The sequence below is a fragment of the Chromobacterium sp. Ag138 genome (assembly GCF_055181315.1).
This window is the reverse complement of sequence record NZ_JBUPWA010000001.1, coordinates 865904-922930: the sequence shown is the minus strand read 5'-3', so window position 1 is coordinate 922930 and position 57027 is coordinate 865904. Positions and strand designations below refer to the sequence as shown.

General features: G+C 64.7%; 48 protein-coding genes (1 of these 48 running past the window's edge). 29 read left to right on the top strand and 19 right to left on the bottom strand.

Going from position 1 to position 57027, the window contains the following annotated elements:
* Both ACY3GB_RS03850 and tsaD read right to left on the bottom strand, forming a co-directional pair.
* A protein-coding gene (locus ACY3GB_RS03850; RefSeq protein ID WP_463087575.1) for an ATP-binding cassette domain-containing protein crosses the window boundary here: on the bottom strand, positions 1-219 show its 5' portion. It extends 1686 nt beyond the left edge of the window; 219 of the gene's 1905 nt are visible here — the first part of the coding sequence; the start codon lies at positions 217-219; the stop codon falls past the left edge of the window.
* A 44-nt stretch (positions 220-263) separates the two neighbouring features.
* Positions 264-1289, bottom strand: coding sequence for a tRNA (adenosine(37)-N6)-threonylcarbamoyltransferase complex transferase subunit TsaD (gene tsaD, locus ACY3GB_RS03845; RefSeq protein WP_463087574.1), 1026 nt, complete (start codon positions 1287-1289; stop codon positions 264-266).
* Positions 1290-1406: 117 nt separating this feature from the next.
* Here tsaD and ACY3GB_RS03840 point away from each other — a divergent pair, with 117 nt between their 5' ends.
* Positions 1407-1823, top strand: coding sequence for an OsmC family protein (locus tag ACY3GB_RS03840; protein ID WP_463087573.1), 417 nt, complete (start codon positions 1407-1409; stop codon positions 1821-1823).
* A gap of 1 nt (position 1824) precedes the next feature.
* Here ACY3GB_RS03840 and ACY3GB_RS03835 read toward each other — a convergent pair whose 3' ends face one another.
* Both ACY3GB_RS03835 and ACY3GB_RS03830 read right to left on the bottom strand, forming a co-directional pair.
* Entirely contained in the window at positions 1825-2340 is a 516-nt protein-coding gene (locus ACY3GB_RS03835; RefSeq protein ID WP_463087572.1) for a NuoB/complex I 20 kDa subunit family protein, read from the bottom strand.
* Between the two features lie 43 nt (positions 2341-2383).
* The gene (locus ACY3GB_RS03830) at positions 2384-3286 is read right to left on the bottom strand and encodes a helix-turn-helix domain-containing protein (RefSeq protein WP_463087571.1); all 903 of its coding nucleotides are present in this window, start codon (positions 3284-3286) and stop codon (positions 2384-2386) included.
* A 155-nt stretch (positions 3287-3441) separates the two neighbouring features.
* On the opposite strand from ACY3GB_RS03830, the gene ACY3GB_RS03825 reads away from it, so the two are divergent.
* Positions 3442-4971, top strand: coding sequence for a thioredoxin family protein (locus tag ACY3GB_RS03825; protein WP_463087570.1), 1530 nt, complete (start codon positions 3442-3444; stop codon positions 4969-4971).
* Positions 4972-5048: 77 nt separating this feature from the next.
* On the opposite strand, the gene ACY3GB_RS03820 is transcribed toward ACY3GB_RS03825, so the two are convergent.
* Positions 5049-7055 carry a methyl-accepting chemotaxis protein gene (locus tag ACY3GB_RS03820; protein WP_463087569.1) on the bottom strand — a complete coding sequence of 669 codons (2007 nt, stop codon included), beginning with the start codon at positions 7053-7055 and terminating at the stop codon, positions 5049-5051.
* A 257-nt stretch (positions 7056-7312) separates the two neighbouring features.
* On the opposite strand from ACY3GB_RS03820, the gene arfB reads away from it, so the two are divergent.
* The 3 genes from arfB (at position 7313) to ACY3GB_RS03805 (ending at position 8634) form a co-directional block, all read left to right on the top strand.
* Entirely contained in the window at positions 7313-7720 is a 408-nt protein-coding gene (gene arfB, locus ACY3GB_RS03815) for an alternative ribosome rescue aminoacyl-tRNA hydrolase ArfB (protein ID WP_463087568.1), read from the top strand.
* Positions 7721-7810: 90 nt separating this feature from the next.
* Positions 7811-8014 (top strand): hypothetical protein, encoded by a 204-nt coding sequence (locus ACY3GB_RS03810; RefSeq protein ID WP_021476013.1) that lies wholly within the window; start codon positions 7811-7813, stop codon positions 8012-8014.
* Positions 8011-8634 (top strand): 3'-5' exonuclease, encoded by a 624-nt coding sequence (locus tag ACY3GB_RS03805; RefSeq protein ID WP_463087567.1) that lies wholly within the window; start codon positions 8011-8013, stop codon positions 8632-8634. Before ACY3GB_RS03810 ends, ACY3GB_RS03805 begins: the two co-directional genes overlap by 4 nt.
* A gap of 31 nt (positions 8635-8665) precedes the next feature.
* Here the strand turns inward: ACY3GB_RS03805 and ACY3GB_RS03800 are convergent, their stop codons facing one another.
* Entirely contained in the window at positions 8666-10012 is a 1347-nt protein-coding gene (locus ACY3GB_RS03800; protein ID WP_463087566.1) for a toxin-antitoxin system YwqK family antitoxin, read from the bottom strand.
* 494 nt (positions 10013-10506) lie between these two features.
* On the opposite strand from ACY3GB_RS03800, the gene ACY3GB_RS03795 reads away from it, so the two are divergent.
* Entirely contained in the window at positions 10507-11277 is a 771-nt protein-coding gene (locus ACY3GB_RS03795) for a class I SAM-dependent methyltransferase (protein WP_463087565.1), read from the top strand.
* 6 nt (positions 11278-11283) lie between these two features.
* On the opposite strand, the gene kdsA is transcribed toward ACY3GB_RS03795, so the two are convergent.
* Entirely contained in the window at positions 11284-12132 is an 849-nt protein-coding gene (gene kdsA, locus ACY3GB_RS03790) for a 3-deoxy-8-phosphooctulonate synthase (RefSeq protein ID WP_463087564.1), read from the bottom strand.
* A 99-nt stretch (positions 12133-12231) separates the two neighbouring features.
* The gene (locus ACY3GB_RS03785) at positions 12232-12588 is read right to left on the bottom strand and encodes a hypothetical protein (protein WP_463087563.1); all 357 of its coding nucleotides are present in this window, start codon (positions 12586-12588) and stop codon (positions 12232-12234) included.
* A gap of 128 nt (positions 12589-12716) precedes the next feature.
* On the opposite strand from ACY3GB_RS03785, the gene ACY3GB_RS03780 reads away from it, so the two are divergent.
* On the top strand, positions 12717-13421 hold the full coding sequence (locus ACY3GB_RS03780) for a glutathione S-transferase N-terminal domain-containing protein (protein ID WP_463087562.1): 705 nt from the start codon (positions 12717-12719) through the stop codon (positions 13419-13421).
* 42 nt (positions 13422-13463) lie between these two features.
* Here ACY3GB_RS03780 and ACY3GB_RS03775 read toward each other — a convergent pair whose 3' ends face one another.
* Positions 13464-13877, bottom strand: a complete 414-nt coding sequence (locus ACY3GB_RS03775; protein WP_463087561.1) for a hypothetical protein — start codon at positions 13875-13877, stop codon at positions 13464-13466.
* Between the two features lie 360 nt (positions 13878-14237).
* On the opposite strand from ACY3GB_RS03775, the gene ACY3GB_RS03770 reads away from it, so the two are divergent.
* Complete coding sequence (locus ACY3GB_RS03770; RefSeq protein WP_463087560.1) at positions 14238-15251, top strand: glycosyl hydrolase family 18 protein; 1014 nt, start codon at positions 14238-14240, stop codon at positions 15249-15251.
* A 64-nt stretch (positions 15252-15315) separates the two neighbouring features.
* Here the strand turns inward: ACY3GB_RS03770 and ACY3GB_RS03765 are convergent, their stop codons facing one another.
* The 4 genes from ACY3GB_RS03765 to ACY3GB_RS03750 are packed head-to-tail and all read right to left on the bottom strand — an operon-like array spanning position 15316 to position 24178.
* Positions 15316-16707, bottom strand: a complete 1392-nt coding sequence (locus ACY3GB_RS03765) for an efflux transporter outer membrane subunit (protein WP_463087559.1) — start codon at positions 16705-16707, stop codon at positions 15316-15318.
* 5 nt (positions 16708-16712) lie between these two features.
* Positions 16713-19817, bottom strand: a complete 3105-nt coding sequence (locus ACY3GB_RS03760; protein ID WP_463087558.1) for a multidrug efflux RND transporter permease subunit — start codon at positions 19815-19817, stop codon at positions 16713-16715.
* Positions 19814-22915: an MdtB/MuxB family multidrug efflux RND transporter permease subunit gene (locus ACY3GB_RS03755; RefSeq protein ID WP_463087557.1), complete on the bottom strand. Its 3102-nt coding sequence runs from the start codon at positions 22913-22915 to the stop codon at positions 19814-19816. Before ACY3GB_RS03755 ends, ACY3GB_RS03760 begins: the two co-directional genes overlap by 4 nt.
* 15 nt (positions 22916-22930) lie before the next feature.
* Complete coding sequence (locus ACY3GB_RS03750; RefSeq protein WP_463087556.1) at positions 22931-24178, bottom strand: MdtA/MuxA family multidrug efflux RND transporter periplasmic adaptor subunit; 1248 nt, start codon at positions 24176-24178, stop codon at positions 22931-22933.
* A 598-nt stretch (positions 24179-24776) separates the two neighbouring features.
* On the opposite strand from ACY3GB_RS03750, the gene kdpA reads away from it, so the two are divergent.
* The 13 genes from kdpA (at position 24777) to ACY3GB_RS03685 (ending at position 42452) form a co-directional block, all read left to right on the top strand.
* Positions 24777-26549: a potassium-transporting ATPase subunit KdpA gene (gene kdpA, locus ACY3GB_RS03745; RefSeq protein ID WP_463087555.1), complete on the top strand. Its 1773-nt coding sequence runs from the start codon at positions 24777-24779 to the stop codon at positions 26547-26549.
* A 283-nt stretch (positions 26550-26832) separates the two neighbouring features.
* Positions 26833-28359 (top strand): amino acid permease, encoded by a 1527-nt coding sequence (locus ACY3GB_RS03740; RefSeq protein WP_463087554.1) that lies wholly within the window; start codon positions 26833-26835, stop codon positions 28357-28359.
* Between the two features lie 104 nt (positions 28360-28463).
* A complete protein-coding gene (locus ACY3GB_RS03735; RefSeq protein WP_463087553.1) occupies positions 28464-29165 on the top strand; it encodes a MarC family protein in 702 nt (233 codons plus the stop codon).
* Between the two features lie 113 nt (positions 29166-29278).
* Positions 29279-30412, top strand: coding sequence for an L-threonine dehydrogenase (yiaY, locus tag ACY3GB_RS03730; protein WP_463087552.1), 1134 nt, complete (start codon positions 29279-29281; stop codon positions 30410-30412).
* A 160-nt stretch (positions 30413-30572) separates the two neighbouring features.
* The gene (locus tag ACY3GB_RS03725) at positions 30573-30956 is read left to right on the top strand and encodes a DUF488 domain-containing protein (RefSeq protein ID WP_463087551.1); all 384 of its coding nucleotides are present in this window, start codon (positions 30573-30575) and stop codon (positions 30954-30956) included.
* A gap of 70 nt (positions 30957-31026) precedes the next feature.
* Complete coding sequence (locus ACY3GB_RS03720) at positions 31027-31470, top strand: MarR family transcriptional regulator (protein WP_021476033.1); 444 nt, start codon at positions 31027-31029, stop codon at positions 31468-31470.
* Between the two features lie 122 nt (positions 31471-31592).
* Positions 31593-32777 (top strand): O-succinylhomoserine sulfhydrylase, encoded by a 1185-nt coding sequence (locus ACY3GB_RS03715; protein WP_463087550.1) that lies wholly within the window; start codon positions 31593-31595, stop codon positions 32775-32777.
* Between the two features lie 198 nt (positions 32778-32975).
* The gene (locus ACY3GB_RS03710; protein ID WP_046157005.1) at positions 32976-33617 is read left to right on the top strand and encodes a TetR/AcrR family transcriptional regulator; all 642 of its coding nucleotides are present in this window, start codon (positions 32976-32978) and stop codon (positions 33615-33617) included.
* 74 nt (positions 33618-33691) lie between these two features.
* Positions 33692-36145 carry an acyl-CoA dehydrogenase gene (locus tag ACY3GB_RS03705; RefSeq protein WP_463087549.1) on the top strand — a complete coding sequence of 818 codons (2454 nt, stop codon included), beginning with the start codon at positions 33692-33694 and terminating at the stop codon, positions 36143-36145.
* Between the two features lie 112 nt (positions 36146-36257).
* Positions 36258-36635 carry an acyl-CoA thioesterase gene (locus tag ACY3GB_RS03700; RefSeq protein WP_021476037.1) on the top strand — a complete coding sequence of 126 codons (378 nt, stop codon included), beginning with the start codon at positions 36258-36260 and terminating at the stop codon, positions 36633-36635.
* 178 nt (positions 36636-36813) lie between these two features.
* Entirely contained in the window at positions 36814-38277 is a 1464-nt protein-coding gene (locus ACY3GB_RS03695; protein WP_463087548.1) for an OmpP1/FadL family transporter, read from the top strand.
* Positions 38278-38699: 422 nt separating this feature from the next.
* Positions 38700-41075, top strand: coding sequence for a 3-hydroxyacyl-CoA dehydrogenase/enoyl-CoA hydratase family protein (locus tag ACY3GB_RS03690; protein WP_463087547.1), 2376 nt, complete (start codon positions 38700-38702; stop codon positions 41073-41075).
* 174 nt (positions 41076-41249) lie between these two features.
* Entirely contained in the window at positions 41250-42452 is a 1203-nt protein-coding gene (locus ACY3GB_RS03685; RefSeq protein WP_463087546.1) for an acetyl-CoA C-acyltransferase, read from the top strand.
* 165 nt (positions 42453-42617) lie between these two features.
* Here ACY3GB_RS03685 and ACY3GB_RS03680 read toward each other — a convergent pair whose 3' ends face one another.
* The 3 genes from ACY3GB_RS03680 to ACY3GB_RS03670 form a co-directional block, all read right to left on the bottom strand.
* A complete protein-coding gene (locus ACY3GB_RS03680) occupies positions 42618-43079 on the bottom strand; it encodes a hypothetical protein (RefSeq protein ID WP_463087545.1) in 462 nt (153 codons plus the stop codon).
* Positions 43076-44881 (bottom strand): S8 family serine peptidase, encoded by a 1806-nt coding sequence (locus ACY3GB_RS03675; protein ID WP_463087544.1) that lies wholly within the window; start codon positions 44879-44881, stop codon positions 43076-43078. The genes ACY3GB_RS03680 and ACY3GB_RS03675 overlap by 4 nt, the downstream gene beginning before the upstream one ends.
* Before the next feature lie 213 nt (positions 44882-45094).
* The gene (locus tag ACY3GB_RS03670; protein ID WP_463087543.1) at positions 45095-46612 is read right to left on the bottom strand and encodes a PilZ domain-containing protein; all 1518 of its coding nucleotides are present in this window, start codon (positions 46610-46612) and stop codon (positions 45095-45097) included.
* 206 nt (positions 46613-46818) lie between these two features.
* Here ACY3GB_RS03670 and ACY3GB_RS03665 point away from each other — a divergent pair, with 206 nt between their 5' ends.
* From ACY3GB_RS03665 to ACY3GB_RS03655, 3 genes are all read left to right on the top strand, one after another.
* On the top strand, positions 46819-48948 hold the full coding sequence (locus ACY3GB_RS03665; protein ID WP_463087542.1) for a patatin-like phospholipase family protein: 2130 nt from the start codon (positions 46819-46821) through the stop codon (positions 48946-48948).
* Between the two features lie 172 nt (positions 48949-49120).
* On the top strand, positions 49121-50053 hold the full coding sequence (locus ACY3GB_RS03660) for an esterase/lipase family protein (protein WP_463087541.1): 933 nt from the start codon (positions 49121-49123) through the stop codon (positions 50051-50053).
* A gap of 1 nt (position 50054) precedes the next feature.
* Positions 50055-50966 carry a lipase secretion chaperone gene (locus ACY3GB_RS03655; protein ID WP_463087540.1) on the top strand — a complete coding sequence of 304 codons (912 nt, stop codon included), beginning with the start codon at positions 50055-50057 and terminating at the stop codon, positions 50964-50966.
* Between the two features lie 60 nt (positions 50967-51026).
* On the opposite strand, the gene trpC is transcribed toward ACY3GB_RS03655, so the two are convergent.
* Entirely contained in the window at positions 51027-51824 is a 798-nt protein-coding gene (gene trpC, locus ACY3GB_RS03650) for an indole-3-glycerol phosphate synthase TrpC (protein WP_463087539.1), read from the bottom strand.
* A 165-nt stretch (positions 51825-51989) separates the two neighbouring features.
* On the opposite strand from trpC, the gene ACY3GB_RS03645 reads away from it, so the two are divergent.
* The 4 genes from ACY3GB_RS03645 to ACY3GB_RS03630 are packed head-to-tail and all read left to right on the top strand — an operon-like array spanning position 51990 to position 55122.
* The gene (locus ACY3GB_RS03645) at positions 51990-53174 is read left to right on the top strand and encodes an NnrS family protein (protein WP_463087538.1); all 1185 of its coding nucleotides are present in this window, start codon (positions 51990-51992) and stop codon (positions 53172-53174) included.
* A 31-nt stretch (positions 53175-53205) separates the two neighbouring features.
* On the top strand, positions 53206-53637 hold the full coding sequence (locus ACY3GB_RS03640) for a hemerythrin domain-containing protein (protein WP_463087537.1): 432 nt from the start codon (positions 53206-53208) through the stop codon (positions 53635-53637).
* The gene (locus ACY3GB_RS03635) at positions 53627-53839 is read left to right on the top strand and encodes a DUF2249 domain-containing protein (RefSeq protein WP_463087536.1); all 213 of its coding nucleotides are present in this window, start codon (positions 53627-53629) and stop codon (positions 53837-53839) included. Before ACY3GB_RS03640 ends, ACY3GB_RS03635 begins: the two co-directional genes overlap by 11 nt.
* Positions 53839-55122, top strand: coding sequence for a hypothetical protein (locus ACY3GB_RS03630; RefSeq protein ID WP_463087535.1), 1284 nt, complete (start codon positions 53839-53841; stop codon positions 55120-55122). The genes ACY3GB_RS03635 and ACY3GB_RS03630 overlap by 1 nt, the downstream gene beginning before the upstream one ends.
* Here the strand turns inward: ACY3GB_RS03630 and ACY3GB_RS03625 are convergent.
* Both ACY3GB_RS03625 and ACY3GB_RS03620 read right to left on the bottom strand, forming a co-directional pair.
* Positions 55098-55793, bottom strand: coding sequence for a Crp/Fnr family transcriptional regulator (locus ACY3GB_RS03625; protein ID WP_463087534.1), 696 nt, complete (start codon positions 55791-55793; stop codon positions 55098-55100). The genes ACY3GB_RS03630 and ACY3GB_RS03625 overlap by 25 nt on opposite strands.
* A gap of 191 nt (positions 55794-55984) precedes the next feature.
* Positions 55985-56743: an SDR family oxidoreductase gene (locus tag ACY3GB_RS03620; protein ID WP_463087532.1), complete on the bottom strand. Its 759-nt coding sequence runs from the start codon at positions 56741-56743 to the stop codon at positions 55985-55987.
* Positions 56744-56875: 132 nt separating this feature from the next.
* Between ACY3GB_RS03620 and ACY3GB_RS03615 the strand changes: the two genes are divergently transcribed.
* Positions 56876-57027 (top strand): helix-turn-helix domain-containing protein (locus ACY3GB_RS03615; RefSeq protein WP_463090912.1); only part of this gene is annotated, 152 nt, incomplete at its 3' end.

Sequence of the window (57027 nt, the reverse complement as noted above, 5' to 3'; positions counted from 1 at the left end):
CGTTTCCTGCGCCACGTGGGCGACGGTCCAGTTGGGCGGCAGCAGCATGTCGCCACCGTCGGCGTGCAATTCGCCCAGCAGCATCGCGAACAGGCTGGACTTGCCGACGCCGTTGGCGCCGGTCAGGCCGGCCTTGTAGCCGGGGTTCAGCGTCAGGTTGGCGCCGATCAGCAGCTCTTTCAGGCCGCGGCGCAGGCTGAGGTTTTTCAGTTGGATCATATTCTTCTGGCCGCCCGCTTGAGCGGACGGCGTATGCGTTCGGTTTAAACCGCCGGCAGGCTGGACAGGTCCCAGCGCGGCTTGATGGTGAAGCCGCCGGCCGGCTCGGCGAATTTGACGCGCATGGCGCCGGCGAAGGCGATCATCGCGCCGTTGTCGGTGCATAGCGCCAAGGGCGGGTAGAACACCTCGAAGCGTTTGCGGGCGGCGGCTTCGTCCAGCGCGGCGCGCAGCTGCTTGTTGGCGCCGACGCCGCCGGCCACCACCAGCCGCTTCAGGCCGGCTTGTCTCATCGCGGCCAGCGACTTCCTCACCAGCACCTCGACGATGGCCTCCTGGAAGGCGCGGCAGATGTCCATCCGCGTCTGTTCGTCCAGCTCGCCTTGGGCGGATTCCTGCTGGCGCACCAGGGTCAGCACCGCGGTCTTCAGGCCGGAGAAGCTCATGTCCAGGTTGCCGGAGTGCAGCATGGGCCGCGGCAGCGTGAAGCGGTCCGGACTGCCGGATTCCGCCAGCCTGGACAGCAGCGGGCCGCCGGGATAGGGCAGGCCCAACAGCTTGGCGGTCTTGTCGAAGGCCTCGCCGGCGGCGTCGTCCACCGTCTCGCCGAGGATTTCATAGTCGCCGACGCCGCGCACCGCCATCAGCTGGGTGTGGCCGCCGGAAACCAGCAGCGCCAGGAAGGGGAACTCCGGCTTCGGGTCGGCGAGCAGCGGCGACAGCAGGTGGCCTTCCAGGTGGTGGACCGGGATCACCGGGATGTTCAGGCCGAAGGCCAGCGCATTGGCCATGCTGGCGCCCACCATCAGCGCGCCGCCCAGGCCGGGGCCCTGGGTGTAGGCGACGGCGTCCAGGTCGGCCAGCGTTTTGCCGGCGTCGGCCAGGCAGGCTTCGGTCAGCGGGATGGCGCGGCGGATATGGTCGCGGCTGGCCAGCTCGGGCACCACGCCGCCGTACTCGGCGTGCATCGCCATCTGAGTGTGCAGCTGATGGGCCAGCAGGCCTTGTTCGGTGTCGTACAGCGCGACGCCGGTTTCGTCGCAGGAGGATTCAATGCCTAGTACCAGCATGGGTGCAGCTCGGAATATAACGGGACAATCTTTCTATTCTACCGGTGAATCTTTGTCCGCCCAAATCGGCAGTGTTAGTCTGATGAACATTTTTGATGATTAAGAGGGGGCGGGACGATGCAGGCGAGGCTGAAATGGGTGGACGGCGTGTGTTTCATGGGCGAAACCGGCAGCGGCCACGCGGTGGTGATGGACGGCGCGCCGGAGGGCGGCGGCCGCAATCTGGGGCCGCGGCCGATGGAGCTGGTGCTGCTGGGCACTGCCGGCTGCACCAGCTACGACGTGATCGCCATCCTGAAAAAATCCCGCCAGGACGTGCGCGACTGCTGGGTGGAAATCCAGGCCGACCGCGCCGACGCCGATCCCAAGGTGTTCACTCGCATCCATTTCCACTTCGTGGTGACGGGGCGAGAGTTGAAGCCGGACGCGGTGGAGCGGGCGATCAAGCTGTCGGCGGAGAAATATTGTTCGGCGTCCATCATGCTGGCCAAGACCGCCGACATTACCCACGATTTCGAGCTGCGCGAGGACTGATTCAGCCGGGTTGCTTGCTTGCCGGGCGGCCCGGCAGCTCGCGCCGGCTGGCGGTGTCGTTGCGGCGTATCTTGGCCTGCAGCTGCATCAGGCCGTACAGCAGCGCCTCCGCGGTGGGCGGGCAGCCGGGCACGTAGACGTCCACCGGCACGATGCGGTCGCAGCCGCGCACCACGGAATAGCTGTAATGGTAATAGCCGCCGCCGTTGGCGCAGGAGCCCATCGACAACACGTAGCGAGGCTCCGACATCTGGTCGTAGACCTTGCGCATCGCCGGCGCCATCTTGTTGGTCAGCGTGCCGGCCACGATCATCAGGTCTGCCTGGCGCGGCGTGGCGCGGGGTATCCAGCCGAAGCGGTCCATGTCGTAGCGAGCCGCCGCCGCGTGCATCATCTCCACCGCGCAACAGGCGAGGCCAAACGACAGATACCACAGGCTGCCGCTTTGGGCGCGGCCGAACAGGCCGTCGACGGTGGTGAGCAAAAAGCCGTCTTTTTCCAGCGAGGGGCTGTTCATCTGGGGTCTCCGTTAGGCAAGGCCCCCATGCTGCGCCCCTTTCTCAACAAGCGTCTTGTACCGAGGCGACATCCGTCGCTTCGGCCGCCCGCATTTCCCGCAGATCGGCGTCCACGCTGTCCATCACCAGCCGTTTATCGCGCGCGTCGTAGCGCAGCAGGTCCAGTTCCCGATTGCTTTGGCCACGGAGACCCTGCGCGAATTCGCGCGGGGTGAAGCCTGACAGCAGCTTGAAGTCGCGGCTCAAATGGGCCTGGTCGAAATAGCCGCAGTCCAGCGCCAGATCGGCCAGAGAGCCTTCCCGGCTCAGGATCATCCCGCCCATCGCCCGCATGAAGCGCGCCATCCGGCGCATGTCGCGCAATGGCTGGCCGTAGCGGGCGAGGAAGCGGCGCTCGAATTGGCGCGTGCTCAGGCTGGATTGTTCCGCCAGCGTGCGGGCATCGAGAAACAGGGAGGCGGCCGGCAGCCGCCAGTGGTCGAATCCACCCGGCGCTGCCCGCCGCGCCAGCCTGCGCGTGATCCAGGCGGACAGCGCCGCCACCCATTGTCCGGCCCCGTCTCCCGGCCGCAGGCTGTCGAACAGCGCTTCTTCCTCCGCGCGGCCGATGAGCGCGTCCAGCGGCCAGATTTGGTCGGTCAATTCATGGCTGGAAATGCCGAACAGCGTTTGCAGCTGGCCGAGCCGCAGCGGCGCGCTGGCGAAAACGGCTCCGGCGGAAATGCGCAGGCTGACCGGGCGCGACAACGCGCCGACGGCGAAGCTGCGCGGCGACGCCATGCGTTCGCCGCCGCGCTCCGCGCAGCTGTCGCCGCTCAGCAGGACGCCGATGTAGGGGAAGGGCATGGCGGGCATCCGCAGCACGCCGCCGTCGGCATGTTCGATGTGGAAGTAGCGGACGATGCCGCTCAGCGATGGCGGGGGCGGCAGGATCAGGCGGCTCATGGCCATCGATGATAGGCTAGCCGCCAGCGGAATGCCATTGGTATCGCCGGCGTCTTTTGCCGCGCTGCTGCTAAGCAAATCGCCAGTCCATCTTTATGCCTTGTGAATATTGGGTGTAGCATGGTGCCATTACAAAGACAGAAAGAGGCAGAGACATGAAGCGAACTTTGTTGGTGATGGCGCTGGCGTTGGCCGGTTTGATGCCGATCGCGCATGCCGACGTCAGCGACGGCCATGCCTTGCCGCCAGGCATCAGCTGGCAGCAGGGCGACGTGCCGGCGGCGTTCGCCCGCGCCCAGGCGGAAAACAAGCCGGTGTTCCTGTACTGGGGCGCGGTGTGGTGCCCGCCTTGCAACCAGGTGAAGTCCACCATCTTCAACCGCCCGGACTTCATCGCCGCCACCCGCCAGTTCGTGTCGGTGTACCTGGATGGCGATAGCGAGAACGCGCAGCAGCTGGGCGAGAAATTCAAGGTGCGCGGCTATCCGACCATGATCCTGTTCCGCCCCGACGGCACGGAGATCACCCGCCTGCCGGGCGAGGTGGACCCGGAGCGCTACTTGCGCACGCTGCAATTGGGCTTGACCACGGTGAAGCCGGTGAAGACGCTGTTGTCCGACGCCTTGGCCGGCAACGCGCTGGCGGCGGCCGACTGGCAGTTGCTGGCCGATTACGCCTGGGATGTGGACCGCGGCCAGCTGCTGCCGGAGAAGGACGTGCCCGCCACGCTGGAGAAACTGGCCGAGCGGGTGCCCGCCGAGCCGGCAGCCGTCGCGACCCGACTGCAATTGAAGGCGCTGGCGGCCTTGGCCGGGGAGAAAGCGCCCCCGGCTTTCGACCGAGACCTGGCGCGGGGCCGGTTGCTGCAGGTTCTGGGCGACGACCGGCTGAGCCGCGCGAACGCCGACATCGTCATCTATTCCGCCAGCGACGCGCTGAAGCTGCTGGGCGACGACGCGGCCCTGCGCGAGGCCTTCGACGCGCAATTGAGGAAACTGGAGGCGGACGGCACGCTGTCCTGGGGCGATCGCCTGGGCGCGGCGTCGACCTTGCTGGCCTTGTACAAGCAGCAGCACCCCAAGCAGCCGTTGCCGGCCGAACGGGTGGCCGACGTGAAAGCCAGGGCGGCGGAAGCGGACAAGGCCAGCTCTAACCCTTATCAGCGCCAGGCGGTGATCACCGCCGCCGGCGAGCTGCTGGCCGACGCCGGCCTGCTGGATGAGTCCGACAAGCTGCTGCGAGGCGAACTGAAAACCTCGCACGCGCCTTACTACCATATGCTGATTCTGGCCTCCAACGCCAAGGAGCGCGGCGACAAGGCCGCGGCGCTCGACTGGTACCAGAAGGCCTACCAGGCGTCGGAAGGGCAGGCCACCCGGCTGCAATGGGGCGCCAGCTACGTCAGCAACGCGGTGGAACTGGCGCCGCAGGACGCCGGCCGCATCGAAAAGGCCGCCAGCGAAGTCTTCGCCGACGCCGGCCACTCCAGCAGCGCCTTCTACGAGCGCAGCCGCCGCTCGCTGGAAAAGATCGCCAGCCGCCTGAAGGCCTGGAACCAGGACCAGAAGCACGCTGGCGAAATCGGCCGCCTGGCCGGCCAGTTGAACGGGGTGTGTGAAAAACTGCCGGCCGGCGATGCGCAGAAGCCGGTGTGCGACGATTTGGTCAAAAACCTGAAGTCCTGATTCGGCGCTGCCGCGCAGCGCAAATCCCCGCCCGGGCCAGGCCTGCGGCGGGGTTTGTCGTTTGTGGGCAGGCGGGTTTATTCGTAGGTCGGGTTATGGCAGAAAAACAGGAAGGCCTGCTCCAGTTGGGCCAGTTGTTGCTGATCAGGGCGGCCGAAGGAAAAGCCGCACAGCTGGCCTTCCTCGGTTGGGCGCGTCCATAGCAGCTTGGCCGCCAGCTTCAGTGGCTGCTGGCTGGCGTAGCGTTCTATGGAGTCCTGGGGCAGCTGGATGTTGAGCGACAGCTCGCTTCCGACCTTGGCCTGCAGCGGCATAGGCAGCCGCAGCTGCAAGCCGGTCAGGCTGAAGTCCACGGTGGTGGCGTCGCGCATCTGGCTGCCGTCGCTCACTTGCACCAACAGGTTTTTGTTGACCCGCGGGTGGCGGCGATGTTCGTCGCTGCGGGCGGCTGGCGTCCAGTTGGGATCGAAGCGGAATGTCTCCATGATCTGGCTGAGCTTGCCGGTCACCCGATAGAGGTCGCGGCTGATCACGCCGGTGGTGCGCACTTTCAGGGCGTTGTCGGCCATGCTGTCCAGCAGCTTGCCCAGCAGCGAGCGCAAAGCGTCCAGACGTTGCATCTGGGTGGAGCTGGCATCGCTGATCTGGTGGGCGGCCTGGACATTGTTGTCGATGTCGCGCACCAGGCTGGAGATGGCGGCGCTGGCTTCCTCGGCTTTTTGCATGCCGGCGCGGGTGCGTTCGATGATGCCCTGCACCGAGCGGGTGTTTTCCTCTATCAACCGGTTCAGGTTGCCGATGATGGCGGTGATCTCATCGGTGGCCTGGCCGGCGTGGTGAGCCAACTTGCGCACTTCGTCCGCCACCACCGCGAAGCCGCGCCCGGCTTCGCCCGCTCTGGCCGCTTCTATCGCGGCGTTCAGCGCCAGCAGATTGGTTTGTTCGGTGATGCTGGAGATGGTCTGGGTGATGACCTGGATTTTTTGATTGGCTGCGCTCAAGGCCTGAATTTTGCCTTCGGCCTGCTGGGCTTCGTCTACGGCGCGTCCCATCTCCTCGATATTGCTGCGCATGGTGGACATGCCCTGGTTGGCGCTGAGGCGCGCCTGGTCGGCGTGGTTGCTGACCTCCTGGGCGATGGCCCGCACTGTTTCCGTGGTTTGTTCCAGCACCGTGGTGGCATGGCGGACTTCGTCCGAATGGCCTTGTTCCCGCTCGGAATTGTCGGTGATGTGCTTGGAAATTTCGGAGATCTGGTACGACGACTGCCCAACCTGCTTGGTTTCCTGATCCAGCAGCCGCAGATGCCCGGTGAGATTCTGCGTCATGGTTTTCATCGAACCCAGCAAACTGTCGGCGGACAGCGACTGGTTCGCGACCTGCAAGGACAGATTCCCTTCGGCGATTTCCTTGGCCACTTCGGAAGCGTAGGCGGGCTCGCCGCCCAACAGCCGCCGCAGGCTGAGGTATTGATAAGCGTTGGCGGCCAGAATCAGCAGGATGGCCACCGCGGCGATGGCGGCGTTGAGCAGCGCGGTTTGCCGCATCGTGCTGTCTTGGGCGCTTTTGGCCGCGGTGGAGATTTGATCCAGGCGCTTGGACAAGCGCTCCAGCTGTTCGTCTATCGCGTTGGTGGTGTCGTCGAAACCGGATCCGGGTTTTTTCATGATGGCGTTGCCGGCCTCTTTGCCTTGCCGGATATAGGCTTCCACCATGACGCGCCCTTCTTCGTGCAGGCGGTTGACTTGCGGTTTCAGCGCTTGCAGGTCAGGCGTCAATTCCGGCAGCAGCTGTGACAGCTTATCCAGTTCGGCGAGGACCTGTTTCCAGTTGCGGTCCTCATCCCGGTAGTCGTCGGCGGTTTCGCCGGTGGCGGCGGCATCGGTCAGAAACTGCTGGATTTGCACCACGTTGTAGCGGGCGTTCTTGAAATGCAGCAGGGCCGCCGAGGCGTTGTCGCTGGCGGCGGCGGTCTCTTTCAGCCAAGCATTGCTCTGCCATATCAGCGCATTGCCGAACAATAGCGGGATCACGGCGATGGCGGTGCCGATGGCCATGAGTTGGCGAATGGTCAGTTGTCGCATCTGGTTCTCTGGTCTGGCGTCGGAATGCTTAGTGGGTCATTGAGGAATGCTTGGCTGCGGCGGGGACTTATTTAAATATATGCGCTATGGCGTTGATGATATATGGATGGACGCGAGTTCGACGTAAGTCATGCAAAAGACATCGCAGGCGGCGCGTGTGCCGGTTCGGGAGGCGAAAGAGGACGGGACGGCGGCAAGCCGCGCGGACCTGGAGCCGCGCGCGGCTTATAATGCGGTTTTAAGAAATCGTTTTCCCCATGTCCGTTTCCCGCTATCTCGTCAAAGAGGACGAGGTGACGATCACCGCGATGCGCGCCCAGGGCGCCGGCGGCCAGAACGTCAACAAGGTCTCGTCCGCGGTCCACCTGCGTTTCGACATCGCCGCGTCATCGCTGCCGGATTGGCTGCGCGAAAGGCTGCTGGGCCTGAATGACCAGCGGCTGAGCAAAGACGGCGTGCTGGTGATCAAGGCGCAGCAGTACCGCACCCAGGAGCAGAACCGCGCCGATGCCATCGAGCGGTTGCAGGCGCTGATAGATGCCGTCGGCCACACTCCCAAGGCGCGCCGCGCCACCAAGCCGACCTATGGCTCCAAGCAGCGCCGGCTGGCCGGCAAGTCGCAGCGGGCGGCGATCAAATCGCTGCGCGGCCGGGTCGACGATTAGCGCCGGCAGGCTCGGATCCGCGCTTGCATGCCGCGCAAAGCCGGGTACAATGCCCGGCTCGATAATGTATTGAATCGCAAGGAAATCCCGATGTCGAAGAAGCCGCAGGAAAAACTGGACGAGGAAACGCTGGCGCTGCTGGCCTGGTGCGCGGAAGTGGAGACCCATCTGGTCGCCGCCGGCGCGACGGAAGCCGAGGCCCAGGAGCACATCGAAGAGCAGGCCGAATGGTATACCGACCAGTTCTTCGACGGCCTGACGCCGGAAGAGGCGGCAAAGGCCGCTCTGGCATGAGGCAGCGCGTCGCCGTCATCGACTTCGAAACCAACGGCGCGTCGCCGGGCCGCGACTGCCGCGCCACCGAGATCGGCGTGGCGATGGTGGAGGACGGCCGCGTGGTCGACCGCTTCCAGAGCCTGATGAACGCGGGCGTCTGGGTGCCGCCGATGATCGAGCGGCTGACCGGCATCAGCAACGCGATGCTGAAAACCGCGCCGCCGGCCGATCTGGTGATGCGCGACGCGGCCCGTTTTGTCGGCGATGCGCCGCTGGCCGCGCACAACGCCAGCTTCGACCGCAAGTTCTGGGATTACGAGCTGGGTTTGCTGGGGCTGGCGCGAAGCCAGGACTTCGCCTGCACCTTGATGTTGTCGCGCCGCCTGCTGCCGCAGGCGCCGGACCACAAACTGGGCACGCTGGCGCGCTGGGCCGGCCTGCCTGATACCGGCCGGGCCCACCGCGCGATGGCGGACGCCGAAATGGCGGCCAACCTGATGGCGCTGTTGAGCGATACGCTGCGGCGGCAATTCCATCTGGCGGACATCGATCACGCCTTGCTGTGCAAGTTGCAGAAAGTGACCGCGGCCAAGGTCAAACCCTATTTGCGGGAATTGCAGGCCGGCGCAGCAGTTTGAGCAAAGGGAGGCGCATGCGCCTCCCTTGCCGCTACATCTGTCCGTCTAGCGAAACCCCATTTCTGTATGTGGTTTCCCTGTAGAGCTTGCCATGCTCGTCCCAGAAGCGGGCGGGTCCGTTTTCGATGCCGTGCGCGAAGGTGTATTCGCTCTTTTTTTGCCCGTTTTCGCGGTAGTTGATCGCTAGCCCTTCGGCCTGGCCATCGACATATCGCGTGTCGGCCCAAAGCTGGCCGTTATCCTGCCAGATGCGTTCCCGGCCATCCTTCTTGCCGTTCTTGTACATGGTTTCCGATTTGAGCTGGCCCGGTTTGAGCCAGACTTTTTCCCATCCTTCCATTTTTCCGGCTTGATATATGACCTGGCTGACGAGGAATCCGCTGTCGTTCCAGGACTGGTATAGACCCTGTTTCTTGCCATCCTGGTAGCCGACCTCCCAGCGCTTCTGGCCGTTCTGATGCCAGGCCAGCGATAGCCCCTGTCGTTTGCCATCCCGGTAATCATCCGACGCGCTTAATTGGCCGTTTTCATACCATTGCTCCGACTTGCCGTTTTTGTCTCCGCCGGTGTAGTGGCTGAGTTCTTGTTGCTTGCCGTTTTCGTACCAGGTTTCGTAAAGGCCGTACCATTTGCCATTTTGGCTGTAATAATGGCTGGCCATCTGTCCATTCTGATGCCAGGTGGTGATCTCGCCCTGCTGGGAGAGCCGGGTGTCAATCCGGTCTCCGACTATTTCCCGCCGCTTCAACCAGTAGCGGTCGTCCTTGTCCTGTTGGTATATTTCTTGTTGACGGCCGGCCGGAACCATCTTCCAGACGAACTTCTGCCGGTAATTCGCCAGAATTTGCCAGCCGGAGATCTCTACGCCGCCGCGATATATCGCATCCTGAACGAGCTGTCCGCTCTCATCCCAATTGCGCCAACGGCCGTTTTCCAGATCAGCCTCGTAATTGCCGTCGGCTACCTTGCTGCCGTTTTCATCCCATCGTTGCCAGCGGCCATTGAACAAGCCGTTCTCTATGCCATAGCTGACCAGCTTGCGCCCCTGATCATCCCGGACGGTGTATTGCGCGCTTTGTCCGGGCCGAATAACGACTTTGTCCAGGCGCGCCTGGCCATCGGGATAAAAAACGCCGAATTCGGCGGTGCCGTTTTTTTGGTCCAATATGCTCAGGATGCTGCCCCGTTTGCCTGGAAGAAGCCTGCCGACAGGGAGGCTGCTGATGCTGTAGGAGTCCATGAACTGCAGCGGGCATCCTGGGATATGGCGGTCGATTTCTGCCGGCAATGGCAGGCACTGTCCTTGTTTGCGGGCCATCTCTGGTTGGGAGGCGAATTGCTGTGCGGCCTCGCGCATAATGGCATCCAGCTGGGCCATGGTGCTGGAGTATTGGGGCGATGCCGCATGAGTGGGGAGACTGTTAAGGGTCGCTGCGAATAAAACCGGAACGGCGGGGCTGAGCAAGTTTTTCAATTTGGTGTTTTATGGCGGATGTCGGGAGCCGCCATGATAGGCGATTTATGCGGGCGATGAGAAAAGACGGGGCTAAAAAGAGGAAGCCCTGGGCTTCTGCTGGTTGTTGATGGCCGTCATGCGTTTCCGGCAGCGTGGCGACCTGCGCCGCGTAGGCGTAGGGCCCAGGGGGTCGGCGGACAGATCGCTCTGCGGGCGGGCGTGGAGAGAGCATGGGCGGCCGGGATGAGTCTTCGGATCGTCGGATGGGCGATGTGGGAGGAGCCGGATGCGTGTCGTCGGCAAGGCATGGGGCCGCCCTGTTTCATATTAGGTGGTTGGTGTCGGCTTAAAAATACGTGCCAATACTGTACCTGTTGAAATCATCTTCACGGAATGCCGCAAGGCGGCGAGGAAATATGGATACATTGCATACGCAGGCTAAGGCGGGGTTTGCCAAGGAGGCGCAAGCCTACGAGCGCGGCAGGCCGGAATACGCGCCGGAACTGGCGGCTTGGCTGAAGGGCGAGTTGGGCCTGGGGCCGAGTTCGGCTGTGCTGGATCTAGGTGCCGGCACCGGCAAGTTCACCCGCTTGCTGGCCGCGGTGGCCGGCGAAACGGTGGCGGTGGAGCCGGTGGACGAAATGCGGGCGCAGTTGCAAGCCAGTCTGCCGGGGCTGCGGGCGTTGAAGGGCTCAGCCGGGGAGATTCCGCTGCCTGGCGCGTCGATGGACGCCGTGATATGCGCGCAGGCTTTCCACTGGTTCGCCAATGAAGAGGCGTTGCGGGAAATCCACCGGGTGCTGAAGCCCGGTGGCAGCCTGGGGCTGGTATGGAATGTGCGAGACGAGTCCGGCGATTGGGTGGCGCGAATCAGCGAGCTGATGGCGCCGTACGAGGGCGACACGCCGCGCTTCCACTCCGGCGCATGGCGCCGGCCGTTCGAAGCCGGCCGCTACTTCGCCGCGCCGGCCGCGACCATGCTGCCGAACTGGCATGTCGGCCCGCCGGAGCGCGTGATCGTCGATCGCTTCCTGTCGGTCAGCTTCATCGCGGCCTTGCCGGACGATGAAAAACGGCGCTTCGCCGAAGCGCTGCGCCGTTTGATCGCCACCCATCCGGATTTGCGCGGCAGGGACGAGGTGGCGTTTCCCTACCGCACCGAGGCGTATCGCTGCGCCCGGCTGTAAGGCGGCTTAGCCGATCTGCAGCGGCGGGAAGGACTTGACCAGATCGTCGATGGCCTTGACCTGGGCCAGGAACGGCTCCAGCTGCGCCAGCGGCAGCGCGCTGGGGCCGTCGCACTTGGCTTCAGCCGGGTTCGGATGGGCTTCCAGGAACAGGCCGGCGATGCCGACAGCCGTGCCGGCGCGGGCCAGCTCCGCCACCTGGGCGCGGCGGCCGCCGGACGCGGCGGCGCCGGATTCGCGCTGCTGCAGCGAGTGGGTGACGTCGAAGATCACCGGGCGGTTGCCGCTGACTTTCTTCATTACGCCGAAGCCCAGCATGTCCACCACCAGGTTATCGTAGCCGAGGCAGGTGCCGCGGTCGCACAGGATCAGTTGCTGGTTGCCGGCTTCGACGAATTTCTCCACCACGTTCTGGATCTGCGCCGGGCTCATGAACTGCGGCTTCTTGATGTTGACGGCGCGGCCGGTCTTGGCCAGCGCTTCCACCAAGTCGGTCTGGCGGGCGAGGAAGGCCGGCAGCTGCACCACATCGGCCACTTCGGCCACCGGGGCGGCTTGCCACGGCTCATGCACGTCGGTGATCACCGGCACGCCGAAAGTGTCTTTCACCGCCTGCAGGATCTTCATGCCTTCTTCCAGGCCCGGGCCGCGGTAGGAGTGGATCGACGAGCGGTTGGCCTTGTCGAAGCTGCCCTTGAACACGTAGGGAATGCCCAGCTTTTGGGTGACGCGGACGTATTCCTCGGCGGCGCGCAGCGCCAGGTCGCGGGATTCCAGCACATTGACGCCGCCGAACAGCGTGAACGGCGCTTCATTGCCGACAGTGACGGACGGGGAGAGGGTGACGTTGATCAAGGGATTCTTCCTGTATTCGTGCGCGGCCGCAGGCAAGGCGCGGCCGATTGGGCAAAGCGACATGATATACCCGCGGCGCGGCGCGGGCCATCCTGGCGCTCAGGCGCCGCCTTGCGCGACCGCCTCGGGGACGGCGTCGCGGGAGCGGACGCAGGCCTCCACCGAGCCGGCCGCGCCGTTTTTCTTCAGTTCTGCGCACCATTTCTTTTTCAATTGCAGATTGATCGCGCAGGCGTTGGCGGAGGGCTTGGCCGGATCGACCTGATGCGCTTTCGCGGTCGAGAAGATGCAGGACTGCATCTTGGGGCTTTCGATCTCGTCCGTTTCGTAACGCTGCTGGCAGATGGCGATGGCCCAATGCAGCGGCTCGCCCGGCGCGTTGGCGGAACAGGCGGCGAAGGCTGGCAGGCTGGCCGATGCCAGGGCGAGGGCGAGGGCGGCGAGGAGGTTGCGCATGGCGTGTTTCCCGGCGGGTGCGGATGATCGAGGGCGGGATCGTAGCATGGGCGGTTCATCGCGGCGAGAGACGGCGCAATGCCGGGCGGGTATAGTGGGCGTTTCGCCGTTTTTCCAAGGATGACGCCATGGCAGACCTGTCCGCCTTCCCGATCGCCGGCAAATGGCCGGCAAAGCATCCCGACCGCCTGCAGCTGTATTCGCTGCCCACGCCCAACGGCGTCAAGGTTTCCATCATGCTGGAGGAAACCGGCTTGCCGTACGAGGCGCACCTGGTCAGCTTCGAGCGCAACGATCAGCTGTCGCCGGAATTCCTGTCGCTTAACCCGAACAACAAGATCCCGGCGATCCTGGACCCGAACGGCCCGGAGGGCGACCCGCTGACGCTGTTCGAGTCCGGCGCCATCCTGATCTACTTGGCCGACAAGACCGGCCAGCTGCTGCCCAAACAGCCGGCGGCGCGCTACGAGGCCATCCAGTGGCTGATGTTCCAGATGGGCGGCGTGGGGCCGATGTTCGGCCAGCTCGGCTTCTTCCATAAGTTCGCCGGCAAGGACTACGAGGACAAGCGCCCGCGCGACCGCTATGTCGCCGAGTCCCGCCGACTGTTGCAAGTGTTGGAGGGCCGGATGGCCGGCCGCGCCTGGATCATGGGCGACGAATACACCATCGCCGACATCGCCATCTGGCCCTGGGTGCGCAATCTGGTGGGTTTCTACGACGCCGGCGAGCTGGTGGGGTTCGACGACTTCCCCAATGTCCAGCGCGCGGTGCGGGCCTTTGTCGAGCGGCCGGCTGTCGAGCGCGGCCTGGCGATCCCGGCGCGGGATTGAGGCGCTTTGAAACGGGGGCCGCAGCCCCCGTTTTCAGCGGTTTCAGCGCAGCGCGCCGCGCTTCACGTGCGGCTCGCGCATGCTGCCGCTGTCTATCTTCCAGCCGCCGCCCTGCTTGACTACCACGTAGCGGGCCTTTTCTTCGCCGCCCTTGGGATGGGGCTTGGCCTGTTCGTCGGATGGGCGGGTCGGATCCAGCTGGTAGCGGACCACGAATTCGCAGCGGCGCGGGCCGCATTGTTGCGGTTGTACGCCGTAGCCGGTGATCAGCGTCACCATGTCCCAGCCCGGCTCGTCCTGGTAGTTGGCGAAGTAGCGGGTGGCCGGGTACTCCTGCAGCCGCATGCCGGCGGCGTCTTTGGCCAGGTAATTTTCCAGCATGGCTTGCGGCGCGCCGGCCGCGGAGGCCAAGGGCGCGGCCAGCGCCAGGCAGAGCAGGGCAAGGTTTTTGTTCATCGCGTCTTTCCTTATTTTTCCAGAATATTCAAGTCGGGAGGCTGCCGCTCCATTATGCGGGAAGGCGGCATCGCGTCGGATTGTCAAAATTGCCGGCATGCGGGCGAATATCCTGCTTCTTGAAATGGAGTTTCTCGTTTGCTTTGAAAAAAGGTCGATGATGCTGAAATTTTGGCATTCTCGGCGGCATGATGTCCTTGGCGGCGCGCTGGCGGGGAGGGAAAGCCCTGGCGCCGAAAGGCGGTGGATGCTTGTCATATTTTCCAGGTGGACGCGCGCCGACCCCATCGGATATAAGGGCCGTGGCCTGGGCCGGCTTGGGCTGGAGAGGTCATCGCACCATGACAAAGAGAGCATCCGATGAAAAAAACGATATCCATCCTGCTGGCCGGCCTGGCGCTGGCGGCAAGCCAGGCGCATGCTGCGCCTATGGTTCTGGCGTATTACTCCGGCTATGCCGGCAATTACGCGGCGCTGACCAAATACGCGTCCAGCTTCAACTCGGTCGCCATCGATTTCTACAACATCACGGCGCAGGGCGCGGTGACGGGCAACGGCGATCCGGCGCCCGGCGACGCCATCGCCTTCCTGCGCGGCAGGAAGATTCCCGCTTACGGCGCGGTGTCGAACGTGGACGGCAAGGGCAATTGGAGCGCCGACATCGCCCACGCGGTGTCGACCTCGGCGATGAACGCGTCGGTGGCCAACCTGGTCAAGTTCGCCCAGGACCAGCGTTTCGCCGGCATCAATGTGGACTTCGAGGCGGTGGCGCAGAGCGACCGCAACAACTTCAGCAATTTCATCCAGGTTCTGGGCCGGGCATTGCACGCCAAGGGGCTGAAGCTGATCGTCAGCGTGCCGGCGTTTTCCGCCAAGGACGAAAACCACGAGGCCAATTACGGCTACGATCTGCGCGCGCTGGGCGCGGCGGCGGATTATCTGCAGATCATGACCTACGACGAGGCGATCCCGGCCTGGGACCCGGGACCGGTGGCCGGCTCAGGCTGGATGGAAGATGATCTGGACTACGCGGCGGAGCGGGTGCCGGCGGCCAAGATATTGAACGGCATTCCAGCCTACGGCTATGACTGGAAACAGCCGGGGGATGGCGGCATGCTGTACTGGAAGGACACCCAGGCGCTGATCGCCCGTTACGGCGCCCAGCCGCGTTACGACGCGGGCAGCAACTCGCTGACCTTCAGCTACCGCGCGTCCGACGGCAGCCGCCACACCGTGTGGACCGAAAACGCCCGCAGCGTGGCGCTGAAGGCCAGCCTGGTGAACGCCTACGGTCTGGGCGGCACCTCGGTCTACGCGCTGGGCATGGAGGACGCCGGTTTCTGGGCCGCGGTGAAGCAAGGGCTGGCGCAGTGATGGCTGATTGTCGGGGATAAAAAAACCGGGCCTGCGCCCGGTTTTTCCGTTGGGAATGGCCGGATCACCAGTGGCCGCCCAGCGCGGCGATCAGCGCCACGCTGCCGGTGTACTGGCGGTTGACGACGGCCCATAGATTATTCTCGGCGGCGATGCGGGCGTTTTGCGCCGACAGCACGTTCAGGTAGGCGACGGTGCCGGCCTGGTACTGGTTCATCGCGATGGTCTCCGCCCGCTTGGCCGCGGCCAGCGCCGCGGTCTGCATGCCGGATTCCTCCTTCAGCAGGCTCTGCGCCGACAGATTGTCCTCCACGCCTTGCAGCGCGGCGAGCACGGTCTGGCGGTAGCTGGCCACGCTGGCGTCGTAGCCGGCGATCGCCTGGTCGGTCTGGGCGCGGCGCAGGCCGGCGTCGAACAGCGTCAGCGCCAGCGAGGGCCCGATGGACCAGACCCGGTTGGGCAGCGTCACCCAATCGGCGAAGCTGGAGCCGCGGTAGCCGCCGCTGGCGCCTAGCGTCAGCGTCGGGAAGAAAGCGGCCTTGGCGATGCCGATCTGGGCGTTGGCGGCGGCCATATTGCGCTCGGCCGCCGCCACGTCGGGCCGGCGCTCCAGCAGCGCCGACGGCAGGCCGGCCGGAATCTGCGGCAGGTGGGGCGTTTGCGTCGCGGGGGGCAGCGAGAAGCTGGCCGGCGCCTGGCCCAGCTGGGCGGCGATCGCGTGTTCCAGCTGGGCGCGGGCCAGACGCTTGTCCACCGTCGCCGCCTGCGCGGCGTGCCACTGGCTTTCCGCCGAGGCCACCGCCTCGTCGCCGACGATGCCGGCGGCGAACTGGTTGCGGGTCAGTTGCAGCGCTTCTCCCAGCGCTTTTTCGCTGTCGCGCAGATTGGCCAGCTGCCGGTCGGCCACCACCAGCTGCAGGTAGGCGGTTGCGAGCTGAGCCTGGCTGCTCAGGCGGATGGCGGCCAACTGGGCCTCGGACGCCTGCTGCTTGGCCTTGCCGGCTTCCACCTCGCGCCGCACCGCGCCCCACAGGTCCACTTCCCAACTGGCGGACAGGCCCAGGTTGTAACTGGTGGACGCGCCGGCGCCCGGCGTGCTCGCGCCATGGCTCTGGGACGCGTTGGCCGACAGCGACGGGAACAGCCCGGCCTGGGCCTGGCGCAGCTGGGCCTGGGCCGCGCGGTACTGCGCCTCGGCCTGGGCGATGGTGGGGCTCTGTTGGTTCAGCGTGTCCATCAGGCGGTTCAGAGTAGGATCCTGGAACACCGTCCACCAGTCGCCGCGCGGCATCGCGTCCTGCGGTTCGGCGGTTTTCCAGCGGCCGTCTTCCTTGAAGCCGGCCGGGATATCGAGCTTGGGCCTCGCGTAGTCGGGGCCGATGGCGCAGCCGGCCAGCGCGGCGGCGATGAAGAGGGCGCTCAGGCCGTGTTTCAGCGGTGTTGTTGTTCTATTCATGGCTATCATTCCTCTTTGCCGCCGGCCAGCGCGCGGCCGTGGCTGCCGCGCCATTTCAGGCACCACAGGCGGAAGCGGTCCAGGTACAGGTAGACGATGGGGGTGGTGTACAGCGTCAGCAGCTGGCTGAGCAGCAGGCCGCCGACGATGGAGATGCCCAGCGGCGTGCGCATCTCGGCGCCGTCGCCATGGCCCAGCGCCAGCGGCAGCGCGCCGAACAGCGCCGCCATCGTGGTCATCATGATGGGGCGGAAGCGCAGCAGGCAGGCCTGCAGGATGGCCTCCTGCGGCGGCAGTTTTTGTTCGCGCTCGGCGGTGAGCGCGAAATCTATCATCATGATCGCGTTCTTCTTGACGATGCCGATCAAGAGCAGGATGCCGATCAGCGAGATGATGTTGAACTCGCCGCCGGTGGCTATCAGCGCCAGCAGCGCGCCGACGCCGGCGGAGGGCAGGGTGGAGAGGATGGTGATCGGGTGCACCACGCTCTCGTACAGCATGCCCAGCACGATGTAGACCGCCACCAGCGCCGCCAGGATCAAGTAAGGCTGGCTGTCCAGCGAGGCCTGGAACGACTTGGCCGTGCCCTGGAAGCTGGCGTGGATGCTGCTGGGCAGGCCGATGTCGGCGATGGCCGCGTCTATGGCCACCGTGGCGTCGGACAGCGAGTAGCCCGGCGGCAGGTTGAAGGAGATGGTGGTGGCGGCGAACTGGCTCTGGTGGTTGACCGACAGCGAGGTGTTGGTGGGCTTCCAGCTGGCGAAGGCCGACAGCGGCGTAGGCGACCCGCCCGGCGTCTGCAGGTAGATGTCGCGCAGGCTCTCCGGGCTTTGCCAGTATTGCGGCGCCACTTCCAGCACCACGCGGTACTGGTTGAGCGCGTTGTAGATGGTGGAGACCTGGCGCTGGCCGAAGGCGTCGTTCAATACCGAATCCACCTGCGCCTGGGTCAGGCCTAGCCGCGCCATGGCCGCGCGGTCGAAGTTGAGCGTGGTTTGCAGACCCTTCACTTCCTGATCGTTGTTGAGGTCGGCCAGGAAGGGGATTTTGCTCATCGCCTGCTGCACCTTGGGCGTCCATTCGCGCAGCTCGTTCAGATCGTCGCCTTGCAGCGTGTACTGGTACTGCGCGTTGCTGGAGCGGCCGCCGATGCGGATGTCCTGCACCGACTGCAGGAACAGCTGGGCGCCGGGCTCCGCGGCCAGCTTCTTGCGCAGCCGGGCGATCACCTGGTCGGCGCTTTCCTTGCGTTCGGACAGCGGCTTCAGGCTGACGAACATATTGGCGCCGTTGCGCTGGCCGCCGCCGGTGAAGCCCACCACCTTGTCCACCGCCGGATCGGCGCCGACCACATTGATGAAGCGCTGGAGTTTGACCTGCATCGCCTGGAAGGAGATGCTCTGGTCGGCGCGTATCATGCCGTTCAGGCGGCCGGTGTCCTGCTGCGGGAAGAAGCCCTTGGCGATCACCACGTACAGGAACACATTGAGCGCGATGGTGGCGCCCAGGATCGCCATCATCAGCCGGCTGTGGCGCAGCGCCCAGGACAGCGAGCGGCGGTAGCCGTCCAGCATCGCGTCTAACGCGCGCTCGCTCCATCGGAACAACTTGCCCGGCTCCTTGCTGGCGTCATGCGCTTTCAGCCAGCGCGCGCACAGCATCGGCGTGGTGGTCAGCGACACCACCAGCGATACCATGATCGCCACCGACAGCGTGACGGCGAACTCGCGGAACAAGCGGCCGATGATGCCGCCCATCAGCAGGATGGGGATGAACACCGCGATCAGCGAAATGCTCATCGACAGCACGGTGAAGCCCACCTCGCGCGCGCCCTGCAGCGCCGCCTGGAACGGCTTCATGCCGTTTTCGATATGGCGCGAGATGTTTTCCAGCACCACGATGGTGTCGTCGACGACGAAGCCGGTGGCGATGGTCAGCGCCATCAGGCTGAGGTTGTTCAAGGAAAAGCCGGCCATATACATCACGGCGAAGGTGCCCACCAGCGACACCGGCACGGTGATGGCCGGGATGGCGGTGGCGCGGCCGTTGCGCAGGAACAGGAACACCACCAGGATGACCAGCGCGATGGAGATCGCCAGCGAACGCTCCACTTCCGACAGCGAGGCGCGGATGGTGGGCGTACGGTCCATCACCTGGTTGATCTTGATCGCCGACGGGATGGAGGCTTGCAGTTGCGGCAGCATCGCCTTCACCCGGTCCACCGTCTCGATGATGTTGGCGCCGGGCTGGCGGAACAGGATCAGCATCACCGCCGGCTGCTTGCCCAGCATGCCGGCGTTGCGCAGGTCCACCACCGAATCCTTGACCTCGGCCACGTCGGAGATGCGCACCGCGCTGCCGTTGTTGTAGCTGACGATCAGCGGCAGGTAGTCGCTGGCCTTGCCGGCCTGGTCGTTGGCCTGCACCTGCCAGTGCTTGTCCTCGTTCTCCAGGAAGCCCTTGGGCCGGTTGGCGTTGGTGCTGGTGATGGCGGAGCGCACCGTTTCCATGCCGATGCCGTAGTGGTTCAGCTGCATTGGGTTCATTTCCACCCGCACCGCCGGCTGGGCGCCGCCGCCGATGATCACGTTGCCGATGCCGTCCACCTGCGACAGTTTCTGGCCCAGGATGGAGTCCGCCGCGTCGTACATCTGGCCGCGGGTCAGGCTGTCCGAGGTCAGCGCCAGGATCATGATGGGCGCGTCGGCCGGGTTCACCTTGCGATAGGTCGGGTTGGAGGGCATGCCGGTGGGCAGCAGCGAGCGGGCGGCGTTGATCGCCGCCTGCACGTCGCGCGCGGCGCCGTTGATGTCGCGGTCCAGGTCGAACTGCAGCGTGATGTTGCTGGAGCCCAGCGAGCTGGTGGACGTCATCTCGGTGATGCCGGCGATCCGGCCCAGCGCGCGCTCCAGCGGCGTGGCCACGGTGGCGGCCATCGTCTCCGGGCTGGCGCCGGGCAGCTTGGCCGATACCGAGATGGTGGGGAAGTCCACCTGCGGCAGCGGCGACACCGGCAGCAGCTTGAAGGCGATGGCGCCGGCCAGCAGGATGGCCAGCGTCAACAGCGTGGTGGCCACCGGCCGGCGGATGAAGGGGGCGGACGGAATCATGCGTCCACCTCTTCCGCCAGCTCAGGCTTGTCCTTGCGGCCGAAGCGCCGCGCCAGCCGGTCGAAGGCCAGGTAGATCACCGGCGTGGTGAACAGCGTCAGCACCTGGCTGACCATCAGGCCGCCCACCATGGTGATGCCCAGCGGCTGGCGCAGCTCCGACCCCATGCCGCCGCCCATCATCAGTGGCAGCGCGCCCAGCAGTGCCGCCATCGTGGTCATCAGGATGGGGCGGAAACGCAGCAGGCAGGCCTGGTAGATCGCCTCGCGCGGGGCCATGCCCTGTTCGCGCTCGGCCTCCAGCGCGAAGTCGATCATCATGATCGCGTTTTTCTTCACGATGCCGATCAGCAGGATGATGCCGATGATGGCGATCACCGACAGGTCGGTGCCGGACACCATCAGCGCCAGCAGCGCGCCGATGCCGGCCGAGGGCAGGGTGGAGAGAATCGTGATCGGATGGATATAGCTCTCGTACAGCACGCCCAGCACGATGTACATGGTGACGATGGCGGCCAGGATCAGCCACAGGGTGTTGGACAGCGACGCCTGGAAGGCCATCGCCGCGCCCTGGAACTTGGTGTCCATGCTGGCCGGCAGGCCCAGCTCGGATTCGGCCTGGCGGATGGCGTCCACCGCCTCGCCCAGCGACGCGCCCTGTTTCAGGTTGAAGGAGATGGTGGCGGTAGGGAACTGGCCCAGATGGTTGATGGCCAGCGAGGCCGGGCGCTCCTCGATGGTGGCCACCGCGTCCAGCGGCACCGGCCCGCCGCTGGCGGTGGGCACGTAGATGCCCTTCAGCGACAGCGGATCGCGCTGGTGCTCCTTGTCCACCTCCAGCACCACGCGGTACTGGTTGGTCTGGGTGAAGATGGTGGAGATCAGCCGCTGGCCGAAGGCGTCGTACAAGGCGTTGTCGATCGCGGCAGTGGTGACGCCCAGGCGCGAGGCGACGTCGCGGTTGATGTTGACGTAGGCTTGCAGGCCCTTGTCCTGCAGGTCGCTGGCCACATCGGCCAGCGCCGGCTCCTGCTGCAGCCGGCGCACCAGCTTGGGCATCCAGGCGGACAGGTCGTCCTGGCTGGTGGCCTGCAGCGTGAACTGGTACTGGGTGCGGCTGACGCGGGCGTCGATGGTCAGATCCTGCACCGCCTGCAGGTACAGCGACATGCCCGGCACCTCGTCGGCGCGCTGTTGCAGCCGCGCGAGCACGGTGCGGATGTCGTCGCGCTCGCCCTTGGGTTTCAGGTTGATCAGCAGGCGGCCGCTGTTCAGCGTGGCGTTGGTGCCGTCCACGCCGATGAAGGACGACAGGCTGTCCACCGCCGGGTCTTTCAGCAGCTGTTCGGCCAGTTTTTCCTGGCGGTCGGCCATCGCGGCGAAGGAGATGGACTGCGAGGCTTCGCTGATGCCCTGGATGGCGCCGGTGTCCTGCAGCGGGAAGAAGCCCTTGGGCACCCAGACGTACAGCGCCGCGGTCAGCGCCACGGTGCCGACGGCCACCAGCAGAGTGGTTTTCTGGCGGTCCAGCACCCAGGTCAGCATCTTGCCGTAGCGGGCGATGACATCGTCGAAGAACTTGCCGCTGGCGTGATAGAAGCGGCCCTGTTTTTCTTCCGGCACATGCTTGAGCAGCCGCGCGCACATCATCGGCGTCAGCGTCAGCGAGATGAAGGCGGAGATCAGGATGGACACCGCCAACGTGACGGCGAACTCGCGGAACAGCCGGCCCACCACGTCTCCCATGAACAACAGCGGAATCAGCACCGCGATTAGCGAGATGGTCAGCGAGATGATGGTGAAGCCGATCTGCTTGGAGCCCTTCAGCGCGGCCTCCAGCGGCTTCTCGCCCTCTTCGATGTAGCGGGCGATGTTTTCGATCATCACGATGGCGTCGTCGACCACGAAGCCGGTGGCGATGGTCAGCGCCATCAGCGTCAGGTTGTTGATGGAGAAGCCGGTCAGGTACATCACGCCGAAGGTGCCCACCAGCGACAGCGGCACCGCCACCGCCGGAATGATGGTGGCCGGCACGTTGCGCAGGAAGACGAAGATCACCATCACCACCAGCGCGATGGCCAGCATCAGCTCGAACTCCACATCCTCCACCGAAGCGCGGATGGTCACGGTGCGGTCGCTCAGCACGCGCACGTCCACCGAGCCGGGCAGGGTGCCCTGCAGTTGCGGCAGCAGCGACTTGATGCGGTCGGTCACCTGGATCACGTTGGCGCCCGGCTGGCGCTGCACGTTGAGGATGATGGCCGGCGTGGCGCCGGACCAGGCCGCCAGCCGGGTGTTCTCGGCCGATTCCACCACCTTGGCCACGTCCCTGACGTAGACCGGCGCGCCGTTCTTGTAGGCGACGATGACGTTCCTGTACTCGTCGGCCGATTGCAGCTGGTCGTTGCCGTCCACGGTGGAGGCCTGGGTCGGGCCGTCGAAGCTGCCCTTGGCCTGGTTGACGTTGGCGGCGGCGATGGCGGTGCGGATGTCCTCCAGCGTCAAGCCGCGCGCGGCCAGCGCCTTGGGGTTGCTCTGGATGCGCACGGCCGGCCGCTGGCCGCCGCTGATGCTGACCAGGCCCACGCCGGGCACCTGCGACAGCTTCTGGGCCAGACGAGTGTCTACCATGTCTTCCAGCTTGGTCAGCGGCAGGGTGGGCGAGCTGATGGCGACGGTGAGGATGGGCGTGTCGGCCGGGTTGACCTTGTTGTAGACCGGCGGGCTGGGCAGGTCGGACGGCAGCAGGTTGCCGGCGGCGTTGATGGCCGCCTGGACTTCCTGCTCGGCCACGTCCAGCGTCAGGTCCAGGCTGAATTGCAGCGTGATCACCGAGGCGCCGCCGGAGCTGGACGACGACATCTGCGACAAGCCGGGCATCTGGCCGAACTGGCGTTCCAGCGGCGCGGTGACCGATGAGGTCATCACGTCCGGGCTGGCGCCGGGATAGAGCGTCACCACCTGGATGGTCGGATAGTCGACTTCAGGCAGCGCCGACACCGGCAGCATCCGCCAGGCCACCAGGCCGGTCAGCAGGATGGCCACCATCAGCAAGGTGGTGGCCACCGGCCGCGTAATGAACGGGCGGGAGGGATTCATGCGCAGTCCTCCCGTTTAGTTGGCCGCCGAGGCGTGTTGCTTGCCCCTGGCGCCCGCGGCGTGCTTCTGTCCCCTGGCCTCGCCGGCGGCGGCCGAGGCGGCCTCGCGCGCCTGGGCGGCGCGGTCTATCACTTTGACCTGGGCGCCGTTGCGCAGCTTGTCCACGCCGTCTATCACCACCCGCTGGCCGGGTTTCAGGCCGTCCTCGATGATGGTGTCGGCGCCGGAAACCGGGCCGGTCTTGACTTGGGCGATGCTGACGGTGGAGTCGCCGCCGACGGTGTAGACGTAGCTGCCCACCTTGCCCAGCTGCACCGCGGCGGTGGGCACCACCACCGCGTCCTTGCGCACCCCCAGCTGCAGGTTGACGTTGACGAACTGGTTGGGGAACAGCTGCTGCTGTTCATTGGTGAAAGAGGCCTTGATGTTGATGGTGCCGGTGCTGGTGTTCAGCTGGTTGTCCAGCGCCAGCAATTTGCCGTCAGCCAGCTTGTGGCGGTTGTCGCGATCCCAGGCTTCGACCTTCAGCGCCTTGTCGGCGCGGGCGGCCTGCAGCACCGAAGCCAGGCTGGTTTCCGGCACGGCGAACACCACGTTGATCGGCTGGGTCTGGGTGATGGTGACCAGGCCGTTGGCGTCGCTGGCATGGACGATATTGCCCGGGTCGACCTGGCGCAGGCCGACGTGGCCGCTGATCGGCGCGACGACGCGGGTGTAGTCGACATTGATGCGCGCGGCGGCCACCGATCCCTGATCAACCTTGACCGTGCCTTCGTACTGGCGCACCAGCGCCTGCTGGGTGTCCACCTGCTGCTTGGAGATGGAGTTCTGGCTGGCCAGTTGCTTGTAGCGCGCCAGATCCAGGCGGGCGTTTTCCAGCAGCGCCTGGTCGCGCAGCAGCTGGCCCTCGGCCTGGGTCAGCGCCGCCTGGTAGGGGCGGGCGTCCAGTTCGGCCAGCAGCTGTCCCTGCTTGACCTGTTGGCCTTCGGTGAAGTGGATCTTGTCCAGCTGCCCGTCGACGCGGCTGCGGACGGTCACGGTATTGGTGGAAGCGACAGTGCCCAGCGCGTTCAACTGCAGGGGAGCGTCCATGGTCCGCACGTCCGCCACGCCCACCGCCATCGGCGCGGCGCCCTTGTTGCGGGCGACGGCTTCCTTGACGCTTTGATTGTGCTGGTGCCACCACCAGCCGCCGCCCAGCGCGGCGAGCAGGATGAGGATCAGGGGCAGGCGTTTGGATTGGGCTGGCGCGGCGGTGGACATGCGGAAAGCTCCGGGCAGACGTTGAGTGTTGTTGTAGGAAAAGCATGACATTTTTACATGCTTTGTGCTGCGCTTACGCGTGAAAACAGCGATTTAGTGCTGAATACGCATGTATAAGAGTGAACGCATTGTATTAGCTTGGTTTGAGTGGGGCGTTGCTTTGTGTTGTGAAATGTTAATTAAAAAAGAGCGTTTACTTTTTATTGTTTGACGCAGCGGATGCCTGGAGAGCTAAGGCTTTGATGCTTATGGCGATGCCAAGCATGCATGGCGCGCACGGCGGGAATGCGGTTTTTACCATGATTGCCTGTCGCGTGGCGGGCGGGGGCGGATTCCGCCTTGGGCGACCAGGTCGGATGCGGTCCGCATAGTGGCCAGTCGGCGCGGAGCGCGCGGCCTGATGTGGCATATTGGATGCGGTCAGCCGGATTTTGATGATATTCCTATGGCTGAAAAACGGATTGTTACATGGCCTTTATACTGCTACGGATAAGGTTCGTTTGCAAAACGGCAAGCTTCGAAATCAACGAGGCGGGCATGCCGCTCACTTTGGGGATGTGTCATGGTTTGGCATTCGTATCTGCAGCTTATTTTATTCATGTTGGTGCTGTTCGGGCTGACCAAGCCCATCGGACTGTACATGTTTCATGTATTGGAAGGACGCCCTCCCTGGGCGCGGAAGTGGGAGCAATGGCTGGAGGCGCCGCTTTACCGGGCCGCAGGCGTCGATCCCTCTGCTGAGATGGGGTGGAAATCCTATGCGCTCAGCTTGCTGGCTTTCAATCTGCTTGGCGCGGCCGCCCTGTATCTCCTGCAGCGCGTCCAGTTCTGGTTGCCGCTGAATCCGCAGGGCTTCGCCAATATTTCCCCCGACAGCGCGTTCAATACGGCGGTCAGTTTCGCCACTAATACCAGCTGGCAGGGCTACGCGGGTGAAACCGCCATGAGCCATCTAGCCCAGATGCTGGGCATCAACCTGCAGAGTTTCTTGTCGGCGGCGACCGGCATGGCGGTGATGTTGGCGCTGGTGAGGGCTTTCGCCAGACAGTCGGTCGGCACCCTCGGGAATTTCTGGGTGGACGTGACCCGTTGCACGCTTTACGTCCTGTTGCCCCTGTCTTTTATCCTGGCGCTGGTTTTCGTGCAGCAGGGCGTGCCGCAAACCCTTTCCGCTGGAGCTGAGGCGGCTACGCTGGATGTGACGCGCTATGAGCAGGCCAAGACCGGAGTGAGTGGCGCGCCTATCGTCGATGCCCGCGGCAAGCCGCTTATGGAGAAGGTGGTGACGCGGAAGCAGTTCATCTCCCTGGGCCCGGTGGCGTCGCAGGAGCCGATCAAGATCATGAGCGGCGATGGCGGCGGCTTCTTCAATGCCAATTCCGCCCATCCCTTCGAAAATCCGACCCCGCTCACCAATTTTCTGCAACTGCTGACCTTGCTTATTCTGCCTGCGGGCCTGTGCTATACCTTCGGCCGCATGGTGGGCGACAGTCGCCAGGGGTGGACCCTGTTTTTCGCGATGGCGCTGATGCTGACGTTGGGCGCGGCGGTTTGCATCCGCAGCGAGCAGGCTGGCAATCCCATGCTGTCGGCGCTGGCGGTAGACCAGAGCTATGGGACTGCGCAGAGCGGTGGCAATATGGAAGGCAAAGAGGCTCGCTTCGGCGCGGCCGGCTCCGCGCTGTATGCCGCGGTGACGACCAGTTCTGGCGATGGGGCTGTCAATGCCATGCATGATTCCTTCATGCCGCTGGGCGGATTGGTGCCCATGGCGCTGATGCAGACTGGCGAGGTGGTGTTCGGCGGACCGGGCGCCGGAATCTACAGCATGCTGATCCATGCGGTGCTGGTGGTGTTCATCGTCGGGCTGATGATAGGCCGCGCGCCGGAGTACTTGGGCAAGAAGATTGATGCGCACGAGATGAAAATGATGGCCATCATCATCTTGCTGGTGCCTTGCATGGTGCTGCTGCAGTCTGCCATCAGCGTCAGCGTGGGGCCGGGCCTGGCGGGATTGGGCAATCCGGGCGCTCACGGGCTCAGCGAGGTGTTGTACGCGTTCACCTCCGCCGCCAATAACAATGGCAGCGCCTTCGCGGGTCTCTCCGCCAATACAAGTTATTACAACATCATGCTGGCGATCGCAATGTGGTTCGGCCGCTTCGGCGTCATCGTGCCGGTGATGGCGATGGCCGGAGCCTTGGTCGCCAAGCCGAAGCGACCGGCTGGCCTGGGCACGCTGCCTACGCATGGCGGGTTATTCGCCGGCCTGCTCATCGCCACCATCCTGCTATTGACCGCGCTGACCTATCTGCCGGCGCTGGCGCTGGGGCCCATCGTCGAGCACCTGATCCTGCTCGGCTCATCCTGAGCGGCGGCTAGCTGGACTAGGCATGCGAACTGTCGCGTGTTGTCCTCATGAAATGTCCGATCCGGGCGGGCGCGCCGCGGCGGCGGCTTCGCCTTGCCTGCTCTGGGTTCCGCGTTCATTTCCGAACATGACATCTTCGTTTTTTGCGTAAAACGCCTAATCCGGGCTAGGCAATGCCGGCGATCAATGTCATTCTTTCCCGCTTTGATTGTCCCCAGCCCGGCGCAGAGCCTGGGCGACGCCGGTCCCGGTCCGCGCGGCAGAACAATAGAGTGAGTTGGATATGAGCAAGAAACAAGACGCGCCCGAGCTGAGGCGCACGCTGCAGGCGCGCCACCTGTCGATGATCGCCATCGGCGGGTCCATCGGCACCGGCCTGTTCCTGGCGTCCGGCGCCACCATCTCCAGCGCGGGCGCCGGCGGCGCGCTGCTGGCTTACGCGCTGGTGGGCCTGATGGTGTATTTCCTGATGACCAGCCTGGGCGAAATGGCCGCCTTCATGCCGGTTTCCGGCTCCTTCCAGGCTTACGGCTCGCGCTTCGTCGATCCGGCCTTCGGCTTCGCCCAGGGCTGGAACTACTGGTACAACTGGGCGATCACCGTCGCGGTGGAGCTGGCCGCGGCCGCCATCATCATGAACTACTGGTACCCCGGCGTGCCGGGCGTGGTGTGGAGCGGGGGCTTCCTGGCCATCATCTTCGCGCTCAACTACTTCTCGGTGAAGGGCTTCGGCGAAGCCGAGTTCTGGTGCTCGATGCTGAAGGTGGCCACCATCATCGCCTTCATCGTCATCGGCTTCCTGATGATTCTGGGCATCATGACCGAGCCGAATCCGAACCGCATCGCGCCGGGCCTGAATGTGATGATGCAGGGCGACGGCGCTTTCGTCGGCGGCCTGGCCGCCTTTGTCGGCGTCGCCATGGTGGTCGGCTTCTCCTTCCAGGGCACCGAGCTGATCGGCGTCGCCGCTGGCGAGTCCGCCAACCCGGGCCGCACCATTCCGCGCGCTGTGCGCCAGATTTTCTGGCGCATCCTGATGTTCTACATGCTGTCCATCCTGATCATCGGCCTGATCCTGCCGCACAACGATCCGTCGCTGTTGAAGAACGACATGAAGGACGTCGGCGCCAGCCCGTTCACGCTGGTGTTCAACCGCGCGGGCCTCGCCTTCGCCGCCAGCCTGATGAACGCGGTGATCCTGTCCGCCATCCTGTCGGCCGGCAATTCCGGCATGTACGCGTCCACCCGCATGCTGTACGCGATGGCCAAGAACGGCATGGCGCCCAAGGTCTTCGGCAAGCTGACCGCCAACGGCGTGCCGCGCAACGCGCTGTACGCCACCACGCTGGTGGCCTGCCTGTGCTTCCTGACCTCGCTGTTCCAGAGCAACGCCGTCTACATGTGGCTGCTGAACTCTTCCGGCATGACCGGCTTCATCGCCTGGCTGGGCGTGGCCATCAGCCACTACCGCTTCCGCCGCGCCTATGTGAAGCAGGGCTACAGCCTGGACGACCTGCCGTACAAGGCCAAGTGGTTCCCGCTGGGCCCGCTGTTCGCCTTCGCGCTGTGCCTGCTGATCATGCTGGGCCAGAACTACACCGCCTTCACCGCGGCCAAGGTGGACTGGAACGGCGTCATCGCCACCTATCTGGGCATCCCGCTGTTTGTGGCGCTGTGGTGGGGATACCGCGTCAAGCACAACACCCGCATGGTGCCGCTGGACAAGGTGGAGCTGGCCGAGGCGCATCGCAACGCCTTGATGCTGCGGGAAGAAACCCGCGGTGGCAAACCGGTTTCCGCCCAGGCCTGACCGGTCTGGAAAAATGCTTGAAAAAGCCCGCTGGCAAGCGGGCTTTTTTTATGGTTTCATCCGCTATCCTGACAACATTTTAAACCTTCCTGGCGGGGTGCCGTATGCAGTTGCTGTCCACCTTCATTACCAAGTTTCTGTTCGTGATGGCGGCGCTGCTGCCCATCATGAACCCGCCCGGCCTGGTGCCCATCTTCATCTCGATGACGGCGCGCAACACGCCGCAGCAGCGGCGCTACCTGGCGCGGCGCATCGCCGTCTATTGCGCGCTGCTGTTGATCGGCAGCATGTTCGTCGGCGGCTATGTGTTGTCCTTCTTCGGCGTGTCGCTGCCGGTGGTGCAGATGTCCGGCGGCTTGCTGATCACCTTCGCCGCCTGGCGCATGCTGAACGATACGCCGGCGGAATCCAGCCAGCCGTCCACTGAGCAGGCCAGGGTGGACAGCCAGGCCGAGCTCAAGCAGCGCGCCTTCTATCCGCTGACCTTCCCGCTGACGGTGGGGCCGGGCTCGGTGTCGGTGGCCATCACCATCGGCGCCACGCTGACCGGCAGCGGCAAGGGCCTGGTGCGCTTCGTGGTCAGCCCGGTGGCGGGGCTCACCGCGGTGCTGGTGTGCAGCACGCTGGTCTACCTGTGCTACGCCAACGCCGACAAGCTATTGCGCTACCTGGGCCAGACCGGCTCGGTGGTGTTCCTGCGCCTTTCCGCCTTCATCCTGCTGTGCCTGGGCGTGCAGATCATGTGGGACGGCTTCGGCGAGCTGGCCAGCCAGTGGCTGCGCGACAACGCCGCGATGCTGCGTTGATCGGCATTCCATCCGCGTGCCGCCGGGCCGGCATTTATTGACTTGAGGCAAAGTTGACGGGAGGAGAAGGCGGCAGACTGTGTTCAATGGCAATCCACCGACTGGAGACGGACATGAGCACAAGCGCTTTCTTCATCCCCTCGCTGAACCTGATGGGCGCGGGCTGTCTGCGACAGGCCGTCGACGCGATGCGCGGCCACGGCTTCCGCCGCGCGCTGATCGTCACCGACCAGGGCCTGGTCAAGGCCGGACTGGCCGCCAAGGTGGCCGACATGCTGGGCAAGGCCGACATCGAGCCGGTGATCTTCGACGGCGTCCATCCCAATCCCAGCTGCGCCAATGTCAACGCCGGCCTCGCGCTGCTGCGTGAAAAACAGTGCGACGTGGTGGTGTCGCTGGGCGGCGGCTCGCCGCATGATTGCGCCAAGGGCATCGCGCTGGTGGCGGTGAATGGCGGCAAGATCCAGGACTACGAAGGCGTGGACAAGTCGGCCAAGCCGCAGCTGCCGCTGGTGGCGATCAACACCACCGCCGGCACGGCGTCCGAAATGACCCGCTTCTGCATCATCACCGACGAGTCGCGCCACATCAAGATGGCCATCGTCGACAAGCACACCACCCCCATCTTGTCGGTCAACGATCCGGAAACCATGGCCGGCATGCCGGCTTCGCTGACCGCCGCCACCGGCATGGACGCGCTGACCCACGCGGTGGAGGCCTATGTCTCCACCATCGCCACCCCCATCACCGACGCCTGCGCCTTGAAGGCGGTGGAGCTGATCGCCGGCTTCCTGCGTCGCGCGGTGAAGGATGGCAAGGACATGGAGGCGCGAGAGCAGATGGCTTACGCGCAATTCCTGGCCGGCATGGCCTTCAACAATGCTTCCCTGGGCTATGTGCACGCGATGGCGCATCAGCTGGGCGGCTTCTACGATCTGCCGCACGGCGTCTGCAATGCAGTCTTGTTGCCGCATGTCCAGGTTTTCAACGCCGCCGTCGCCGGCGAGCGGCTGGGCGATGTGGCCATCGCGCTGGGCGAGAAGGCCCGCAGCGCCGAGGCGGCCATCGCCGCGATCAAGCGCCTGGCCGCGGATGTCGGCATCCCGGCGGGCTTGGCCGCGCTGGGCGTCAAGGAGGCGGATATCCCGACGCTGGCGGACAATGCGCTGAAGGATGCCTGCGGGCTGACCAATCCGCGCAAGGGCAGCCATCAGGATGTCTGCTCGATCTTCCGCGCGGCGATGTAGCCGATGGCGGAGCGGCCGATGCGTGAGATCGGCCGCTCCGCAGAGCAAAATTTTTTGCCAATATATATCGTATTGCGATATTTTAATTAAAAGCTAAAGTAGGCGGCTAGGGCCGGAGGAGCGGGTTGCGCATGCGAAAGCAAGACAGGAGGTAACAATCATGGGAATCGAAATACGTTTGGAAAGAGTGGAGGGGTGCCGGAATCCGCCGGCCGGCGCGTTCCTGGTGGACAGCAAGTGGCCGCGAGGGCTGCCGCGCTCCGCGCTGGCCGCCGGGCATTGGCTGCCCCGGGTGATGCCGACCGACGAACTGGTGGCCTGGATGCGTCTCCAGCCGCTGCGTTGGGCGACCTTTTGCGACATCTATTGGGCCGACATGGGCAACAATCCCCCGCGCTGGCTGCCCTTGCTGAAAGCGATGGAGCAGGGCGAGCTGGCGCTGCTGCACAGTGGCGAGCCGGACGAGCATAGCCCGGTGATGGCGCTGAAGGCCTTTTTGCAGCAGCGCTACCGCGAGCGCCAGGCTGAAAAGGCGGAGGCGTGAGCAGGATCGCCATCGGCGGCCGGGGTGCGCTAGACTGCCGCGCATGATCCACTGTCATTGAAGTCATGGCATGAGCTTGAGCAAGGAAGATTTCGAACGCCTGGCTGATTTCCGTTACCGGCTGCGCCGTTTTCTGCGGTTCAGCGAGGATCTGGCCCAGGATAGCGGCATCACGCCGTTGCAGTATCTGCTGCTGCTGCAGCTGAAAGGCTATCCGGGGCGCAGCTGGGCCACGGTGGCGGAGCTGGCGGAACGGCTGCAGTCCCATCATCACAGCGTGGTGGGGCTGGTCAGCCGCTGCGAGGGACAGCAATTGGTGCGGCGCCAGCCGGGGCGCGAGGACCGGCGCTGCGTGGAGGTGCATCTGCAGCCCAAGGGCGAAGAACTGGTGGCCAGGCTGGCCGGCGCGCACCGGGACGAGTTGATCGCCTTGCAGGAGGATGGCGGCTACCTGTCGCTGGACCTGCTGCTGCAGACCAAGCGCCAACTGCAGCTGCCGGAGGAGCTGGGCTAGGCAAATAGCGCGGAGCCGTGTTGTATATGGCTTGATGGCATTTAGTAAACTCGTCGTTTTCAGGCAAGATGTCGGAATGCGGTCCGCCGAGAGGGCGGACAAGAAAGAAAGAGAGAATCATCATGGCATCCGACGCGCCGCATCTTCCGCTGCATCCCGAGACCCTGGCCATCCGCGCCGGCCGCGAGGTCAGCCAGTTCAACGAGCACAGCCAGGGCTTGTACCTTACCTCCAGCTTCACCTACGAATCCGCCGCCCAGGCCGCCGCGATGTTCCTCGGCGAGATCGACGGCTACACCTACACCCGGTTCACCAATCCTACGGTGGCCGCGTTCCAGCAGCGGCTGGCGGAGATGGAGGAGGGGGAGCGCGCCATCGCCACCGCCACCGGCATGGCGGCGATCCAGGCCATCATGATGACGATGCTGCAGGCTGGCGACCACATCGTGTCGTCGCAAAGCCTGTTCGGCTCCACCACCAATCTGTTCGCCAACCAGCTGTCCAAGTTCGGCGTGGCGACCACCTTCGTCGACGCGCGCGATCTGTCGCTCTGGCGTGAGGCGCTGCAGCCCAATACCAAGCTGCTGTTCCTGGAAACGCCGTCCAATCCCTTGACCGAAGTGGCGGACATCGCGGCCATCGCCGATATCGCCCACGCGCACGGCGCGCTGCTGGTGGTGGACAACAGCTTCTGTTCGCCGGCTTTGCAGCAGCCGCTGAAGCTGGGCGCCGATCTGGTCATGCACTCCGCCACCAAGTTCCTGGATGGCCATGGCAGGGTGATGGGCGGCGCGGTGGTGGGTAGCGACAAGCTGATCGAGCAGATCTATCTGCACGTGCGCGCGGCGGGCCCGTCGCTGGCGCCGTTCAACGCCTGGACGCTGCTGTCCGGCATGGAAACGCTGCATCTGCGGATGGAGAAGCACAGCGCCAACGCGCTGGAGCTGGCGCGCTGGCTGGAGGCGCAGCCCAATGTCGAGCGCGTCTACTATCCGGGACTGGAGAGCCACCCCCAGCACGAACTGGCGCTGCGCCAGCAGAAGAGCGGCGGCGCGGTGGTGTCCTTCGTGGTCAAGGGCGGCAGAGAGGCCGCATGGCGGGTGGTGGACGCCGTTCAGGTGATTTCCCGCACCGCCAACCTGGGCGATGTGAAGACCACCATCACCCATCCCTCCAGCACCACGCACGCGCGCGTGACGCCGGAGGCGCGGGAGCGCGCCGGCATCGTCGAGGGACTGTTGCGCGTCAGCGTCGGCCTGGAAAATGTGCGGGACCTTCAACAAGATCTGTTGCGAGGCCTTGACTAAGCGCTTTTAACGCGTGTTTCATTCAAACGGCAGTCTAAAATACGGACTGCCGTTTTTTGTGTGCCCTGAGCGGTGGATGGCGAGGCAAGAGGGAGATGCCTTGACATCGATCAAGTTAAAACGTAAGTTTGAAACGCTTGTTCGAAAGCTGAGATGAGCAAGACCAAATCACAAAACACAACAAAGGCTCTGGAGATCATGGAGGGCAACCGTCCCGATACCGCTACCCGCATCCTGGACGTCGCGGAACGTCTGTTCGTGGAGCACGGCTTCGAGGCGACTTCGCTGCGCATGATCACCCAGCAGGCCGAGGTGAATCTGGCCGCGGTGAATTATCACTTCGGCTCCAAGGATGCGTTGTTCGAATCCGTGTTTCTGCGCAGGCTGGCGCCCTTGCTGGAAGGGTGCCTGGCGGAACTGGATACGCTGGAGGCGCGGGAAGGAGACTTGCCGCTGGAGCAGCTGGTGCTGTCTTTCATACGGCCCTGTCTGGCTCTGTCCAAGGATCCGTCGCGCGGCGGCGCCATGTTCGTGCGCCTGTTGTCGCGAACCCTGGTGGAGAACCACCGCCTGCTGCGCGAGACCATCTCGCAACAGTACAGCGTGTTCGTGCAACGCTATACCAGCGCCTTTCAACGGGCGCTGCCGCACCTGGAGCCGGAGCAGCTCGCCTGGCGGATGCACCTCGCCTTCAGCGTCATGTTCAACGCCTTCGCCGGCAACGATGTGCTGAAAATCTTCACGCGCAGCCAGATCGTTACCGCCCGGGATCCGGACATGATCGTCAAGTATCTGGTGCCTTTTGTGATTGCCGGTCTGGTCGCGCCCATCGAAGGCTGATTCCGCATCGCCAGCCCATTACAAGATCACGGCGGCGCTTGCGGAACTGAGGGGTCAACACGAGGGTAAACACAATGATTGCTGCCGTTCTTCTGGTCGTGCTGCTCGGCGCGCTGGCGTATTTCGCCGCGCCGGTGCTGGTCTGGACCGTTGGTGTCGCCGCCTGGCTCGCCGCGCTCCAGTTCGTATTCAACTGTCCGGTGCCTGGCGCCGCTTGGGCGGTGTTCGCCGTGGTCGCCGCGGTGCTCAACATCGTGCCGTTGCGCCGCGCCGTTTTCACGGGCCCGGTGTTCGGCGTGTTCAAGAGAATCACGCCGGCGATGTCGCAGACCGAGCAGGAGGCGATCAACGCCGGCACCGTCTGGTGGGATCGCGACCTGTTCTCCGGCAAGCCGGATTACAGCCGCCTGCTGTCCTTTCCGGATCCGAAGCTGACGCCGGAAGAGCAGGCCTTCATCGACGGCCCGACCGAGCAGCTGTGCGGCATGATCGACGACTGGAAGATCACCCATGAGCTGAAGGATCTGCCGCCGGAAGTGTGGCAGTTCATCAAGGATCATGGCTTTCTGGGCATGATCGTCAAAAAGAAATACGGCGGCCTGGAATTCTCCAACTACGCCCACGCTAAAGTCGTGACCAAGATCGCCACCCGCGGCGGCACCGCCGCGGTGACGGTGATGGTGCCCAACTCGCTGGGGCCGGGCGAGTTGCTGCAGCACTACGGCACCGAGGCGCAGAAAGACTACTACCTGCCGCGTCTGGCCAAGGGCGTGGAAGTGCCGTGCTTCGCGCTGACCAGCCCGTACGCCGGCTCCGACGCCGGCGCCATTCCGGATTACGGCGTGGTCTGCCGCGGCTCCTACACTCACCCGCGCACCGGCGAGCGTTTCGAGAACGTGCTGGGCGTGCGCGTCAGCTGGGAAAAGCGCTGGATCACGCTGGCGCCGGTCGCCACCATCCTGGGCCTGGCGTTCAAGATGTACGACCCGGAGCATCTGCTGGGCGACAAGGAAGACATCGGCATCACCTGCGCGCTGGTGCCGACCGAGCACGAGGGCGTCGAGATCGGCCGCCGCCACTTCCCGGGCGGCTCCGCCTTCATGAACGGCCCAACCTGGGGCAAGGATGTATTCATTCCGCTGGACTGGATCATCGGCGGCCGCGATTACGCCGGCCAGGGCTGGCGCATGCTGGTGGAGTGCCTGTCGGTCGGCCGCTGCATCTCGCTGCCGGCGATGTCTGTCGCCTGCGGCAAGTTGACCACTTGGACCACCGGCGCCTATGCCCGCATCCGCGACCAGTTCGGCCTGCCCATCGGCAAGTTCGAGGGCGTGGACGAGGCGATGGCCCGCATCGGCGGCTTCACCTACCAGATGGAGGCCTCGCAGGACCTGGCGCTGACCGCGCTCGACAATGGCGAAAAGCCGTCGGTGCTGTCGGCCATCCTGAAGTACCACAACACCGAGCGCATGCGCAAAACGCTGAGCGACGCGATGGATGTGCATGGCGGCAAGACCGTGGTGCTGGGGCCGCGCAACTACCTGGCGCGCGGCTATCAGGCGGTTCCGATCGGCATCACCGTGGAAGGCGCCAACATCCTGACCCGTTCGATGATCATCTACGGCCAGGGCGCGATCCGTTGCCATCCCTTCGTGCTGCGCGAGATGAAGTCGGCAATGGCCAATGACGGCGCCGAGTTCGACAAGGCGATCACCGGCCACATCAACTTCGTGATCAGCAACTTCGTCCGTTCGCTGTGGCTGGGTCTGACCTGCGCCCGCTTCGCGAAGAGCCCGAAGGGCGGCGTCGCCGCGGCGTACTACAAGCGCGTCACCCGGCTGTCCAGCGCCTTCGCGCTGCTGTCCGACATGGCGATGTTCAGCTTGGGCGGCTCGCTGAAGTTCCGCGAGAAGCTGTCGGCCCGTCTGGGCGACATGCTGTCCGGCCTGTATATCGCCACGGCCTGCTTGAAGCGCTTCGAGCGCGAAGGCGCGCCGAAGGAAGACATCGCGGTGATGAGCTGGGCGGTGGAGAACGCGCTGTACGATGTCCAGGTGGCGATGGATGGCTTCCTGGCCAACCTGCCCAGCCGCGGTCTGGCCTGGGTCCTGCGCCGCGTGATCTTCCCGTGGGGCCTGACCCTGAAGCCGGCCTCCGACCGCGTGGGCACCAAGGTGGCCCGCGCGATGATGGAGCCGGGCGCCACCCGCGACCGTCTGACCCACGGCATGTATGTGCCGAAGTCCGAGGCCGATCCGGTGGGCGTGCTGGACCACGCGCTGCACGCCATCCTGGCCACCGAGCCGGTGGAGCAGAAGCTGCGCAAGCTGGCGCGCGACGGCAAGTTCAAGACCATTACCGCGCGCGAGCGTCTGGCGGAAGCGCTGCAGACCGGCCTGATCAACCAGGAAGAGTTCGACGCGGTCACCCGCGCCCGCAAGCTGAAGCGCGACGTGATCATGGTGGACGACTTCGACAAGAAGCTGGATCAGCATGACGAGCAATTGCTGCAGCGCCTGATTTTCTAAATCCGGCAACGTGCTAACATGCGCCGGATGCCGCACGCATCCGGCGTTGAGCAAAGCGGCCGCGTTTGTTGCGGCCGTTTTTCTCAGCGCTTCGCTTTCAAGGGGGTAGGGGATGGAACAGCAGGAACACCGGACGCCGGTATTGCGGGTGCGCGCCTTGCCCACCAGCACCAATGCCTATGGCCGGGTCCAGGCGGGCTGGCTGATGAGCCAGATCGACATGGCGGGCAGCCTGGACGCCGAGCGCTTGTCCCGTGGCCCGGTGACGACGGTGGCCGTCAACGCCTTCCAGTTCGCCGCTCCCATCCTGTTGGGCGATGTGGTGGATCTGTACGTGGAGCGCCTGCGCATTGGCCAGAAGTCCATCACGCTGAAGATCTCGGTGGAGGCCGAACGCATGGACGGCTCGCATATCCGCATCACCGAGGTGATCGCCACTTTTGTCGCCGTCGATCCCGACGGCAAGTCCAGATTGCTGGGCGATTCCTAGCCTAAATGTGGTGGCGGAAACAAATTGTTGTGGAAATGTTGCATTAAACGTACGTTTGGAACAAAAGCTCTGATATCTGGTTGGATTGCTCTAATTCTCTGGTAGCATCGACGATGATGAGGTCAATGACCGAGTCATCGCTAATGAAAAATATCTAAGCTACAAAAGAGAGGGAAGCATGAAGCTCAAGCATCTCAGCCTGTCCGTGATGATCATGGGCACCGCGCTCGGCCTGGCATCGACTCAGGCTGCGGCCTCGGGTTATCAGTTCGGCTCGCAGAGCGTCTCCGGCCAGGGCACCGCCCACGCCAACGGAGCAGAGGCCAACGATCCTTCCACCATCTTCACCAATCCGGCCGGCCTGTCCCGGCTGGACGGCACCCAGCTCGTCATCGGCGGCACCCTGGTGGTTCCGCACTCCGAATATACCGATAACGGTTCCAAAAACGTATTGGGCCAGCCCACCGGCGGCGGCAATGGCGGCACGTTCGCCCCCAAGGCCGTGGCCGCGCCGACCTTCTACCTGTCGCACAAAATCAACGACAAGATCACCGCCGGCATCGGCATGTATGTGCCTTACGGCGCCAAGCTGGACTATGGCTTCGACTGGGCCGGTCGCTACGCGTTGAAGAGCATCAACCTGCAGTCGCTGAACATCAATCCGTCGATCTCGTTCAAGCTGGATGATCGCCACTCTTTCGGTTTCGGCGTGTCCGCCCAGTATATGGATGCGACGCTGGAGCAGATGGCGGATGCGACGTCTGGCTTGGCATTGGGCGTTGCAAAGGGTCTGCCTGGCGGTGTGACTCCTGGCAACATCGCGACAGCTGTTGGCCTGCTGAAAGCCGCAGGTGTGAGTGGGGATGGTCTGGCGCATGTCGAGGGCAATGACTGGGGATTCGGTTGGAATGTTGGCTATATGTTCCAGTTGGACGAGAACACCCGGTTCGGTTTGGCCTACCGCTCCAGCATCAAACAGACGCTGACTGGCAGTTCAACTTGGACCTTTAATAATGTGACCGGCAGCATGGTTCCGTTCGGCATTCCGTTGTCGGCTGCAGCAGCTGCAAAGTCGAAGCATCCAGATGCTTCTGCCTCGGTTGATGTTACGACTCCGGAAACCGCGTCCGCCAACTTTTTCCATCAGTTGAACCCGAAGGTGGCGTTGATGGGCGATGTGACCTGGGTGCGCAACTCGCGCATGCAGCAGATCGATATCAAGCAGTCCACTGTGAATGGGACCGCCCAAGGCGATCTGGTGCTGCACCAGAACTGGAAGGATACTTGGCGCGTGTCGTTCGGCTCCAACTACCAGCTGAACGATGCCTGGATGCTGCGCGGTGGCGTGGCCTGGGAGCAGGCGCCGCTGCAGTCGGACGACCAGCGCCACCCGGCGATTCCGGACAGCGACCGCATCTGGCTGTCGTTCGGCGCCAATTACAAGATCAACAAGCAGAGCTCGATCGATCTGGCCTACAGCTTCATCGACTTCAAGAACGCCAACGTCAACTATACTGACTCCTGCAACCCGGGAGGCCAAAAGGCTGACGGCTCCCTGTGCACCGGCAACGGCGGCACGGTCAAAGGCAGCTACAAGACTTATCTGCAACTGATCGGCGTGCAATACAACTACCGTTTCTAAGCGGCATCGCGCCGTCGTAAAACCGGTTCGGGGCGGGCGCGCAAGCGTTCGCCCCGCTTGCTTTGAGCGGCCTGGCGGCGTTGTTGCGCTCGCGCCAGCGCCGCATGCGTTTTTTTTGAAAAACCTGCTTTGATTTTGCCCAAAATGGGTTAGACTAATCCAGCATAAAAGCGAGTGTTTGATATTTTATCTATGCTCGCGATATGGCTGCCGTTCGCGTTCGACAAGCGCCGATTGCGGCCCAGACCGGAACAATAGCGATTATCCCCGGTCGTTTCTATCAAGCAGTACCCGCCCGCGCCGCGTCAGCCCCTGCCGGCGCAGGGCAATGGGCAAGGACGATTTCAACGCCCGTCCTTGAAGCAAGCAGGACAGGTTGAGAGGGGCCTGTCTCATGTGTGTTTCAACAAAACGAGGAAACCATGTCTCAAACCAAATTCAATGTACGCAAGGTTGCCGTGCTCGGCGCTGGCGTGATGGGGGCGCAGATCGCCGCCCACCTGGTGAACGCCAAGGTACCGACCATCCTGTTCGACCTGCCGGCTAAGGAAGGCGACAAGAACGGCATCGCGCTGAAGGCCATCGACGGTCTGAAGAAGCTGAAACCCTCTCCGCTGGCCGGCAGCGATGTGGTCGCTCACATCCAGCCCGCCAATTACGACGACCACCTGCATCTGCTGAAGGACTGCGATCTGGTGATCGAAGCCATCGCCGAGCGCATGGACTGGAAGGTGGACCTGTACCACAAGGTGGCGCCGCATTTGGGCGAGCACACCATCTTCGCCACCAACACTTCCGGCCTGTCGATCAACAAGCTGGCCGAAGGCTGCCCGGATTCGGTGCGCCCGCGTTTCTGCGGCGTGCACTTCTTCAACCCGCCGCGCTACATGCACCTGGTTGAAATCATCCCCTGCGTGACTTCCGACGCCCACATTCTGGACAATCTGGAACGCTTCCTGGTGTCCACGCTGGGCAAGGGCGTGGTGCGCGCGAAAGACACCCCGAACTTCGTCGCCAACCGCATCGGCGTGTTCTCGATGCTGGCCACCATCGCCAATGCCGCCAAGTACGGCATCCGCTTCGACGTGGTGGACGACCTGACCGGCCCGCGCCTGGGCCGCCCGAAGTCGGCTACCTTCCGCACCGCCGACGTGGTGGGCCTGGATACCTTCGCCCACGTGGTGAAGACCATGCAGGACACGCTGCCGCAAGACCCGTGGCACAGCCTGTTCGCCACGCCTGACTGGATGCAGCAGTTGATCGCGAACGGCGCGCTGGGCGCCAAGACCCGCGCCGGCATCTACAAAAAAGACGGCAAGCGCATGCTGGTGCTGGACCCGGCCAAAGGCGAGTATGTCGGCTCCGGCGAGAAGGGCGACGACGCGGTCAAAGACATCCTGAAGATCGCCAACCCGGCCGAGAAATTCCAGAAGCTGCGCGAGAGCGAGCATCCGCAGGCGCAATTCCTGTGGGCCTGCTTCCGCGACGTGTTCCACTATATTTCCTTCCACCTGGGCGATATCGCCAACTGTGCCCGCGACGTGGACTTCGCCATTCGCTGGGGCTTCGGCTGGTCCGCCGGTCCGTTCGAGACCTGGCAATCCGCCGGCTGGCAGCAAGTGGCCAAATGGCTGAAGGAAGACATCGTGGCCGGCAAGACCCTCGCCAATGCCGAGCTGCCGGCCTGGGTGCTGGAAGGCGACCGCGCCGGCGTGCATTTCGCCGACGGCTCCTACAATGCCGCCGACAAGAAGCTGGTGGGCCGCTCCACGCTGGACGTGTACCAGCGCCAGCTGGCTCCGGCCAAGGTGTTGGGCGAGAAGGCGGAGCTGCTGGGCGAGACCGTGTTCGAGAACGAGGGCGTGCGCGCCTTCACCACCGGCGACGAGGTGCTGGTGGTGTCGTTCAAATCCAAGGCCCACGCCATCGGCCCGGCCGTGCTGGATGGCCTGAACACCGCGCTGGACATCGCCGAAGACCGCTTCAAGGGCTTGGTCATCTGGCAGACCGAAGAGCCTTTCTCGGTCGGCGCTGACCTGCAGTCGATGATGCCGGCCTTCATGATGGGCGACTGGGACGCGATCGACGCCATGATCGGCCGCTTCCAGTCCACCGCGCTGCGCCTGCGCTACAGCCAAGTTCCGACCGTGGCCGCGACCCAGGGCTATGTGTTCGGCGGCGGCTGCGAGTTCGCGATGCACTGCGACAAGACCGTGGCCGCGCTGGAATCCTATGTCGGCCTGGTGGAAGTGGGCGTCGGCCTGCTGCCGGGCGGCGGCGGCTGCAAGGAGTTCGCGCTGCGCGCCTCGCAGGAGTCCAAGGGCGATCTGCTGGCCGCGTTGAAGGACTACTTCATGAATATCGCCACCGCCAAGGTCGCCACCAGCGGCATCGAGGCGCAGGAGCTGGGCTTCTTCCGCAAGGGCGATCCGGTGGTGTTCAACGCTTACGAGCTGCTGTACGTCGCCAAGAAGCAGGCGTTGGCGCTGGCTGAATCCGGCTACCGTCCGCCGCTGAAGGTGAAGGGCTTCCCGGTTGCCGGCCGTTCCGGCGCGGCGTCGATCAAGGGCCAGCTGGTGAACATGCTGGAAGGCAATTTCATCAGCCAGCACGACTTCTTCATCGCCTCGCAGATCGCCGACGTGATGACCGGCGGCGACTTGGAGGCCGGCACCCTGGTCAACGAGCAATGGATTCTGGAACTGGAGCGCAAGGCCTTCATGACCCTGCTGAAGAACTCCAAGACCCAGGACCGCATCGCCAACATGCTGACCACCGGCAAGCCGCTGCGCAACTAATACGAGCCGCCCACAAGACGCCTGATGCTGCGTTGCGCCGACTCGCCGTACCAGATGTACTGTCTTCGTCGGCGCGCCTTGCCTCAAGGCGCTTGTGAACGGTTCGAAAATCCAAGAATGCAAAGGCTGGCGGCAGGCATGAGACCTAGCCGCCGGTCGCGAAGGAGCAAAAGAATGGTTAAGCAAGTACAAGAAGCTTACATCGTCGCCGCCACCCGCACCCCGGTGGGCAAGGCGCCGCGCGGCATGATGCGCAATGTGCGTCCGGACGACATGCTGGCGCACGTGATCACCGGCGCGCTGGCGCAGGTGCCGAATCTGGACCCGAAACTGATTTCCGACTGCGTGGTCGGTTGCGCCTTCCCGGAAGCGGAGCAGGGCCTGAACATGGCGCGTATCGGCGTGCTGTTGGCCGGGCTGCCCAACACCGTGGGCGGCATCACCATAAACCGCTACTGCTCGTCCGGCATCAACGCCGTGCAGATGGCGGCCGACCGCATCCGCCTGGGCGAAGCCGACGTGGTGATCGCGGCCGGTTCCGAATCGATGTCGCTGGTGCCGATGATGGGCAACAAGGTGTCGCTGAACCCGGAAATCTTCGCCAAGGACGAGAACTACGGCATCGCCTACGGCATGGGCCTGACCGCTGAGAAAGTGGCGCAGCAATGGGGCGTGTCGCGCGAAGACCAGGATGCGTTCGCGGTGGAGTCCCACCGCCGCGCGCTGGCCGCGATCGATGGCGGCAAGTTCAAGAACGAGATCACTCCGCTGGAAGTGACCTACCGCACGCCGAATCTGGAAACCGGCGAAGTGGTGAGCAAGACCCGCGTGCTGGACACCGACGAAGGCCCGCGCCGCGAAACCACGCTGGAAGGCCTGGCCAAGCTGAAGACCGTGTTCGACGCCAAGGGCTCGGTCACCGCCGGCAACTCCTCGCAGATGTCCGACGGTGCCGGCGCAGTGATTCTGGTGTCCGAGCGCGTGCTGAAGGAGTTCAATCTGGTGCCGCTGGCCCGCTACGTGACCTTCTCGGTCAAGGGCGTGCCGCCGGAGATCATGGGCATCGGTCCGAAGGAAGCCATCCCGGCCGCGCTGGCCCAGGCGGGCCTGAAGCAGGACGACCTGAAGTGGATCGAGCTGAACGAAGCCTTCGCCGCGCAGGCGCTGGCAGTGATTCGCGATCTGAACCTGGATACGTCCAAGGTGAACCCGCATGGCGGCGCGATCGCCCTGGGCCACCCGCTGGGCGCCACCGGCGCGATCCGCACCGCAACGCTGGTGCATGGCATGCGCGACGCCGGTTTGAAGGGCCACGGCATGGTGACGATGTGCATCGGCACCGGCATGGGCGCGGCAGGCATCATTGAGGTGCTGTAAGCCGGCTTGTCAGTCATCGCAGGGAAAGGACGCCACGGTTTTGCGCCGTGGCGTTTTTCATTGCGCCGGCCGAGCGGGCGCAGGCGATCTTCGGGCGCGGGGAGTGCAGAAAAGCAAAACGGCCCTGGGCAATGCCCGGGGCCGTTTCCTGGCTGGAAGAGGGCCTTACTCGATTTGCTTGTCGTTGCTGGCCAGCTCCAACTGAGCCTTCTTCACCCGTTTGTCTGCGGACAGCTTCTGCTGCAGCGTCAGCAGGTCAGCCTGGGCCGGGGTGGTGAAAACCACCACGCTGGCGGTGCGGTAGCGCGCGGTCAGGTTGTGATCGCGCGCGACGGCGGCCTCATCCTGCGGGGAGGCCAGCTGCACCAGCACGGTGCCGCTGACGACGGATGGAACCAGCTGCTTCGGCGCCTGCACCACGTCGCCGCGTTTCAGCGAAGGCGCAACGGCGCCGGCGCTGCGGGCGGATACGCCGAACTTTGATTGCGGCGCTTGCTTGTAGTAGGTCTTGCCGTTGATCACCACGGCCTGGCCGGCAGGCTGGGCCAGGAAGGATGGCTCGGCGGCCTGGCTGTGGGCGGTCAGGGCCAGCAGGGCGAGGGGGATCAGTCGGATCATTGGTTTCATGCTGCGCTCCGGTGGCCGAAGAAGCGGATCGACCACGATTTCAGTTTGCCTTCCGCGTTAGGCAGGGAGTAGATGGTGTTGGCGCCGGTTTCGCGATTGCGGATGACGTATTGGTACTGGCCGCCGTTGGTGTCGATCACGCGCAGTCGCCACTGGCCTTTGGCCTGTTCGCCGTAGAACTGATTGGACAGCAGGCGCTGCTGGTTGAGGCCGTAGGTCTCTCCCACCAGGGAAGTGCGCGGAGACAGCAGCACCGAGCGGGTGCCGGACGGGGAGATCAGCTCCACCGCCAGATCGTTGGCGCGGCCGTGTTCGGCGTCGACCAGGATCTGGACCGCTTCCACGGTCAGGTCCGCAGGCTGGTTGAATACGCTTTCCACGCCTTTTTCATCCGCATCGGGGATGGCGGCCTGGGCGGATACGGTTTCCCAGCGGGTCTTTTGCAGCGGCGGCAGGGGCTTGTTGTAGAACAGCGCTTTTTCCACCGCCTTGTCGATGTTGATCAGGCCAAAACCGTAGAACGGGTGGAAGGGCAGGCCGGCGGCGTTCTTCTGCCAGCCGGGAATGGCCTGGTAGCTGTGCGCGCCGCCGCTCTTGTCCTTGAAGGCCAGCGTCACGCCTGGATTGGCGGCATCCACCTGGCGGGCGGTGGTGATCAGGATGTGGCGCACGTCGCGGGCGGACAGCGCCGGGTTGGCCGACATCACCAGCGCGAAGGAGCCGGAGGTGGACGGCGCCGCTGACGAGGTGCCGTTCATGACGCCGTTGTAGTCGCAGTTCGGGTCCAGCGCCGTGCCGCCGTGCAGGCCGTTGGAGGTGCTGCCGCTCACGTTGTAGCCGCGGGCGCAGCCGGACAGGTCGGTGGTGACCATCGCCGGGGAGTCGGTGCCGTATTCGCCGCCGGGCGCGGTCAGCAGCACGTTGGCGCCGACCGACGAGTACGAGGAGCGTACGCCATCGGCGTTCAGCGCCGACACCACCACGTTCCAGTAGTTGTTGTTGTCGGCGGTCAGGTTGGAGTCCTGTATCGGCAGGCCGTTGTTGCCCTGATAACCCAGCAGCGACTCGGTCTTGCTCAAACGGAAGGAGTTGTAGGCATTGCCGGCCGATTTGACGAAGACCGCGCCGCGGCCCCAGTGGCTATTGCGGCTGATGTCTTCGTAGGTTTCCTCTTCGGTCTTCAGCTCGATGTCCTGGTCTGGATTGGCGGGAACCGAGGTGATGGTGGAGGAGCCGTAGCTCTGGTTGAACACGCGGGCGTCGGTGAAGGCTTCCAGCGGGCCGCCGTTGGGTTTCTTGCCGTGCGCCAGCAGCCAGCCGTCCAGCGTTTGGTTCAGCAGCCAGTTGAAGCCTTTCAGGCCGGCGGAGGGCGCGATGCCGCGGCCGCCTATGCCATTGAAGGCCACCGCTGCCGCGATGCCGGCCACGGCGGTGCCGTGGCCGTTGTCCCCGGACTCGGGGGTCGGATCATTGCTGCCGTTCACCAGGTTTTTGGAGCCGGGCACGATGTTGGCGGCCAAGTCGGGGTGCTTGATTTCCAGGCCGTCGTCGATGACGGCGATGGTGGTGCCGATGCCGCGGATGCCGCGCAAATGGGTGAAAGCGAGATTGAGGTCGACGCCTTTGACGCCGCCGCGCTTGGAGAAGGCGTTCTGGCCGGTGTTCTTCAAGTGCCATTGCTGGTTGACCAGGGGGTCGCCGGGCAGCAACGGAACGCTGCGATCCGGCGCGGAAGTGGCGGCATGGCTGGCCAGGGAGGCCAGCGCCAGCATGACTGCGCTGCTGGTGATGCGAACGTGCATGATTGAGATCCTCTATTTGCCTTTGTTGTTTTGCGATTGTGGTCGCCAGAGGATCATATTTGTTAATTTTTATTGCACAAATATCTTTTTGTCATATTGGAATCGGCGGCAAGAATTTGCGGTTCTCGCGTGAATGGGCAGAGAAGGGAGAGCGGGGGAAAGCGGCAAGAAGACGAGCAAGAAACGCCGGCCCATGTCGGGCCGGCGGCGGGGTCAGTCCATTTTGGACAGCGTGTCGAAGTTGCTGTGGCTGCAGTCTTCGAATTCCTGTTGCGGATCTTTCAGCTTGATCTGATAGGATTTGCCCTGGGCGCTGAGCACCAGCTGCTTGTCGTCGTCCAGCAGCGTCTTGGGCATCAGGAACCAGCGTTGGCCCTTGCGCGAGTTCGGCTGCGTGATGTAAATGGCCGAGAAGGGCGCGCTGTCCGGCTGCGATGGATCCTGCAGCGAGACGCCGACCGGCGTTTGGCCCAATATCTCGATGCCCACCTTGGTGCCGTTATTCTGGCGTAGAATGCGCCGTATCACGCCCAGCAGCAGCGGATGGGTCTCGGTTTTGACCAGGATCAGCCGGCCAATCGCCAGCTGGTCTATGGTCTTGCCGATGAAGGTGAGTCCCATGCCGGTGCTGCTGATGTCGTTGATGCGCCATTCGTCGCTGCGGTCGGCGTCCAGCCCGCCGACATCCTGAACCTTGATGTGGAAGGCCACGCGGTCGAAGCCTATCGATACCTGGGCGCTGGAGGAATGCAGCGAGCGTTCCGACTTGCGCAGCGACTTGCCGCCGTCGCTGGACCAGCGCACCGCCAGTTTTTCGCACAGCACCGACCATTCCTCGCGTTCCAGCTCGCAGTCCAGCGCGGCGATCTGAGAGGGGATGCGGGCGTCCAAGTCGAACATCAGGTCGGCCAGGCGGGTGGTGATCTCGTAGGAGGACCAGTAACGGTGCCACTTGCCGGCCATGCCGCGCAGCATCGGCTGCGGAGGCTCCGGCAGGGACAGGTTGTAGACGAAGACCGGCATTTCGGCCGGCGGCTGCTTGTCCAGCGGGATGTTCTGGCAGATCAGCATCAGCAGCTGGTCCACCGCGACGATTTCCTTGTGCAGCATGTTCTCGGTCTGAGCCAGGTGCAGCATGCCGGCCTGAACCAGCAGGTGCTCGCAGCTGATTTCCTGCTTGGCGTCCGGATACAGCAGGATGGGCGAACGGGCGAAGCCCGCTTCCTCCGCGTAGGTGTAGAAACGGAAGCCTTGCTGCCAGGCGCTGCCCTCTGGCTTCAGATAGCGCAGCGCGTTCCACGCCAGCAGCCGCATCTGGTGATGCAGGCCGCGGGTGGCGACCAGCTGCAGCTCAGCGTCGCCAGCCTGGCTGGAGCCGCCGCGCTGCAGGCGCAGACAGATCTGGTAGGCGCTGGCCAATTCGTGCCAATAGGCGAGAATGGTGGGCAGATAGCCTTTGCTGCCGCCTCTGGAATGAAGATAATCCTGGCAGAGCTGGTGGTGGATGCTGGCAGCCTTGTCGTCGACATAGAGCAGCGTCTTGATGCGCTCCTTCAACGACATCTCGCTATCCGCGTTGATTTTGGATACGGCCTTGATGATTTCCACCAGGGCGGTAAAGTATTCAGCCTGCGGCAGATCGCGTACCAGCAGGGTGGCAGATTGCGCCACGCCGGAGGCGGGCGTGTTCTTGCTGAGAAGTGAGCTGACTAGAGATTTGAAGTCAAACATTGAACCGGGCTTCTGGATATGGGATTTATGTTCTCACTTGTATGTCACTCTATCTTACGTCACGCATTGATGCTGGTGAAACCATAATCGCAAATTTATCGGGCATGCCAAAAAGCAAGTTTTTCCCCTATCGTCGTCTGGTTCTCGCCTTGTGCGCGGCCGGACTGCTCGTTTCGACAGCTGTGGACGCCGCGGATGCGACGCAAGTGCCTGAGGGCGTTGGCGTTGTGCTCGGCGGCGGCGGCGCGCGCGGCTTCGCCCACCTGGGCGTCCTGAAGGAACTGGAGCGCCTGCGGATACCCGTGGCCTGCATCTCCGGCACCAGCGCCGGGGCGCTGATCGGTGGCATTTACGCCAACGGCCTGCCGCTGGACGAGATGGAGCGCGAGTTCAATGCCGCCGACTGGGACCAGATGCTGTCCGGCAAGCCGGCGCGCACCGACATCCCATACGATCGCAAGCGCAACGACTACCAGAACTATCTGGATGTCAGCTTCGGGCTCAAGGGCGGCGCGCTGCGGGTTCCGCGCAGCGCGATCAACTCCCAGGGCATCGAGCTCTACATCCATAAAATGACGCGGGACCGGGACATCGACAGTTTCGACAAGCTGCCCATTCCGTTCCGCGCTGTGGCGGCGGATCTGCTGACCGGCGACGCGGTGGTGTTCGACCGGGGCTCGTTGTCGCGCGCCTTGCGCGCCAGCATGGCGGTTCCCGGGGTGTTCGATCTGGTGGAGGACGACGGCAAGCTGCTGGTGGATGGCGCCATCGCCCGCAATATTCCGGTGCAGGAGGTGAAGGGCCGCTGCGCCGAGCACGTGATCGTGGTGGACGTGAGCACGCCGCTGTTGAAGGCGGACGAGATCCACACCTTGTTCGACGTGGTCGATCAAAGCTCCAACCTGGCGGTGATGCGCAACGAGCAAGAGCAGATGAAGCGGCTGGATAAGCGCGACATCGTGATTCGGCCTGATCTGAACGGCTATACCGTGGCGTCTTTCGGCGACCACAAGGCGATTGTCGAGCGCGGCGCGGAGGCCGCGCGCAAGATGGCGCGGCAGTTATCCGCCTATTCGGTGTCCGAGGCGGACTACCAGGCCTGGAAAAGCAAGCTGGGCCGGCCGCGCTACCCGGTGCTCGATGAGGTCAAGGTGGAGGGCAAGGACGGCGATTTCACCAAAATGTCGTCCTTGCAGGAATCGCTGGCCTTTTCATCGAACAGGATACCGGTGGGCGAGGCGCGCAACCGTCTGGCGGAAATTTTCACCGGAGGCGAGTACGACAAGCTCGGCTATCGCGTGGACAGCGTTTCCGGGCGCAATGTGATGATGGTGATGCCGGTGGAGCGCAGCATAGGCCAGAACACCGTGCATTTCGGACTCAACCTCAGCAGCGACACGCCGGGAAGCAGCAGCTTCACGCTCCGTGCCGCGCACGAGTGGACGTCGTTGAATGACGCTGGCGGCTCCTGGCGCAACGATGCGGCGATCGGCGACGACAAGGCGATCAAGACCGAGCTGTACCAGCCGCTGTGGCGCGGCAGTCCGATGTTTGCCGCCGCCTCGCTGGGATATCAGCAAAAGCCGTTCAAACTGTTCAATGAAGACCATACGGTGTTGGCCACTTTCAACAACAGCATCTTTGAGACGCAACTGAATGCGGGCGTGACGCTGGGCAAGTATGGCGAATGGCGGCTTGGCCTCTATCGGCAGGATAACGATTTCACCTTGTCGCAAGGGGATCCAGACCCTGGCGGCAATACCCGCTTCCGCGATGTCGGCGTGCAAACCCGCCTGGTGGTGGATCAGTTCGACAATCCGCGCTGGCCGCGCGCCGGCTATTACTTCAACGGCAAGTTGGGCGCGGGCTTGCCCGGCTTGGGCAGCGAGGTGAACCAGAAGTTCTACGACTTTACCGGCGAGCTTGCCCACACTTATGGCGACTTCACCGCGCGTCTCACGGCCAAGGCCAAAGGCAATATTGATGTCCGATCGGATGCCTTTGTGCCGCAGCAGCTCGGTGGGTTCCTGAACTTGACCGGCTACCAGAACGGCGAGCTGTTGGCCAGTGAAGTCGCGTTGGCGCGGCTGATGGTGTACTGGCGGGCGGCATCGCTGCCGGCCGTGCTCGGCTCAGGCGTGTATGCCGGGGTCTCGTTGGAGGCCGGACGCTTGTGGGGCGAAGACTTTTCCAGTTTGCCGCAGACCCATCGCTGGATCCCGGCCGGCTCGGTTTTCCTGGGCGCCGACACCATCCTCGGGCCGTTCTTCGTCGGCGTGGGCAGCGCGCAGGGCGGCAGGCTGACCGGCTACATCTATCTCGGCGTAGACTATTGACCCAGGCCATCCGCGCGGCTGATGTCGCGTGGATGGCCTGTCCTTAGGTATGGGATTGCCCAGCATCTGAGACAAACGTTTGAATTAATTCTGGATTTTGCCAATGTCATGATCTATCCCGATATGGGCCGCCATTCCGGCGGCCGGCAATCACGATATAACGGGAGAGATAATGAAACAGCTGTTGTCACGCACTGCCTTCTTGCTTGCCTTGTTGCTGCTGCCGTTCGCTTCGGCCCAGGCGTCCTCCGGCTATACCCAGACCCGCTACCCCATCGTGCTGGTGCACGGCCTGTTCGGCTTCGGCCAGGTGCTGGGCGTCGATTACTTCTATCGCGTGCCTGCCGCCCTGAAGGAGGATGGCGCGCAGGTGTTCGTAGCCGAAGTGTCGGCCACCGGCAGCAATGAGGCGCGCGGCGAGCAGCTGTTGCAGCAGGTGCAGCGCATCCTGGCCATTACCGGCGCGCAGAAGGTCAACCTGATCGGCCATAGCCAGGGCGCGCCCACCGCGCGCTACGTCGCGGGCGTGCGGCCGGACCTGGTGGCCTCGGTCACTACCGTCGGCGGCGTCAACAAGGGTTCGGTGGTGGCCGACATCGTCCGCGGCGCGGCGCCTCCGGGATCGATCAGCGAAGCCGTGGCCGCCGCGGTGACGGGGGCGTTCGTCAAGGTGCTGGCCTTCTTCTCGGGCACCAGCGATCTGCCCCAGCAGCCTATCGATGCGCTGAATTCCCTGACCACGGCCGGTTCGCTGGCGTTCAGCGCCAAGTTCCCGGGCGGCGTGCCGGCTTCGGCTTGCGGCGAGGGCGATTACGAGGCTAACGGGGTGCGTTATTACTCGTGGACCGGCGCCGCCACCACCACCAATGTCCTGGACCCGCTGACCGTGCCGATGGGCGTGCTGGGCCTGGCTTTCGGCTCCACGCCGTCCGACGGTCTGGTCGGCGTGTGCTCGGCCCACCTGGGCCAGGTAATCCGCGACGATTACAAGATGAACCACGTCAACGAGATCAACCAGAGCTTCGGTCTGGTCAGCCTGTTCGAGGTGAGTCCGGTCTCGCTGTACCGCCAGCAGGCCAACCGGCTGAAAAACGCGGGGCTGTGAGATGCGCGGCCTCGGCTTGACGCTGGCGGCGGCCTGCGCCGCCTTGCTGGCTTGGTGGGCCTGGCCGGACGGCGCGCAGCCGGAAGCGGCCGCCGCCCGTCAGGCGGCGCGCGGCGGTTTCGCGGCGTCGCTGGTCGGCACCCGGCCGGACGGCGCCGCCGTCGAAGCGGACGGCAAGCTGGTGGTGGACCAGCAGTTGCGCCAGCTGTTCGACTACTACCTGGCCACGTTGGGCGAGCGCGATCTGCCCGCCATCCGGACCGAGCTGCAGAGCCAGCTCAAGCGCGGATTGGGAGGCGGGGCCTTGGCCCAGGCGATGGGGCTGTTCGACCGTTATGTCGCCTACAAGCGTTCGCTGGCCGGCAAGGAGGCGGCGGCCGCGGCTGACCTGACGCGCCGGCTGGAGTTGGTGCAGGCGGCTCGGCGGCAGTATTTCAGCCAGCTTGAACTCGATGGCTTGTTCGGCGATGAAGATCGCTATGACGACTTCACCGCCAGGCGGCTGGCGATAGAGGCCAATCCGGCGCTGAGCGCCGCCGACAAGCGGCGCATGGTCGCCCAGCTGGAGAGCCGGCTGCCCCCGGCGCTGCGCGCCGCGCGCGAGGAGCCGGTCAAACACCTGGCGCTGGCCGACGCGGAAGCCCGGTTGAAGCAGGGTGGAGGCGGCGAGCAGCAGCTGTACCAGTTGCGCGCCGGCATGGTGGGCCAGGCGGCGGCGGACAGGCTGGGGGAGCTGGATCGGGAGCAGGCTGGCTGGCAGAAGCGGCTGGACGATTTCAAGCGCGAGCGGACGGCCATTCTCGCCAACGGCGGACTGAGCGCGCAGCAGCGGCAGCAAGCGGTCGCCCAGTTGCAGTCGCAGCGGTTTTCGCCGCAGGAGGCGCTGCGCCTGCCGGCGTATCTGCCCAACTGAACCGATGCGGAAAGCGAAACAGGCACCCAAGGGCGCCTGTTTTTCGTGGAGCGGTTTCGCTCAGGGCTGGGCGAAAAACAGGCGGCGCAGCGCCTCGCCCGGCTCGGCCTCGCGCATGAAGGCCTCGCCGACCAGGAAGGTGTGCACGCCGCTGGCCTGCATCAGCCGCACGTCCTCGATGGTGGCGATGCCGCTCTCGGTGACGGCGATGCGGCCGTCGGTGATGCGCGGCAGCAGCTTCAGCGTGGTGGCCAGGCTCACCTCGAAGGTGCGCAGGTTGCGGTTGTTGACGCCGACTAGTTCGGTTTTCAACTGCAGCGCGGCATCCAGCTCTTCTTCGTTGTGGACCTCCACCAGCACCGCCATGCCCAGTTCGTTCGCCAAAGCCTCCAGCGCCTTCATCTTGGGCAGCTCGAGCGCGGCGGCGATCAGCAGGATGCAGTCGGCGCCCATCGCGCGGGCTTCGTATACCTGGTAGTCGTCGACGATGAAATCCTTGCGCAGCACCGGCAGGTGGCAGGCGGCGCGCGCCGCCTCCAGATAGCTGGCGTCGCCCTGAAAGTACTGGCGGTCGGTCAGCACCGACAGGCAGGCCGCGCCGTGGGCGGCATAGCCCTCGGCGATGGCGGCAGGCTGGAAGTTCTCGCGGATCACGCCTTTGCTGGGGCTGGCTTTCTTGATCTCTGCGATGACGGCGGCCTTGCCCAGCGCGTGCTTGGCGCGCAGGGCGGCGACGAAGTCGCGGCGGTCGCCGCGCGCTTCGGCGTCGGCCCGTACCGAGGACAGCGGCCGGCTGGCCAGCGCGGCGGCGATTTCCTGATGTTTGGTGGCGATGATGGTGTTGAGAATGTCGGACATGCTGGCTTCTATGTTGACAACAACGAATGGGCCATCATGCAGAACATCAGGCGGGATGGCAAGCCCGGCGGGAGCCGACATCGTTCCGGATGCTTGATTCAAATCATTCTCGTTCTCTTGGCTGGGCTGGATACTGCGGGCACACCCACCCGTCGGAGTTCCGCCATGGCGCGCGCTCATCCTTTCTTTTCCGCCCCGCACCGGGCGGCGTTCCTGCCCGGCATGCTGCTGGCCATCTTGTTGCTGGCGGGCTGGAGCGCCGAACTGGCGGCGCGCCTGTTCGGCCTCGGCTTGCCCTTGGCGTTGCCGGCGATGCTGGCCCATGGCTTCCTGATGCTGTTCGGTTTCTTTCCCTTGTTCATGACCGGTTTTCTGTTCACCGCCGGACCGCGCTGGCTGAACGTGCCGCCGCCCGGACGCGGCGCCTATCTGCTGACGCCGGCGTTGCTGGCCGCGGGCCTGCTGCTGTGGCTGGCCGGCGCGGCAGTCGGCGGCGTTTGGCTGCCGGCCGGCCATCTGGTGTACAGCCTGGGTTTTCTCGGTCTGGCCGGAGGCTTCGCGCGCTTGTTGCTAGCCAGCCCGGCGCCGGACCGGCGCCATGCCTGGGCGGTGCTGTCGGCTTTCGGCATCGGCGTCCTGGCGCTGGGCGCGGCCGGCTATTGGCTGTTGAGCGGCGATGTCCGCGGCTGGCTGTGGATGCGGGACCTGGCCTTGTGGGGCTTTTTGCTGCCGGTATTCCTGACCGTGTGCCACCGCATGCTGCCGTTCTTCTCTTCCAGCGCGCTGGCACCGTATCAGCCCTGGCGGCCATGGTGGCTGCTGGCGGCGATGCTGGGCGGCTCGCTGGGGCACGGCCTGCTGTCCATCGCCGGCCGGCCGTCCTGGGGCCTGGATCTGGCGCTGGCCTCGCTGTTTGGCTACACCAACTGGCGCTGGGGGCTGCTGGCCTCGCTGCGGGTGAAGCTGCTGGCCATGCTGCATCTGTCTTTCGCCTGGCTGGCTGCCGGTTTCGCGCTGTACGCCTGGCAGGGCGCGCTGGGCGGCCTGGCCTGGGCGCCGCTGCACGCGATCTCGGTCGGCTTCTTCCTGACCATGATGATCGCCTTCGTGTCGAGGGTATCGCTGGGCCATTCCGGACAGCCGCTGGAGGCCGGCAAGGCCTTGTGGTTGCTGTATCTGGCCGCTCAGTGGCTGGCGCTGGCCCGAGTGGCGGCCGATCTGCTGCCGGTTGGTTGGCGCGCCGGCATGTACGGGCTGGCCGCGGCAGGGTGGCTGCTGACCCTGTCGCTGTGGGGCGGCCGCCTCCTGCCGGTTTACCTGCGTCCCCGCGCCGACGGCAAAGACGGTTGATCGGCTTACAAATTTCAAACTGGAGACCATCATGACCCCATCCGAACTATTGACCAGTCAGCACCGGGACTGCGACGCCCGTTTCGCCGACGCCGAGCAAGCCGCGCGCGCACAGGACTGGCCCGCTGCCGAATCCGCTTTCGCCGCGATGCGCGGCGAGATGGAGGACCACTTCCGGCTGGAGGAGGGGAGGCTGTTTCCCGCTTTCGAACAGGCCAGCGGCGTGCGCGCCGGCCCCACCGCGGTGATGCGCGCCGAGCACGCGCAGATGCGGCAGCTGCTGGACGGCATGGCCCAGGCGCTGGCCGCGCGCGATCGCGGCGGCTTCCTGGCGGAGGCCGACACGTTGTTGATCCTGACTCAGCAGCACAATATGAAGGAGGAGAACATCCTGTATCCGATGTGCGAGCAATGCGTGCCGGATCTGGGGCGCTTGCTGGAGGAGGCCGGCCATGTCGCTTGACCTGCGCGATCTGCCGCCGCCGGAGCCGATGGACATCGTGCTGGGCGAAGCGGAGCTGTTGTCGCCGGGCCAGTCTGTGCGCTTCGTGCTGCCGCATTTTCCGACCCCCTTGCTGCCTTTGCTGGACAGGATGGCCGGCTTGGCTTATCGCTTCGAATTGTCGGGCGACGGCGGCGTGCTGCTGATCATGGAGCGCAGCTGATGCAGGGATGGCCGTCCTATGACCGGGCGCCGCCACTTGGCCTTCCCCCGCCTTTTCTGCTGGCGTCGCCGTGCTGGCTGTTCATCGCTGGTTTATGTCTGGCGTTGGCGGGACCCGGCCCGCTGCACCGCTTCGACCCGGCGGCGCTGGCGGCCGCGCATCTGTTGGCGCTGGGCGTGCTGGGCAACGCGATGCTGGGCGCCGCGCTGCAGATCCTGGCGGTGGTGGCCGGGGTGCCGTTTTCCCGTCCCCGTTTGCTGCTGCATGCGCTGTTCTGGCCATTGCAGCTTGGCTGCGGCCTGCTGGCGGCGGCTTTTCTGAATGGTTTCCTGCCTACGCTGTTGCTGCCGGCCGCCGCGCTGTTGGGCTGGGGCTTGCTGGTTTTCGCCGGCTTCGGCCTGCATGGCATCGCCAAGAGTCCGGCGCGCGACGCGACCACCCGCGGCATGGCGTCGGCGCTGGCCGCGCTGTTGGTCGCCGCCGCTTTGGGCATCGCCCTGGCGGGCACCCTGGGCGCGGCCTGGCCGCTGCCTTGGAAAATTTTGCTGGATTGGCATGCGCTGTGGGCGCTGGGCGGATGGCTGCTGGGCCTGATCATGGCGGCGGCGGCCACGGTGGTGCCGATGTTCCAGATCACGCCGGCGTATCCGGCGCGCTGGATGCGGCATGCCGCGATGATTTGGCCGGCGGCGTTGCTGGCGTCCGGTTTGGGATGGCAGTTGACGGCGAGTTGGCTGGCCTGGTCGCCGGCATCGATGGCGGCGCTGGCCTTTGCCGCCATGACCTGGCGCTTGCAGCGTCGAAGCCGGCGTCCCGGAGACTGCGGGCGGCGCTTCTGGCAGGTGGCGATGGCGGCGCTGGCGTTGGGGCTGCTGGCGGCCTGGCTTGTCGCCGCGGACCTGCTGGCCGCCGGCTGGGCCGCGCTGAGCGGCTGGCTGCTGCTGTTCGGACTGGGCGTCGGCGCGGTGCTGGGCATGTTCTACAAGATATTGCCCTTCCTGCTGTGGCTGGACCTGCAGCGCAAGGCGCCGCCTGGCGCGCGGCCGCCGGCCACGCTGACGCTGTTGCCGGAAGCGGCGCAGCGTCGCTGCCTGTTTGTGTTTTCAGCCTGCCTGGCGATGGGGTGCGCGCTGGCCTTGGGTGGCTTGCCGGGAGTGGCGGCAGGCGTCGGAACATGCGCGCTGGCCGCGCTCGTGGCCGGGGACGCGGGCAGGGCGTTATGGCGCTACCGCGCCTGCGTCCGCGACTGGCGCGCCGCTCAGGCGGCCGGCGTCATGCCGTAGTCGGCCAGCGCGGCGGGATCGAGCAGGGCGATGTCCTTGCCTTCGACCTCCACCAGGCCGGCCTTGCTCAGTTGCTGTAGCACGCGGGAGAAGGTTTCCGGCGTCAGGTTCAGGCGGGAAGCGATCAGGTTCTTGTTGGCTTCCAGCGTCAGCACGACTTTCTCGCCGGCGGGCGCGTCGTCCATTTGCTGCAGCAGGTAGCCGATCACGCGCTGCAGCGCGGTTTCCACCGAGTAGCGCTCCACGTCCCGCACCATGCCGTGCAGGCGCAGCGACATGCCGGCCAGCATATTGCGCGCGAAGCCCGGGTCCTCGGCCAATGCCTGGAACACGCCGGCCGCGCCGATGTGCAGCAGCAGGCTGTCTTCCAGCAACTGGGCCAGCACCGGGTAGGGCTTGCCCAGGAACATCACCGCCTCGGCGAAGCTCTGGCCGGGGTGGATGATCTCCACCACCTTCTCCACGCCCTGCGGTGAGGGGATCGCCAGCTTCACCTTGCCGTACACCACCAGGTACATGCCGTCGCATTCGTCGCCGCGCTGAAACAGCAGCTGTCCCCGGTCGCCACGCTTGGCGTGGACATGAGGCTCCAGCGTGGCCAACTGCCTGTCCGACAAGCGCTGGAACAAGGGCTGATGGCGCAGGTGCTGGATGATGTCGATCTGGGACATGGCGGGCTTTCGGAATCGGTGTAGCGATGGTGGATGCTAACTCATCCCGCGAATTATTAGCAAAGCGCGATATTTGCCGGCAGACAGGCTTGGTCGGATCTCCAGCGCAAGAAAGCGAGATGCGGGAGCGCGGCCATTTGCCATGCGGCATGAGAAAGCCGCCTGGCGGCGGCTTTCTGGGCAGAGGGAGCTTAGCGGGAAACGAAGCCGCCGTTGATGAACAGGGTCTGGGCGGTGGTCCAGCGGTTTTCCGGCGAAACCAGGTGCTTGACCAGAGGCACCAGGTCGGCCACCTGGCCCAGCTCGCCGTTGATGCTGGCGCGCTTCAGGTAGGCGACGGCTTCCGGCGTTTCCGCGGCGTAGAAGAACTCGGTGTCCATCGGGCCGGGGGCCACCACGTTGACGGTGACGCCGCGATGGCCGATTTCCTTGGCCAGCGCGCGGGTGAAGTCCTCCAGCGGCGCCTTGCTGCCGGCGTAGGCGCCGTAATGGCCGGTGGTGGCCGCCAGCAGCGAGGTGCCGACGCTGACGATGCGGCCGTTGTCGCGGATGCGGCGGCCGGCTTCCTGCAGCGCGAAGAACGCGGCCTTGGTGTTCAGCGCGAAGATGGCGTCGAATTCTTGCTCGCTGACTTCAGTGATCGCTTTCTTCACCATCATGCCGGCGGTGTTGATCAGGATGTCGACGTGGCCGAAGCGGTCTTCCACCGCGTCGAACAGGCGGCGCACTTCCGCCACCTGGGTGACGTCGGCCTGGACCGCGAACGCCTGGCCGCCGGCGGCTTCAATCGCGGCGGCGGCTTCTTCGGCTCCGGCGCGGGAGCCGGCGCTGTGGTAGTGGATGGCGACGGCGGCGCCGTCGGCGGCCAGCGCGTCGGCGAAGGCGCGGCCCATATTGCGCGATGCGCCGATGATCAGTGCGACTTGTCCTGCAAAGTTGGCTTGGCTCATGTCAGTTCTCCGTTGGGTTCGCCGCAGGCGCGGCTTGCTGTTGACGCTTTGCAGTGTATTGCTGGGCTTGATCCGGATAAACGGTGCTTTATTGTTTACACTATCCATAAAATCGTACTAATTGGAGCGGTGATGGATAGGGTCATGTCGATGCGGGTTTTCGCCGCCGTCGTCGATTGCGGCGGCTTCACCCGGGCGGCGCAGCAGTTGCAGCTGCCGCGGGCCACGGTGTCCAGCGCGGTGCAGCAACTGGAAGCGCAATTGGGCGCGCGGCTGCTGCACCG

Coding starts and splice junctions, on each gene's coding strand:
- ACY3GB_RS03780 (WP_463087562.1), top strand. CDS start 12,717: ATGGCAGACCTGTCCGCCTTCCCGATCGCCGGCAAATGGCCGGCAAAG.
- ACY3GB_RS03655 (WP_463087540.1), top strand. CDS start 50,055: ATGCGCGGCCTCGGCTTGACGCTGGCGGCGGCCTGCGCCGCCTTGCTG.
- ACY3GB_RS03620 (WP_463087532.1), bottom strand. CDS start 56,743: ATGAGCCAAGCCAACTTTGCAGGACAAGTCGCACTGATCATCGGCGCA.
- ACY3GB_RS03830 (WP_463087571.1), bottom strand. CDS start 3,286: ATGAGCCGCCTGATCCTGCCGCCCCCGCCATCGCTGAGCGGCATCGTC.
- ACY3GB_RS03685 (WP_463087546.1), top strand. CDS start 41,250: ATGGTTAAGCAAGTACAAGAAGCTTACATCGTCGCCGCCACCCGCACC.
- ACY3GB_RS03680 (WP_463087545.1), bottom strand. CDS start 43,079: ATGAAACCAATGATCCGACTGATCCCCCTCGCCCTGCTGGCCCTGACC.
- arfB (WP_463087568.1), top strand. CDS start 7,313: ATGTCCGTTTCCCGCTATCTCGTCAAAGAGGACGAGGTGACGATCACC.
- ACY3GB_RS03740 (WP_463087554.1), top strand. CDS start 26,833: ATGAGCAAGAAACAAGACGCGCCCGAGCTGAGGCGCACGCTGCAGGCG.
- ACY3GB_RS03835 (WP_463087572.1), bottom strand. CDS start 2,340: ATGAACAGCCCCTCGCTGGAAAAAGACGGCTTTTTGCTCACCACCGTC.
- ACY3GB_RS03760 (WP_463087558.1), bottom strand. CDS start 19,817: ATGATTCCGTCCGCCCCCTTCATCCGCCGGCCGGTGGCCACCACGCTG.
- ACY3GB_RS03705 (WP_463087549.1), top strand. CDS start 33,692: ATGATTGCTGCCGTTCTTCTGGTCGTGCTGCTCGGCGCGCTGGCGTAT.
- ACY3GB_RS03840 (WP_463087573.1), top strand. CDS start 1,407: ATGCAGGCGAGGCTGAAATGGGTGGACGGCGTGTGTTTCATGGGCGAA.
- ACY3GB_RS03630 (WP_463087535.1), top strand. CDS start 53,839: ATGCAGGGATGGCCGTCCTATGACCGGGCGCCGCCACTTGGCCTTCCC.
- ACY3GB_RS03810 (WP_021476013.1), top strand. CDS start 7,811: ATGTCGAAGAAGCCGCAGGAAAAACTGGACGAGGAAACGCTGGCGCTG.
- ACY3GB_RS03675 (WP_463087544.1), bottom strand. CDS start 44,881: ATGCACGTTCGCATCACCAGCAGCGCAGTCATGCTGGCGCTGGCCTCC.
- tsaD (WP_463087574.1), bottom strand. CDS start 1,289: ATGCTGGTACTAGGCATTGAATCCTCCTGCGACGAAACCGGCGTCGCG.
- yiaY (WP_463087552.1), top strand. CDS start 29,279: ATGAGCACAAGCGCTTTCTTCATCCCCTCGCTGAACCTGATGGGCGCG.
- ACY3GB_RS03625 (WP_463087534.1), bottom strand. CDS start 55,793: ATGTCCCAGATCGACATCATCCAGCACCTGCGCCATCAGCCCTTGTTC.
- ACY3GB_RS03820 (WP_463087569.1), bottom strand. CDS start 7,055: ATGCGACAACTGACCATTCGCCAACTCATGGCCATCGGCACCGCCATC.
- ACY3GB_RS03670 (WP_463087543.1), bottom strand. CDS start 46,612: ATGTTTGACTTCAAATCTCTAGTCAGCTCACTTCTCAGCAAGAACACG.
- ACY3GB_RS03640 (WP_463087537.1), top strand. CDS start 53,206: ATGACCCCATCCGAACTATTGACCAGTCAGCACCGGGACTGCGACGCC.
- ACY3GB_RS03695 (WP_463087548.1), top strand. CDS start 36,814: ATGAAGCTCAAGCATCTCAGCCTGTCCGTGATGATCATGGGCACCGCG.
- ACY3GB_RS03775 (WP_463087561.1), bottom strand. CDS start 13,877: ATGAACAAAAACCTTGCCCTGCTCTGCCTGGCGCTGGCCGCGCCCTTG.
- kdpA (WP_463087555.1), top strand. CDS start 24,777: ATGTTGGTGCTGTTCGGGCTGACCAAGCCCATCGGACTGTACATGTTT.
- ACY3GB_RS03750 (WP_463087556.1), bottom strand. CDS start 24,178: ATGTCCACCGCCGCGCCAGCCCAATCCAAACGCCTGCCCCTGATCCTC.
- ACY3GB_RS03825 (WP_463087570.1), top strand. CDS start 3,442: ATGAAGCGAACTTTGTTGGTGATGGCGCTGGCGTTGGCCGGTTTGATG.
- ACY3GB_RS03755 (WP_463087557.1), bottom strand. CDS start 22,915: ATGAATCCCTCCCGCCCGTTCATTACGCGGCCGGTGGCCACCACCTTG.
- ACY3GB_RS03715 (WP_463087550.1), top strand. CDS start 31,593: ATGGCATCCGACGCGCCGCATCTTCCGCTGCATCCCGAGACCCTGGCC.
- ACY3GB_RS03735 (WP_463087553.1), top strand. CDS start 28,464: ATGCAGTTGCTGTCCACCTTCATTACCAAGTTTCTGTTCGTGATGGCG.
- ACY3GB_RS03690 (WP_463087547.1), top strand. CDS start 38,700: ATGTCTCAAACCAAATTCAATGTACGCAAGGTTGCCGTGCTCGGCGCT.
- ACY3GB_RS03805 (WP_463087567.1), top strand. CDS start 8,011: ATGAGGCAGCGCGTCGCCGTCATCGACTTCGAAACCAACGGCGCGTCG.
- ACY3GB_RS03720 (WP_021476033.1), top strand. CDS start 31,027: ATGAGCTTGAGCAAGGAAGATTTCGAACGCCTGGCTGATTTCCGTTAC.
- ACY3GB_RS03700 (WP_021476037.1), top strand. CDS start 36,258: ATGGAACAGCAGGAACACCGGACGCCGGTATTGCGGGTGCGCGCCTTG.
- ACY3GB_RS03770 (WP_463087560.1), top strand. CDS start 14,238: ATGAAAAAAACGATATCCATCCTGCTGGCCGGCCTGGCGCTGGCGGCA.
- ACY3GB_RS03765 (WP_463087559.1), bottom strand. CDS start 16,707: ATGAATAGAACAACAACACCGCTGAAACACGGCCTGAGCGCCCTCTTC.
- ACY3GB_RS03710 (WP_046157005.1), top strand. CDS start 32,976: ATGGAGGGCAACCGTCCCGATACCGCTACCCGCATCCTGGACGTCGCG.
- ACY3GB_RS03785 (WP_463087563.1), bottom strand. CDS start 12,588: ATGCGCAACCTCCTCGCCGCCCTCGCCCTCGCCCTGGCATCGGCCAGC.
- ACY3GB_RS03800 (WP_463087566.1), bottom strand. CDS start 10,012: ATGGCCCAGCTGGATGCCATTATGCGCGAGGCCGCACAGCAATTCGCC.
- ACY3GB_RS03645 (WP_463087538.1), top strand. CDS start 51,990: ATGGCGCGCGCTCATCCTTTCTTTTCCGCCCCGCACCGGGCGGCGTTC.
- ACY3GB_RS03660 (WP_463087541.1), top strand. CDS start 49,121: ATGAAACAGCTGTTGTCACGCACTGCCTTCTTGCTTGCCTTGTTGCTG.
- ACY3GB_RS03725 (WP_463087551.1), top strand. CDS start 30,573: ATGGGAATCGAAATACGTTTGGAAAGAGTGGAGGGGTGCCGGAATCCG.
- trpC (WP_463087539.1), bottom strand. CDS start 51,824: ATGTCCGACATTCTCAACACCATCATCGCCACCAAACATCAGGAAATC.
- ACY3GB_RS03795 (WP_463087565.1), top strand. CDS start 10,507: ATGGATACATTGCATACGCAGGCTAAGGCGGGGTTTGCCAAGGAGGCG.
- ACY3GB_RS03635 (WP_463087536.1), top strand. CDS start 53,627: ATGTCGCTTGACCTGCGCGATCTGCCGCCGCCGGAGCCGATGGACATC.